General features: G+C 55.8%; 38 protein-coding genes, 3 tRNA genes and 3 pseudogenes. 21 read left to right on the top strand and 23 right to left on the bottom strand.

What is annotated here, in order from left to right:
- The 12 genes from IR141_RS05255 to def form a co-directional block, all read right to left on the bottom strand.
- Positions 1-220: GTP-binding protein (locus IR141_RS05255; protein ID WP_228068166.1), on the bottom strand; the 220-nt coding region annotated here is incomplete at its 3' end.
- Positions 221-267: 47 nt separating this feature from the next.
- Positions 268-342, bottom strand: a tRNA-Thr gene (locus tag IR141_RS05250).
- Between the two features lie 8 nt (positions 343-350).
- Positions 351-424 (bottom strand) — tRNA-Gly (locus tag IR141_RS05245).
- A 38-nt stretch (positions 425-462) separates the two neighbouring features.
- Positions 463-546, bottom strand: a tRNA-Tyr gene (locus IR141_RS05240).
- Between the two features lie 128 nt (positions 547-674).
- On the bottom strand, positions 675-926 hold the full coding sequence (locus tag IR141_RS05235; RefSeq protein WP_135034603.1) for a YfhL family 4Fe-4S dicluster ferredoxin: 252 nt from the start codon (positions 924-926) through the stop codon (positions 675-677).
- Positions 927-1108: 182 nt separating this feature from the next.
- A complete protein-coding gene (locus IR141_RS05230) occupies positions 1109-2515 on the bottom strand; it encodes an OmpP1/FadL family transporter (protein ID WP_135034602.1) in 1407 nt (468 codons plus the stop codon).
- Between the two features lie 330 nt (positions 2516-2845).
- Positions 2846-4126, bottom strand: a complete 1281-nt coding sequence (locus IR141_RS05225; protein ID WP_135034601.1) for a sigma-54 dependent transcriptional regulator — start codon at positions 4124-4126, stop codon at positions 2846-2848.
- On the bottom strand, positions 4119-6242 hold the full coding sequence (locus IR141_RS05220) for a PAS domain-containing sensor histidine kinase (protein ID WP_135034600.1): 2124 nt from the start codon (positions 6240-6242) through the stop codon (positions 4119-4121). The genes IR141_RS05225 and IR141_RS05220 overlap by 8 nt, the downstream gene beginning before the upstream one ends.
- Positions 6243-6245: 3 nt before the next feature.
- A complete protein-coding gene (locus IR141_RS05215; protein ID WP_135034599.1) occupies positions 6246-6839 on the bottom strand; it encodes a DUF4390 domain-containing protein in 594 nt (197 codons plus the stop codon).
- A complete protein-coding gene (gene rsmB / locus IR141_RS05210; RefSeq protein WP_135034598.1) occupies positions 6805-8064 on the bottom strand; it encodes a 16S rRNA (cytosine(967)-C(5))-methyltransferase RsmB in 1260 nt (419 codons plus the stop codon). The genes IR141_RS05215 and rsmB overlap by 35 nt, the downstream gene beginning before the upstream one ends.
- Positions 8061-8984: a methionyl-tRNA formyltransferase gene (fmt, locus tag IR141_RS05205; RefSeq protein ID WP_135034597.1), complete on the bottom strand. Its 924-nt coding sequence runs from the start codon at positions 8982-8984 to the stop codon at positions 8061-8063. The genes rsmB and fmt overlap by 4 nt, the downstream gene beginning before the upstream one ends.
- A 25-nt stretch (positions 8985-9009) precedes the next feature.
- Positions 9010-9513: a peptide deformylase gene (def, locus tag IR141_RS05200; RefSeq protein ID WP_135034596.1), complete on the bottom strand. Its 504-nt coding sequence runs from the start codon at positions 9511-9513 to the stop codon at positions 9010-9012.
- A gap of 157 nt (positions 9514-9670) precedes the next feature.
- Here def and IR141_RS05195 point away from each other — a divergent pair, with 157 nt between their 5' ends.
- From IR141_RS05195 to IR141_RS05155, 9 genes are all read left to right on the top strand, one after another.
- Positions 9671-10951 carry a LysM peptidoglycan-binding domain-containing protein gene (locus IR141_RS05195; protein WP_135034595.1) on the top strand — a complete coding sequence of 427 codons (1281 nt, stop codon included), beginning with the start codon at positions 9671-9673 and terminating at the stop codon, positions 10949-10951.
- A 222-nt stretch (positions 10952-11173) separates the two neighbouring features.
- A complete protein-coding gene (dprA, locus tag IR141_RS05190; RefSeq protein ID WP_135034594.1) occupies positions 11174-12319 on the top strand; it encodes a DNA-processing protein DprA in 1146 nt (381 codons plus the stop codon).
- A 19-nt stretch (positions 12320-12338) separates the two neighbouring features.
- Positions 12339-12794, top strand: a complete 456-nt coding sequence (locus IR141_RS05185) for a DUF494 family protein (RefSeq protein ID WP_135034593.1) — start codon at positions 12339-12341, stop codon at positions 12792-12794.
- A 129-nt stretch (positions 12795-12923) separates the two neighbouring features.
- Positions 12924-13244: a hypothetical protein gene (locus tag IR141_RS05180; RefSeq protein WP_135034592.1), complete on the top strand. Its 321-nt coding sequence runs from the start codon at positions 12924-12926 to the stop codon at positions 13242-13244.
- Between the two features lie 15 nt (positions 13245-13259).
- Positions 13260-13532 carry a hypothetical protein gene (locus IR141_RS05175; protein WP_135034591.1) on the top strand — a complete coding sequence of 91 codons (273 nt, stop codon included), beginning with the start codon at positions 13260-13262 and terminating at the stop codon, positions 13530-13532.
- Positions 13533-13708: 176 nt separating this feature from the next.
- Positions 13709-16018, top strand: coding sequence for a type I DNA topoisomerase (gene topA, locus IR141_RS05170; protein WP_135034590.1), 2310 nt, complete (start codon positions 13709-13711; stop codon positions 16016-16018).
- A 176-nt stretch (positions 16019-16194) separates the two neighbouring features.
- Positions 16195-16773, top strand: coding sequence for a 16S rRNA (guanine(966)-N(2))-methyltransferase RsmD (gene rsmD / locus IR141_RS05165; protein ID WP_135034605.1), 579 nt, complete (start codon positions 16195-16197; stop codon positions 16771-16773).
- A gap of 349 nt (positions 16774-17122) precedes the next feature.
- A complete protein-coding gene (locus IR141_RS05160; RefSeq protein ID WP_135034589.1) occupies positions 17123-18391 on the top strand; it encodes an HAAAP family serine/threonine permease in 1269 nt (422 codons plus the stop codon).
- Positions 18392-18430: 39 nt separating this feature from the next.
- Positions 18431-19795: an L-serine ammonia-lyase gene (locus tag IR141_RS05155; RefSeq protein WP_135034588.1), complete on the top strand. Its 1365-nt coding sequence runs from the start codon at positions 18431-18433 to the stop codon at positions 19793-19795.
- Positions 19796-19884: 89 nt separating this feature from the next.
- Here IR141_RS05155 and recQ read toward each other — a convergent pair.
- A pseudogene (gene recQ / locus IR141_RS05150) lies at positions 19885-21672 on the bottom strand (DNA helicase RecQ); the annotation flags it as partial.
- Positions 21673-22007: 335 nt separating this feature from the next.
- Between recQ and IR141_RS05145 the strand changes: the two are divergent.
- From IR141_RS05145 to IR141_RS05130, 4 genes are all read left to right on the top strand, one after another.
- The gene (locus IR141_RS05145; protein ID WP_135034586.1) at positions 22008-22442 is read left to right on the top strand and encodes a surface-adhesin E family protein; all 435 of its coding nucleotides are present in this window, start codon (positions 22008-22010) and stop codon (positions 22440-22442) included.
- A 244-nt stretch (positions 22443-22686) separates the two neighbouring features.
- Positions 22687-22833 (top strand): hypothetical protein, encoded by a 147-nt coding sequence (locus IR141_RS05140; protein WP_167743057.1) that lies wholly within the window; start codon positions 22687-22689, stop codon positions 22831-22833.
- 109 nt (positions 22834-22942) lie between these two features.
- Positions 22943-23098 carry a hypothetical protein gene (locus IR141_RS05135; protein WP_167743055.1) on the top strand — a complete coding sequence of 52 codons (156 nt, stop codon included), beginning with the start codon at positions 22943-22945 and terminating at the stop codon, positions 23096-23098.
- Positions 23095-24519 carry a deoxyribodipyrimidine photo-lyase gene (locus IR141_RS05130; RefSeq protein WP_135034585.1) on the top strand — a complete coding sequence of 475 codons (1425 nt, stop codon included), beginning with the start codon at positions 23095-23097 and terminating at the stop codon, positions 24517-24519. Before IR141_RS05135 ends, IR141_RS05130 begins: the two co-directional genes overlap by 4 nt.
- A 648-nt stretch (positions 24520-25167) precedes the next feature.
- Here the strand turns inward: IR141_RS05130 and IR141_RS05125 are convergent.
- On the bottom strand, positions 25168-25497 hold the full coding sequence (locus IR141_RS05125; protein WP_135034584.1) for a hypothetical protein: 330 nt from the start codon (positions 25495-25497) through the stop codon (positions 25168-25170).
- Between the two features lie 163 nt (positions 25498-25660).
- Here IR141_RS05125 and IR141_RS05120 point away from each other — a divergent pair, with 163 nt between their 5' ends.
- On the top strand, positions 25661-25873 hold the full coding sequence (locus IR141_RS05120) for a hypothetical protein (protein ID WP_135034583.1): 213 nt from the start codon (positions 25661-25663) through the stop codon (positions 25871-25873).
- A 31-nt stretch (positions 25874-25904) separates the two neighbouring features.
- On the opposite strand, the gene IR141_RS05115 is transcribed toward IR141_RS05120, so the two are convergent.
- Positions 25905-27221, bottom strand: coding sequence for a pitrilysin family protein (locus tag IR141_RS05115; RefSeq protein ID WP_135034582.1), 1317 nt, complete (start codon positions 27219-27221; stop codon positions 25905-25907).
- A gap of 202 nt (positions 27222-27423) precedes the next feature.
- On the opposite strand from IR141_RS05115, the gene ftsY reads away from it, so the two are divergent.
- Entirely contained in the window at positions 27424-28755 is a 1332-nt protein-coding gene (gene ftsY / locus IR141_RS05110; RefSeq protein WP_135034581.1) for a signal recognition particle-docking protein FtsY, read from the top strand.
- Between the two features lie 147 nt (positions 28756-28902).
- Positions 28903-29010: pseudogene (locus IR141_RS05105) on the top strand (signal recognition particle-docking protein FtsY); the annotation flags it as partial.
- Between the two features lie 145 nt (positions 29011-29155).
- Here the strand turns inward: IR141_RS05105 and IR141_RS05100 are convergent.
- Positions 29156-31240: a TonB-dependent receptor gene (locus IR141_RS05100; RefSeq protein ID WP_135034580.1), complete on the bottom strand. Its 2085-nt coding sequence runs from the start codon at positions 31238-31240 to the stop codon at positions 29156-29158.
- 673 nt (positions 31241-31913) lie between these two features.
- Between IR141_RS05100 and ftsE the strand changes: the two genes are divergently transcribed.
- The 3 genes from ftsE to prfB all read left to right on the top strand — a co-directional run bounded on the left by ftsE (position 31914) and on the right by prfB (position 34710).
- Complete coding sequence (gene ftsE / locus IR141_RS05095) at positions 31914-32567, top strand: cell division ATP-binding protein FtsE (protein WP_135034579.1); 654 nt, start codon at positions 31914-31916, stop codon at positions 32565-32567.
- Entirely contained in the window at positions 32555-33478 is a 924-nt protein-coding gene (gene ftsX, locus IR141_RS05090; RefSeq protein WP_194198379.1) for a permease-like cell division protein FtsX, read from the top strand. The genes ftsE and ftsX overlap by 13 nt, the downstream gene beginning before the upstream one ends.
- 128 nt (positions 33479-33606) lie before the next feature.
- Positions 33607-34710, top strand: a complete 1104-nt coding sequence (gene prfB, locus IR141_RS05085) for a peptide chain release factor 2 (RefSeq protein ID WP_135034604.1) — start codon at positions 33607-33609, stop codon at positions 34708-34710.
- On the opposite strand, the gene IR141_RS05080 is transcribed toward prfB, so the two are convergent.
- Both IR141_RS05080 and IR141_RS05075 read right to left on the bottom strand, forming a co-directional pair.
- Positions 34711-35031, bottom strand: a complete 321-nt coding sequence (locus IR141_RS05080) for a hypothetical protein (protein WP_194198378.1) — start codon at positions 35029-35031, stop codon at positions 34711-34713.
- Positions 35032-35281: 250 nt separating this feature from the next.
- The gene (locus IR141_RS05075; RefSeq protein ID WP_135034576.1) at positions 35282-36634 is read right to left on the bottom strand and encodes a pitrilysin family protein; all 1353 of its coding nucleotides are present in this window, start codon (positions 36632-36634) and stop codon (positions 35282-35284) included.
- A 177-nt stretch (positions 36635-36811) separates the two neighbouring features.
- On the opposite strand from IR141_RS05075, the gene IR141_RS05070 reads away from it, so the two are divergent.
- The gene (locus IR141_RS05070; RefSeq protein WP_135034575.1) at positions 36812-38026 is read left to right on the top strand and encodes a pyridoxal phosphate-dependent aminotransferase; all 1215 of its coding nucleotides are present in this window, start codon (positions 36812-36814) and stop codon (positions 38024-38026) included.
- Positions 38027-38284: 258 nt separating this feature from the next.
- On the opposite strand, the gene IR141_RS05065 is transcribed toward IR141_RS05070, so the two are convergent.
- The 4 genes from IR141_RS05065 to pyrE form a co-directional block, all read right to left on the bottom strand.
- Entirely contained in the window at positions 38285-39061 is a 777-nt protein-coding gene (locus tag IR141_RS05065; RefSeq protein ID WP_135034574.1) for a fimb protein, read from the bottom strand.
- A gap of 168 nt (positions 39062-39229) precedes the next feature.
- The gene (locus tag IR141_RS05060; RefSeq protein WP_135034573.1) at positions 39230-39772 is read right to left on the bottom strand and encodes a prepilin-type N-terminal cleavage/methylation domain-containing protein; all 543 of its coding nucleotides are present in this window, start codon (positions 39770-39772) and stop codon (positions 39230-39232) included.
- 132 nt (positions 39773-39904) lie between these two features.
- Positions 39905-40447, bottom strand: coding sequence for a pilin (locus IR141_RS05055; protein ID WP_135034572.1), 543 nt, complete (start codon positions 40445-40447; stop codon positions 39905-39907).
- A gap of 553 nt (positions 40448-41000) precedes the next feature.
- Positions 41001-41642 carry an orotate phosphoribosyltransferase gene (pyrE, locus tag IR141_RS05050; protein WP_135034571.1) on the bottom strand — a complete coding sequence of 214 codons (642 nt, stop codon included), beginning with the start codon at positions 41640-41642 and terminating at the stop codon, positions 41001-41003.
- A gap of 181 nt (positions 41643-41823) precedes the next feature.
- On the opposite strand from pyrE, the gene IR141_RS05045 reads away from it, so the two are divergent.
- The gene (locus tag IR141_RS05045) at positions 41824-42036 is read left to right on the top strand and encodes a hypothetical protein (RefSeq protein ID WP_135034570.1); all 213 of its coding nucleotides are present in this window, start codon (positions 41824-41826) and stop codon (positions 42034-42036) included.
- A 7-nt stretch (positions 42037-42043) separates the two neighbouring features.
- On the opposite strand, the pseudogene IR141_RS05040 reads toward IR141_RS05045, so the two are convergent.
- Positions 42044-42233 (bottom strand): annotated as a pseudogene (locus tag IR141_RS05040) (IS1595 family transposase); the annotation flags it as partial.

Below are 42233 nucleotides of genomic sequence, written 5' to 3'. Positions count from 1 at the left end.
CTTCGGTTTCGTATTCCACGTGCGAGGTATTGATGGTGATGCCGCGGGCTTTTTCTTCCGGGGCATTGTCGATTTGGTCGTAGCCTTTAGCCTGACCGCCGAATTTTTCTGCCAAAATGGTGGTCAGCGCGGCAGTCAAAGTGGTTTTACCATGGTCAACGTGACCGATGGTGCCAACGTTTACGTGCGGCTTGCTCCGCTCGAATTTCTCTTTAGCCATGGCAATTTCCTATTCCTAAAGATTTAAGTCCGGGTAAATAAATGAATTGGTGCCCATGGGCAGAATTGAACTGCCGACCTCTCCCTTACCAAGGGAGTGCTCTACCCCTGAGCTACATGGGCTGATTTTCTGGAGCGGGTGAAGGGAATCGAACCCTCACCGTAAGCTTGGAAGGCTTCTGCTCTACCATTGAGCTACACCCGCTTACTCTGTTTCTCTGCTCCAAGTTTGATTGGATTTTTTGGTGGAGGGAGAAGGATTCGAACCTTCGAAGCTTACGCAACAGATTTACAGTCTGCCCCCTTTGACCGCTCGGGAATCCCTCCAAAAAGAGAGATGCAATATTAGAGACTTCCCGCAACCCAGTCAAGATGATTTTTGCTTTTTTTTATTGATTAATCTTAATATGGTAATTTTAAATAAATTTATTTTATTCAGACGGCCTCTGAACGGCTTATCTCTCTGCAACAATACGTTCGTATTTTGCCTGCAGCTGCTCTTGGCTTTCGGGATTTTCTTCATCAATCAGAATGCAGTCTACCGGACATACCTGCTGACACTGGGGCTCATCGTAGTGTCCGACACATTGTGTGCACAGGTTGGGGTTGATTTCATAGATCTCCTCCCCTTGTGAGATGGCATCGTTAGGACACTCCGGCTCGCAGACATCACAGTTAATACACTCATCCGTGATAAAGAGCGACATTTTTTATTCCTTTAAAAATATTGAGTTCAAAACCGAAGGCGGATTATAACATAAACCGCTTTAAAACCATTGCCTTCCGCTTTGGAATGAAACACCGAAGGCCGTCCGGGTATTTTCAGACGGCCTGATATATTGCCCCCGGTGAAAGGAGGCATTTTTACATTCTTTGGTGTGTTTATTTTTTAAAATCGGTAGCTGTATTGCAAACCTACGATATGGGCGTGGCTTTTATAGCCGGCAGATGATGAAACGTTACTGTCCACCGTGGTTACCTGTGCGTTGGAAGGTTTATCCTGCACAACAGCATCGCTCTTCTGGATATATATATAGCTGTATGCAGCGTTTAACGTATGATTTTTGCCGATATCGTATTTTGCACCCAGCGAATACCAAATGCGGTTGTTGTCGGGCATGGTAACCAACCGCTCGTTGGTATTGCGCACGGGGGATTGGTCATAAGCCATACCGAAGCGCAATTGCAGGGGGTTGCTGATTTGGTATGCTGCTCCGAGCGATACTTTATAAGTATCGCGCCAATTAGGTTCGATGACGGTTTGGTTGGACGGCCGGCCGCTGACAGTCCGTTTGGCGTTTTCAAACTGTAATTCAGCACGGTTAAAGCGCGAATGGCGCGTCCATGTTACATCGCCGAACAAATCCCATTGTCTGCCCGCGCGATACATACCGTGTACCGACAAGGATTCGGGCGTGGTGATTTTCAGGCCGGCTTTTTCATGCGCCACATAGCCGGTTCCGCCGTTTTCCAATGTTTTGCCGATACGGGCAGCATACAGGCGCTGTGCTACAGTACCCTGCGCCGTCCAATCTGCCGATCCCGCCAAATGATGCTTGATGTGCGAACGGTAATTTACGCCCACACGGCTGCGGTCATTAATATCCCACATCCAAGCCAAATGGTAGCCGAAGCCCCAATCTTTGCCTTTAACTTCGGAGTAGCCGTCCATATTGCCGACCCCGGCAGGGTCAGGATTGAGCACAGTGTGCCGCATCGATGCCGCCCAATCTGCATATTTCCGCAACTGGGCCGTGCTGTATTGGGCAACGGCACCTATGGCAACCGAATGGTTTTCGTTTAATTTGAATGCCACGGCAGGCTCTACCGCAACAGAAGTCAATTCGGTTTTATTCAGGTTGTAACGCAAGGCAGAATCATGATCGTATTCGGTTTTGGAACCAAACGGCACATAAACACCCAAACCGGCAGCCACATCATCGTTTACTTTATAGGCACCGTAAAGATGCGGGGCAAACACCAAGTCTTTGGTGATTTTACCGCTGCTGCTGCTATTACTAACCGCCGTCCCCCCGTTATAAACTGCCCTGCCTTCACGATATTTCACACTGGGGGATACGAGATTTAAGGAAGCGGAAATTTCAGAGCTTTCCAGCTTAACGAGGCCTGCGGGATTGTAAAACAAGGTTGATGCATCTGCGGCTTCGCCGGCGGCGGCATTGGCTGTGCTCTGCGCCGAAACGGATTGTGTGCCGAAATGATAACCGGAAGCGTATGCCTGCACGGCAAATGCCGCACCGACAATCATAGCAAGGTAATGCGGTGTGTATTTCATAGTTTCAAACCCATCAAAAAATTAAGACAGAACAATCTGTAAAAGCGCCCGATGTCGATGTCGCCCGACACGGTAGACTACTGTTTTACATTAAAGTACCGCCTGCTGCATCGGTAGTGTTTTATTACAAAATTTAGTGTAGGCACTCGATTCTATAATAATTTTTTTCACTTTATGCTGTTTTTCTCACAAAACAGGCCGTCTGAACAATACTTTGTTGTTTTCTGCCTACCCTCCGCAAACATTTGTAATACGGAAAGGCTTAAAAAAAGCCGCTCAGGCCGTCTGAAAAATTTTCAGGCGGCCTGAGCGGCTAAATCCATTTCATACTTATTCATCGGTGTTTTTATCACCGCCGCGGCGCGAAAAATTGATACCCAGCTGCTTCAGTTTGCGGTAAAGGTGGGTACGTTCCAAGCCCACTTTCTGCGCCACTCTGCTCATATTGTGGCTTTCCTGAACGATATGGTATTCGAAATAACGGCGTTCCAATTCTTCGCGCAATTCGCGCAACGGCATATTGAAGTTGAAACCGCCCACCATCTCCGACACCGGTGCCCGGTTCATCTGCCCGAGCACGGCACCTGCCGCCTGCTCATCCACTTCTCCGCCCTCCGCGCCCAATGCGAGATTTTTCACAACGCTGCGCAATTGCTCGAAATTGCCCGGCCAATCATATTGGCGCAAAACATTCAATGCTGCGGGGCTGAATTTTACCGGCGTGATTTTCTGCGTTTCGGCCAACCCGCTCAGAATCTGCCCAACCAAAAACACTATATCGTCGGGTTGGCTGCGCAGCGGCGGAATCTGAATTATATATGCCGACAGCGCCTCTTGCAGCCTGGCATCCGCAACCGGGTTTTCGGCTGCTTCGCTTTGCCGGCTGGCGGCGCAAACAATCCGCACATTGCTGCGCTCGGCTTTGCTCAATAAAAAAGCAATACCCTGTTGCAGGCTTTTGCTGTATTCGGAAATATCGCCGAGATACAATATGCCGCCTGCCGCTTTTTGCAGTAGTTCCATCGGGATATCAACGATATGCTCGGTTTTTCCCGGCTCCACCCACGGGCTGCCGGCCTTATGGAAATACCGCGCCACCATCTCAAACGGCGATCCGCCCTCACCGGTTAGCAGCACAGGCTTGTTTTGTTTGATTGCCGGCTCCAGCGCGCGGTTAAGCTCTTGAATCGATGGGCTGTTGCCGAGTTTGTCGAGCGAAAGCCCTGCAGCAGCCTGCATTTCGCCGTATTTCAGCGCGCGGTCAACCGTACTCAGCAGTTTTTGCAGCGCAATAGGCTTTTCAAGAAAATCCAACGCACCGATTTTGGTGGCCTCCACAGCCGTATCGATGCTGGCATGGCCGCTCATCATCACTACCGGCATAGTGAGCTGACCGTTTTTTGCCCACTCTTTCAAAAGAGTGATGCCGTCACAATCGGGCATCCAGATATCGAGCAGCACCATCGCCGGGCGGGTTTGGTGGCGGAGCTGGCGCGCTTCTTCGGCATTTTCGGCCAAGGTAACGGTGTAGCCTTCGTCTTGGAGGATTTCCGAGAGCAGGTCGCGGATACCGATTTCATCGTCCACAATTAAAATATCACTACTACGCATATGCTTCTACCAATCTGGGTAAGACTATTCTGACACACGCGCCGCCCTCTGCCGGATTGCTCAGGCCGATGCGGCCGCCGTGTTCTTCGATGATTTTTTTCACAACGGGCAAACCCAAGCCGGTGCCGGCGGGTTTGTCGGTTACATAAGGCTCGAACGCATGATGCAGCATTTCTTTGCTGAAACTTTTGCCGTTATTGGTTACGGTAAGCACCACATGTTTGCCGTCTTCGGCCGGCTGAGTACACACACGGACAACCGGCAGGCTTTCTTCTTCGGCCGCTTCGGCCGCATTTTTGAAAATATTGTGCAACACCTGCCGCATAGCGGTAGTGTCAGCCGCAACGAAAAGGGCTATATTACTTAAATCGGGGGTGAATGTACACTTACTGCCTTCATATAAAAACAGAATTTCTTCAATAATTTGGTTCAAATCAAGCGGTTCGAGTTTGAGCGAGGGCGCACGCGCATAATTGCGGAAGGCTTCCACCATTTCTTTCAACGCCGCCACCTGCTTGATAATCGTGCCGGTGGAACGCGTCAGAATCTGCGCATCTTGTTCGCCAAGTTTATCATGCAATTTCCATGCCAATCTTTCGGCAGAAAGCTGGATAGGGGTAAGCGGATTGCGGATTTCGTGTGCCAACCGTTTGGCTACTTCCCCCCAAGCCGCTTCTTTTTGCGCCCGCACCAGTGTGGTGATGTCGTCAAACACCATCACGATACCGTTGTCGTTGTCATCGGGCAGAATGGTGGCTTTGCCCAGCAGAATCCGTGCTTCATCGGGAGCGGCATAGCTCAGCTGCACGGCTTTGTCCACCGGCGCAGTTTCCACGATGGAAGCGAATGTTTCTGCCAATACGGCGTGCTGCGGCGACTGCTTCGGCCAATCATGCCAACTGGTGCCGGCCAAATCCTGCAATGAAACACCGAGTATATGCTCCGCACTTTCGTTATAGGCTTTCAGACGGCCTGTGTCGTCTATCGTTACCACGCCGGTGGTCAGGCTCGACAACACGCATTCGAGATAATGGCGGGCGGCTTCCTGCTGCACACGGTTGCGCTCGCTGGCCTCTTGGGCAATCCTCAGCTGCTCGGTCATGTGGTTGAACAAATGCGTAAGCCTGCCGAATTCATCGTTGCGGAAAACCGGCCGTTTCTGCGAAAAATCACCCTGCGCCACCGCCCGCGCGCCTTCTGCCAGCGACAACACCGGTTCGACAAAACGGCGGGCGAAATACAGCGCCATCACCAAAGCCAGCATAATCGCCAGCAAAGTGGTTACCAGCAGAGTGACCAGAAAAAACGTTTGCAGGCCTTGCTTAGCATAAGTCAGCTCGGCATATTTGGCGCGCGCCGCTTCAATCAGCGTGGCATCTTGCGCCACGTTTTCAGGGACAGCCTGCCGGAAAAACAGCGCACTGCTGCCGTTGTCGGTATTCACCGCCAGCCAACCTTGCGCATACAGCACACCGCCGACATTTTCGATACTCCGCGCCGATCCGGACTTTTCCAGCAGATCGCGTGTTACGTTATCCAACACCGGTGCCGGCAATTTGGCGGGGTTGCGCACCACCTCTAGTGCCTGCGTGTTCAGGTTGTACACCGCAAGCTGGCTGAATTGCTGTGTATCGGGTGCGCGCTCCAATGCACGGCTCAGGTTCCGCCCCAAAGATGCGCTGCTGATCAAGTCGATTTGCAGCGGGACGGCATTGCGCATACTGTTATCCAACGCCAGATTTAACGCCGATTTGCTTAAGTTTAACCCGCGCTCGAGCGCATCATGGGTATCGTTGCCAAACCATGAATTGATGCTGTTGGAAATAAACTGGGCCGACACACCGAACAAAAACAACCCCGGCAACACCGCCACCAGCGTAAACATACCTGCCAGGCGGCGGGCGATCTGCGAGCCGAACACGCCGCGCTGCACATCGCGCAGCAGCAGGCGGACATAACGCACCAGCACCGCCAGCAGCACCGCCACCAACACACTGCTTGCTGCGATAATCCACCAAAAATAGTCGCCCAAAATACTGTCGTTGCCGGTGGCCAGCGTGAGAATATAGAGCGAAACAAATGCAAGCACACCGGCAATAAAGAGGAAATAACGCATGGTTTATTCCTGCGAGATATTGAGCGGCTGCCAGCCCGAATCGAGCTGCCAGCTTTTCGATGTAAGCGCATTAATCTGAAACGGCTTGGGCAGCTGGGCGGTACTCAGCGCCAGGCGGATTTCAGCCTTGGATTCACGCGGGCCGACACCGCTGAGCGCCCCGCTGCCCAGCACCCGCCAGTTGGCCACCGCGCCCACGCCCCTGAGGGCGGTTTCCAAGCTGTTGTATTCGGTGGAAAACGTGCCCACGGCAACGCGGTAGCGGTTGGTTAGCGGATGGTAGGAAAGTTTGTATTGAATCGAGCTGTCGCTGCCCACCAGCTGGCCGAATTTAAAACGGTAGGCCGCTATCGTGGGGGCGGAAAGCTGGTAGTTCAGGGTGAATGTGAGCGGCACGCCTTGATTGAGTGCCTGTTTGAGCTGGTCGGGCAAATCAGTTTTGAAGCGGCTGCTCACCAGCATCTGCCCCGATGATGTGAGCACGGCCTGCATACGGATCGCGCTGATGCCTTCTGCGGCCGTCTGAAAAGGCGCGGCCAGCAAAACAGGCAGCAACAGTAGTTTACTGTTTTTGAATAAGCGCGTAATAAAAGCCATCTTGCTGTTTGTTGGGTAAAAGCACCCTCTGCCCTACACATTCGGCATCGGGGTGGCGGTTAAGAAATTTTTGCAGCTGCTGCTCGTTTTCTTCGACAAAAACCGAGCAGGTAGCCAACAGCATTCTGCCGTTTTGCGTCAGGGTCTGCCACAGTGTGTCGAGCAGCTTTTCCTGCCGGCGGGCGGTTTTAGCGGCATCTGTGGGGCGGCGCTGCCATTTGATGTCGGGATTGCGCTTGAGCACGCCTGAGGCGGTGCAGGGCACATCGGCCAATACGGCATCGAAGGGGCGTCCGTTATACCATGCATTTAAGTCCTGCGCATCGGCGCATTGCAAAGAGGCCGTCTGAAAACCCAGCCTGTGCAGATTATCCGCCACTCTTTTCAGACGGCCTGCATCTATATCCAAAGCGGTAACTTCGCAGTCGGCCAGTTCCAATATATGGCCGGTTTTGCCGCCGGGCGCGGCGCAGGCATCCAAAATACGTTCGCCCTGTTGCGGGTTCAGAATATGGGCCGCCTGCTGGGCGCCGAAATCCTGCACCGACACCAGGCCGTCTGAAAAACCGGGCAGCAGGGCAACCGGCACGGCTGTTTCAAGCATCACGGCGTAGTCGTCCAACACTTTTGCCGCCATGCCCGCCTGCGCCAACCCCGCCGCATAATCTCCGGCATTGCTGCGGCGGCGGTTGACCCGCAGAATCATCGGCGGATGCTGCTGCCAGGCGGCGGCCATGTTGTGCCAATGCACCGGATAGTGGTTTTTCAGATACTGTATCCACCACGCAGGCAGATTATATTTCGCCACATCGTTGTGTTTGCAGGCCGCCGCCAGTTTGCCGCGCTCGCGCAAAAAGCGGCGCAAAACAGCATTGGCAAAAGAACGGTATTGCCCTTTGCCGATTTTGGCGGCTTCTTCCACCGCTTCATTCACCACCGCATGGGGCGCGTTGCGGGTGTAGTGCAGCTGGTAGAGCGCGGCCAGCAGCAGGCTTTCGAGCTGCGGGTCGGCAATTGGTTTGGCGAGCATTTTGCCGAGCATGAATTTCAGGCTGCCCAAATAACGCTGACAACCATAGGCAATGTCTTGCAGCGTGCCGTTTTCCTGCGGGCTTAAATCAGGCTGCCCTGCGCGGATGGCGGCCAACACGTCTTGCAGGTTCTGCCCTGCCGCCACCGCCGCTATGCTTTGGGCGGCGAGTTTCTGCGCTAAAGCCATGCTCACAGCCGCTCCCCTGCCGCTATGCGGTTGCCGGCGGCAAAGGCGGCGATACTCATACGCCTGCTGCCGGCGGGCTGTAATTCGGTAATGTTCACAGCCTGCTCCCCGCAGGCCACAATCAGGCCGTCTGAACCGCAATGCAGCACTTCGCCCGCTTCGCCGCTCTGCACCACTATTTCGGCCTGCCAGATTTTCAGGGGTTTGCCCTGATATTCGGTCCAGGCACCGGGCACCGGGTTGAAAGCGCGGATTTTGCGCTCGACCACGGCGGCAGGCTCGCCCCAAACAATTCTGGCTTCTTCTTTGCTCAATTTCTGTGCATACGTTACACCGCTTTCAGGCTGGGGAATGCTTTTCAGACGGCCTTCCTGCTGCAAACGTTGTAAATCAGCCACAATTGCCTGCGCACCGATTTCCGCCAAAGCGTCATGCACATTTTGGGCGGTGTCTGCCGTTTTAATGGTATAGCAGTGTTCGCTGACCACATTGCCGGTGTCCAAGCCCGCATCCATCTGCATAATGCACACGCCGGTTTCGACATCGCCCGCCTCCAGCGCGCGCTGTATCGGTGCAGCACCGCGCCAGCGCGGCAGCAGCGAAGCGTGAATGTTCAAACAACCGTGTTTCGGGATATCGAGCACGGCCTGCGGCAGAATCAGGCCGTAAGCAGCCACCACCATCACATCGGCGTGTTGTCTGCGCAACAGCTCCTGCGCCTCTTCATTGCGCAAACCCGGGGGTTGGGCAACGGCAAGCCCCAATGCTTCGGCAGCTTGCTTGACCGGGCTTGCCTGCAGCAGCATACCCCGCCCTTTGGGGCGGTCGGGCTGAGTCAGCACCAGCGGAATTTCAAAACCCGCCGCTGCAATGGCTTTCAGGGCGGAGGCGGCAAAATCGGGGGTGCCGGCAAAAATAACTTTCATGATGATAAAAAGGCCGTCTGAAAGATTAGAGATTGTGTTTCTGACGCTTCTTCAGCTTGGTTTTGATGCGGTTTTGCTTCAATTGCGACAAGTGTTCCACAAACACTTTGCCCATCAGATGATCGAGTTCGTGCTGTATGCAGATGGCCAGCAGGCCGTCTGCTTCGAGCGTGAATTTTTCACCGTTTTCGTTGAGAGCTTCAACGGTTACACGCTCGGCACGGGTTACGGTGTCGTAAATACCCGGCACGGAAAGGCAGCCTTCTTCATAAGAGGTTTCGCCGTCCTTGTGCGTGATTACAGGGTTGATAAACACGCGCGGTTCGCTTTTATCCTCGGTTAAATCCATCACCACCACCCGCTCGTGCACATCAACCTGTGTGGCGGCCAAGCCGATGCCGCGCGCTTCATACATGGTGTCGAACATATCTGCCACCAGCGTTTTAATGCGCCCGTCTATCTCGGCCACCGGTGCAGCAACCTTGTGCAAACGTTCATCGGGATACTGAAGAATGTTAAGTAATGCCATAATTTCATCTCAAATGTAAAAATATGTGTGTTTAATGCTATGATAACGGCAATATTAGGTGGTAAAATATCACCTATGATTCAATCGGGCTGCCAAGTCCAACCGTTAATCGTTAATTTCAAAGATAACCGATTCCGATTTCTAAGGGGAACAAGTCATGCAAAAACACATTATAACCTTGCTTTGCGCCGTAGGTTTGGCAATTTCCGGCCAAGCTTCGGCCGCAGCTTTAAAAGTGCGCCCCGATGCGCCCCGGCGCTATGTGGTGAAACCAGGCGACACATTATGGGGCATTTCGGGCAAATACCTTTACAGCCCGTGGCAGTGGAACCGCCTGTGGGGCGCCAACCGCAATGCCGTGCGCAACCCGCATATGATTTATCCCGGCCAGGTGTTGGTGTTGCGCTATATCAACGGCCGCCCCGTGCTGGGTTTCGACAAAGCCGTGTCTTACCGCGAAGGCGGCATTCCCGTGGTGAAACTTGCACCGCGTGTGCGCGAAATGTCGGCAGGTTACGGCATCCAAACCATTAACGTCAATTTCTACCGCATGTTTATGCAGCACCCGCAGGTGATTCCCCAGGAGCAAACCCAAAACGCACCTCGCTTAATCGACGGCCCCGACAGCCGCATCCTCTACAGCAAAGGCGACCGCGTATACGCTTACGGCATCACCGAACCCGGGCGCTACTTGGTTTACCGTGCGGTTAAAGACATCACCGACCCGGATACCAAAAAATATCTCGGCCAAGAAGTGGTGTTCGGCGGCATCGTGAGCACCCTGCCGCACACCAACAGCGCACTGGATGCCCGCAGTGAAAAAGATGCCCGCTCGCTGCCGAGCAACGAATACTACACCCGCCTGCACCCTTTGGTGAAAGTGCCTACCCAAACCGCGCAGCCGATGGTAATAGAAGAAGCCGTTTCCGAAGTGCGCAAAGGCGACTTCCTGCTGAAAATAACCGATGAAGCCGACAACTTCCAAATCATGCCGCACGCACCCAGCCGCCATATCGATGCCAAAGTAGTATCCATTTTCAACGGTATCGGCGAAGCCGGCCAGTTCCAAACCATCACACTCAACAAAGGTGAAGCAGACGGTTTGGACAAAGGTACGGTATTGAGCCTCTACAAACGCAGCCGCCAAACAAAAGTAGAGTTGGAAAACGGCCGAAAAGGCAGCCGCAGCGTAGTGAAATACGTGTCGATTCCGGCCGAAGAAGCCGGCTTGGCCATGATATACCGCACCGGCCCGAATTTGTCTTCAGCCATCATTTTGGAGAGCTTAACCAGCATCAATATCGGCGATACCGCATCAGAACCCGGTCAAGATTTAGACAACATGGCCGACGATACCCCGCATGCGCCGAATGCACCGCAGGAGCCGCACGATACCGAACTGAACGAATACAACATCAACAGCAACATCAACCCCTGACAAACAGCAAGCCGGCCCCGGTAAGGCCGTCTGAAAAAGCACGCTCTCACGCGTGCTTTTTTGTTGCCGTTTTCACCACACATTCACCCTTCTACCACACTTAAATGCAAATAAAACTTCAAAATAATTAACAAACCATTACAAAAAAGATAGAATCCTAAAAATAAAAAAAATATCACGGGCGTTATTAAATGCCCATGCAGACACAACGGGGTTTAAGCCATGAATGATTCAGAACGGCTCGCCTGGATACAGCTTGCCCTCACTCCTTATGTAGGCGCAGAAAGCTTTTTGGCATTGATCCGGCATTACGGCTCGGCCCGTGCCGCCTTAGCCGCACCGGCCGAATCCGTTCGGAAACTGGTTCGCCACAAACAGGCAATTGCAGCATGGGAAGGGGATAACGCACCAGCAACCGCCGCCGCAGAAGCCGCACTGGCATGGGAAACACAGGAACATTGCCGGCTGATGCTGCTGGGCGACAGCGACTTTCCCATGATGCTCACGGAAGGCATGACTCCACCGCCGCTGCTATTTTTACGCGGCCGCACCGAATTGCTGCACCACCCCGCCGTTGCCGTTGTCGGCAGCCGCCACGCCACACCGCAGGCAGCAAGGGTTGCCCGCGATTTCAGCCATGCTCTGAGCGAAAAGGGAATAACCGTCATTTCGGGTATGGCTTGCGGCATCGACACCGCAGCGCATCAGGGTGCATTGCAGGCCAGAGGCGGCACCATTGCCGTTTGGGGAACGGGAATAGACCGCATTTATCCGCAAACGAATAAAGCACTGGCCTACCAGATTGCCGAGCAAGGTTTGGTGATCAGCGAGTTTCCGTTGGGAACCCGCCCTCTGGCCGGCAACTTTCCGCGCCGCAACCGCCTGATTGCCGCTTTGGCACAAGCCGTTTTGGTGGTAGAGGCCGCCACCGAATCCGGGTCGCTGATTACCGCCAAACTGGCCGCAGAAATGGGGCGCGAAGTGATGGCTGTACCGGGCTCCATCGACAACCCGCACAGCAAAGGCTGCCACAAACTGATAAAAGAAGGTGCCAAACTGGTGGAATGCCTGAACGATATCATGCAGGAATGCCCGCAGTTATTGCAGCACACCCCGCCCGAACACCCTGCCCCGCACGCGGTTCGAAACACCGCGCAACACGAGGAAAACGCCGTAGCGGCCGCGCCTGCCGAACAGCCCGCCGAGCATCCGCTCCTAACGGCTTTAGGCTACAGCCCGGCACACCCCGACAGCCTGGCGCAGGCTTTAAACCTGCCCACCGCCGAAATCTACGCACAATTGCTTGAGCTCGAGCTGGAAAACCGGGTTGCCGCCTTGCCGGGCGGCCGCTACCAGCGGGTTAAATAACAAAAAACAAGGAACCACCATGGCTGATGTTATCGCCTTTTTAATCAAACACTTTTACGACTTAGACGCCTGCCCTGCCCCATCGGATCTGGAGCAGATTCTGGAAGACATCGGTTTCAGCGATTTGGAAATCAACCAAGCCCTGATGCTGCTCGAAGTGCTGGCCAACAGCCCCGAAGTTGCCGAAACCCGCTACCGCAGCGGTGCCATGCGCGTTTACCACCACGAAGAAACAGCAGCCCTGCCGCACGATGTCATCAACCTGCTCTATTTCTTAGACCGCGCCGAAGCCATCAACGGCGAACAACGCGAATTTGTGGTGCACGCCTTGGCGCACCTGCCCGCCGAAGACATTACCGTTGATATGGCCAAAGTGCTCACTCTGCTGGTTTTGTGGGCGCATAAATCCGAGCTGCCCGCATTAATCGGCGCAGAGCTGATGATGGCATTGCACGGCAAAGCCGTGATGCACTGAAACATGCAAAATATCGACAGCCGCGCTGTCGGTTTTTTGCGCAAGCAGCCGGACAACACGGCAATCCGCGCGCATTGCCGCAGCCGGACACGTTAAAGCAAAACCAAAAAAACCGTGCGGCAACGCCCTTTGCCTCACGGCAATGAAAGAAGCAAACAGAAAGGCCGTCTGAAACCCGAAGTTATTCAGACGGCCTTCGGGCACCTGCCGCACCATAAAAATACCATAACCATAATTCAAACACTCATTATCGGTAACAGACACCGCCTGTACCACACGGAAAACCCAATCTCACTGCCGGCACCCGCCGTTGCCGCCAGCGTAAGAGCAGCCCGCCTGCGCGCAAGCACGCCCGAAACCGCCGCAGCACCGGTACCCGTTTCGTGCGCCGCGCCTGCCGCACGGTTTGCAGCCGGCTCCCTGCTTACATGTTTTGCAACACTTGATTAATACAAAACAGAGATTATGTTACGCATTCCGTTTATTTATTTACTTTATGCCTCCATATTTTCCATCGTACTGACCTCGGTGGTGATGAGCACGCAAGCCGGCGGCTGCATAGCCCGTATCACGCTGTTTTTGCTGCCCGGCCATCAAAGGCGGCTGCACTTGGGCATTTATCATTTCCACACCGTTTTACCGATACTGTACGCCCACTTTTTGTGGGGGCTGGCCGCGGTTTATCTCTACCGCAAACAAACCAAGCCGGGCAAAAGGCCGTCTGAAACCGAAAAATAGTTTTGACAAGCCGCAAAGCCGCATCATATAAATAATAATAGGCACAGCGGCGCACCATTCAAACCACCGCGCCGCACAACCCTAAAATATTTTTTCAGACGGCCTGCCGGAAACACGGCAGGCCGTCTGAAAACCCAAACCACTTTGCTTGTTTGACAACATTCAGGAAACCGACCATGGCAAAAAATCTTTTGATTGTGGAGTCGCCCTCCAAAGCCAAAACACTGAAAAAATATCTCGGCAGCGAGTTTGAAATTCTTGCTTCCTACGGCCATGTGCGCGATTTGGTGCCGAAAAACGGCGCGGTGGATCCCGACAACCACTTTGCCATGAAATACGAGCTGGTTGCCCGCAATGCCAAACATGTCGATGCCATCGTAACCGCCGCCAAAAAAGCCGACAATCTCTATCTGGCCACCGACCCCGACAGGGAAGGCGAAGCCATTTCATGGCATTTGCAAGAAATCCTCAAAAGCAAACGCGGCCTGGGCAACATTCAACCACAGCGCGTGGTGTTTCACGAAATTACCAAAAGCGCCGTGCTCGAAGCCATCGCCCGCCCGCGCGGTATCGAAACCAACCTGGTCGATGCCCAGCAGGCGCGCCGTGCGCTCGATTATCTGGTCGGCTTCAACCTCTCGCCGCTGTTGTGGAAAAAAATCCGCCGCGGCCTCAGCGCCGGCCGCGTGCAAAGCCCCGCCCTGCGCCTGATTTGCGAACGCGAAAACGAAATCCGCGCCTTTGAAGCGCAGGAATACTGGACGCTCCATCTCGACAGCCACAAAGGCCGCAGCAGATTTACCGCCAAATTGGTGCAATATAAAGGTGAAAAGCTCGAACAGTTCTCACTGCCGTCTGAAACCTCGCAAGCCGGCGTGCTGGCCGCCCTGCAGGGCAAAAAAGCGCACGTTGCCGCCATCGAAAAGAAAAAGCGCAGCCGCAATCCCGCCGCACCGTTCACCACCTCCACCATGCAGCAGGATGCCGTGCGCAAACTGGGCATGACCACCGACCGCACCATGCGCACCGCCCAACAGCTCTACGAAGGCATCGATGTCGGCCAGGGCGCCACCGGCCTGATAACCTATATGCGCACCGACAGCGTTACCCTGTCGCAAGAAGCCCTCACCGAAATCCGACACTACATCGAAAACAAAATCGGCAAAGACTATCTGCCTGCTGCGGCCAAACAATACAAAACCAAATCCAAAAACGCCCAAGAAGCGCACGAAGCCGTGCGCCCCACCTCGGTGTACCGCACACCCGAGAGCGTGAAGCCGTTTCTAACCGCCGACCAGTTCAAACTCTACCAAATGATTTGGCAGCGCACCGTTGCCTGCCAGATGGCACCCGCCAGATTCGACCAAACCACCGTGGATATCGCCGTGGGCGAAGGCATCTTCCGCGTAACCGGCCAAGTGCAGACCTTCGCCGGCTTCTTGAGCGTGTATGAAGAAAGCACCGATGAAGAAAACGAGGGCGGAGAAAACAAAAAACTGCCCGAAATGGCCGAAGGCGAAACCCTGCCTGTTGATAAGCTCTACGGCGAACAACACTTCACCACCCCGCCGCCGCGCTTCAACGAAGCCACGCTGGTGAAAGCACTCGAAGAATACGGCATCGGCCGCCCTTCCACCTACGCCAGCATTATTTCTACACTCAAAGACCGCGAATACGTTACCCTGGAGCAAAAACGCTTCGCCCCCACCGACACCGGCGACATCGTCAACAAATTCCTCACCGAACACTTCGCCCAATACGTTGATTACCACTTCACCGCCAAACTCGAAGACCAACTGGACGAAATCGCCGGCGGCAAACGCGAGTGGATACCGGTGATGGACAAATTCTGGAAAGGCTTTCACAAACAGGTTGAAGAAAAAGAAGGCATCGAGCGCGCCAAATTCACCACCGAAGAGCTGGACGAAACCTGCCCCCGGTGCGGCAACCACCAACTGCAAATCAAGTTCGGCCGCAACGGCCGCTTCGTTGCCTGCGCCGGCTACCCCGAATGCGGCTACACCCGAAACGTTGGCGAAACCGCCCAACAGGCCGCCGAGCGCGCCGCGCAGGAAGCCGCCGAGCAAGCAGAACTCGAAGGCCTCCAATGCCCCAAATGCGGCGGGCAGCTGGTTTACAAATACAGCCGCACCGGCAGCAAATTCATCGGCTGCGCCAACTACCCCAAATGCAAACACATCGAACCGCTGGAAAAACCCAAAGACACCGGCGTTGAATGCCCGCAGTGCAAAAAAGGGCATCTGGTCGAGCGCAAATCGCGCTACGGCAAGCTGTTTTACAGCTGCAGCACCTACCCCGACTGCAACTACGCCGTCTGGAACCCGCCCCTGTCAGAAACCTGCCCCCAATGCCGATGGCCGGTGTTAACCGTCAAAACCACCAAACGCTGGGGCGTGGAAAAAGTCTGCCCGCAGAAAGAATGCGGCTGGAAAGAGCAAATCGAGCCACCCGCACCGAAGGCGTGATGATTGGCTGCAATTGAACTATAAAGAGGCCGTCTGAAAACTTTCAGACGGCCTGGCAGCAGAGCAACGACAAGCAAAACAAAGCGGCCAAACCGTCTGAAAACAAATGCTGCGCCGTGCTTGCGCCGCCAAACCTTTTCAGACGGCCTCTGCTTGATAATCCCCTTTCCCCCCACCTGAACACTATGAAACACGCCAAACACCAAAACCAGATCCGCATCATCGGCGGCAGCTGCCGGGGCAGGAAGCTGCATTTCAACGGTGCCGCCGGCCTGCGCCCCACGCCCGACAGCGTGCGCGAGCGTTTGTTTAACTGGCTGGGGCAGGATTTGGCCGGAAAGAGGGTATTGGATTTGTTTGCCGGCAGCGGGGCGCTGGGGCTGGAAGCGGCTTCGCGCCATGCGGCTTCGGTGGTGCTGGTGGAAAACAACCGCTGCACGCTGCAAACCCTTGCGGGCAATATCTGCGCGTTGGGTTTGAAACAGGTGCAAACCGTGTATTCAGACGGTCTGCTTTATCTGAAACACAGCCGTGAAATGTTTGACACGGTGTTGCTGGATCCGCCTTTCAACTGGCAGCAATGGCCGGATGTGTTTGCGCTGCTGCCAGGCCGTCTGAACACCGGAGCGATGGTTTATATTGAAGCAGGCAGGCTGCCGCCGTTTCCCGAATGGCTCGCGCCGTATCGCGAAGGCAAAGCGGGAATGAGCAGGTTTGCGCTGGGGGTGTATGACGGCGGCGGCATTGCAGCTTGAGAAGCGTGAATCTGCCGGCCACTGCGGCTTTTCGATAGGCTGCAAAGATTTGCCGATGGGTGTGTTTTCCCATCTCAGGCACAGCCAGCGGTGCCGGCACTCCCCTGCGGCTGTATGCCGGCAAACCGAGTATTTTAATCCTAATGACTGACAAAGTCAGCATTTGCAGCCAAGGGCTTTTTCTGCGTCAAATAAATCACAGATTCCCGATTGGCCGTGTAAATAAATTTTATAATGCCGTCTGAAAAACCCAACCGGCATTACAAAGCTGCCGCTACCGGGTTAAAAATCCGCCCCGGCCGCCGTGTTTTCCAACCTTTCTTTCAGCCTGCCCCAGGAGTGCCTTTTCATGAGCCCCCAACCCTCAAGCCTGCAACACACCCGCAAATGGAACAAATTCGACCTGCTTTGGATTCTCAACCTGTTCGGTACCGCCGTTGGCGCTGGAGTTCTGTTTCTGCCCATCAATGCCGGTATGGGCGGCTTCTGGCCGCTGGTGCTGATGACTGCCATTGTCGGGCCGATGACGTATTTCTCCCACAGGGGGCTGGCGCGTTTTGTGGCCTCTTCCGCCAAACCCGGCAGCGACATCACCGAAGTGGTTGAAGAGCATTTCGGCTCCGCCGCCGGCAAGCTGATTACCCTGCTCTATTTCTTTGCGATTTTCCCCATTCTGTTGATTTACGGCAACAGCGTTACCAACACGGTGGATTCTTTTATCGTCAATCAGATGGGCATGGCTCCGCCGCCGCGCGCGCTGCTCTCGCTGGTTTTGATTGCATCGCTTATCGGCATTTTGCTGCTGGGCGAGCGCATTGTGTTGAAAGTAACCGAATGGCTGGTTTACCCGCTGGTGCTGATTCTGTTTTTTCTGTCGGTGTATCTGATTCCGCATTGGAACGCCGCCTCGCTTTCTGTAACACTTGATTCCGGTATTTTTATCTCTACTTTATGGATTACCATTCCGGTGCTGGTGTTTTCGTTCAACCACTCTCCGGCCATTTCTTCTTTTGTGCTCTCGCAACAGCGCGAATATCAAACCCCCGAAGCAACCGACTATCACGCCTGCCGCACGCTGAAAGGCACTTCTACCGTGCTGCTGGTGTTTGTGATGTTTTTCGTGTTCAGCTGCGTGCTGACTTTAACCCCCTCCGAACTGGCAGCGGCAAAAGAGCAGAACATTTCAGTGTTGTCGTTTCTCGCCAACAAATTTGAAAACCCCTATATTTCGTATCTCAGCCCCCTGATTGCATTTTTAGCCATCACCAGCTCGTTTTTCGGACACTACATGGGCGCAAAAGAAGGCTTGGAAGGACTGTATATCAAAATGAAGCACGGCTCGGGCTCTGATGCCGTCAACCGCAAAAAGCTGAATCTGGTTTCCGCCGTGTTTTTCCTGCTGACCCTGTGGGCGGTGGCCATTATCAACCCGAGCATTTTGGGCTTGATTGAATCGCTGGGCGGCCCCATCATTGCCATGATTCTCTTCATCATGCCCATGTATGCCGTGCGCAAAGTACCCGCCATGCGCCGCTTTCAAGGCAAAGCCAGCAATGTGTTTGTGGTGGTGATGGGCATCATGGCCATTTCCAATATTGTTTACAGCCTGATTTTTTAATACACCGCCAATATTTTGCACTCTCACACAGGTAACACCATGATCAGCATATTCGATATGTTTAAAGTCGGCATCGGCCCCTCCAGCTCGCACACCGTAGGCCCGATGAAAGCCGGAAAGCAGTTTATCGATGACTTGGCCGCCCGCAATCTGTTGCAGCAAACCGACCATATCCGCGCCGATGTTTACGGCTCACTCTCGCTCACCGGCGTGGGGCACGGCACCGACACCGCCATCATCATGGGGCTGGCCGGCTATCTGCCCGACACCGTAGATATCGATCTGATTGCCGGCTTTATCGCCGAAGTGAAGGCAGGCGGCCGTCTGAATATTGCACTGGGCACGCGAAACGTGCGCTTCGAATACCTGAAAGATATGGTGTTCCACAGCAGCTTTCTGCCGCTGCACGAAAACGGTATGACCCTCACCGCCTTTTCAGACGGCCTCGAAATCTACCGCCAAACCTATTATTCCATCGGCGGCGGCTTTATTGTCGATGAAGCGGGCTTCAGCGCGGCAAAAGAAACGCCCCCTGCCGTTCCCCACCCCTACCGCAACGCCGCCGACATCGTCCGCCACTGCAACAGCAACGGCATTTCGATTTCTTCGATGACCCTGCACAACGAAGCCGCCCTGCGCAGCCGCAAAGAAGTCGAGCAGTATCTGCAATATATTTGGAAAACCATGACCGCCTGCATCGAGCGCGGCCTCTCCACCGAAGGCATTCTGCCCGGCCCGTTGAAACTGGCGCGCCGCGCCAACGGCCTTTACCGCTGGCTTTCGGCCAACCAAACCCTGCAAAACGACCCGATGCAGATTATCGACTGGGTGAATATGTATGCGCTGGCGGTAAACGAAGAAAACGCCGCCGGCGGGCGGGTGGTTACCGCCCCCACTAACGGCGCCTGCGGCATCGTGCCTGCCGTGTTGATGTATTACCACAAATTCGTTTCCCCGCTCACGCCCGACACCATCGGCCGCTATCTGCTCAGCGCAGGCGTTATCGGCTCGCTCTATAAAATGAACGCTTCCATCTCGGGTGCCGAAGTCGGCTGCCAGGGCGAAGTGGGCGTTGCCTGCTCGATGGCGGCGGCCGGGCTGGCCGAAATTTTCGGCGGCACGCCCGAGCGGGTCTGCTCCGCCGCAGAAATCGCCATGGAACACAACCTCGGCCTCACCTGCGACCCCGTGGGCGGCCAAGTGCAGGTACCCTGCATCGAGCGCAACGCCATCGGCGCGGTGAAAGCCATCAACGCCGCCAGAATGGCTCTGCGCCGCACCAGCGCACCGCAGGTGGATTTAGACAAAGTGATTGAAACCATGTATGAAACCGGCAAAGATATGAACGCCAAATACCGCGAAACCTCCAAAGGCGGGCTGGCCATCAAAATCGTGTGCAATTGATGCTTTGAGTGCTGTTGAAAACGCTGCAGGCAATACGGGGCCGTCTGAAAATATATTCAGACGGCCTGATTATCGTTTTGGACAAACGTTTGGCAGATTTCGATGATGCCGCTGCCGAACTTATCGATTTTGGCTTCACCCATGCCGTAGATGCCGTGCAGGTCGTTGAGCGTGGCGGGCAGTTTTTCAACGATGTCGCGCAGGGTTTTATCGCCGAACACCATATAGGCGGGCACTTCTTCGGCCTGCGCCCGCGCCAGCCGCCAACTTCGCAATGCCTGCCAGATGCGCTCTTCGCGCTCGGTGCGCAGCCAGGTTTCTTTGGGCTTTTGCAAGGCAGCTTTTTCGCGTTTGAGCGGGCGCAGCCACACTTCCTCGCTGCCTTTGAGCACGGCTTTGGCCGCTGCGGTGAGCACCAGCGCCTGATGGTGCAGCGGATTGACGGTGAGATAACCCAAGCCGATACACTGGCGGATGATGCCCCGCCATTCTTTTTCGCTGAAGTCGGCGCCGATGCCGAATGTGGATAATTCATGGTGGCGGTTGCCGGCAATCCAAGCATCGTTTTTGCCGCGCAACACGTTAATCACATAACCTGCGGCAAACTGCTGGCCGACACGGTACACGCAGCTTAAGAGTTTCTGCGCGTGAACGGTGCCGTTAAAGCGCACGGGCGGGTGCAGGCAGTTGTCGCAATGGCCGCAGGGCCGGCCTGCTTCGCCGAAATGCTGCAACAGCAGCACGCGGCGGCAGGCGGCAGTTTCGCACACGGCCAGCATGGCATCGAGCTTTTGCAGCTCCACCTGCTTTTGCTCTTGGCTGCTTTCGCCGCTTTGGATACGCTCGCGCAAAACCACCCAGTCGTTGAGGCCGTAACACAGCCAGCTGACGGCAGGCAGGCCGTCGCGGCCGGCTCGGCCGGATTCCTGATAGAAATGTTCGATGCTCTGCGGCATATCGAGATGGGCAACAAAACGCACATCGGGCTTGTCAATGCCCATGCCGAAGGCCACCGTGGCCACCACGATGATATTGTCTTCGCGGGTGAAGCGCAGCCGGGCGGCTTCGCGCGCCTCCATGCTCAAACCCGCATGGTAAACAACGGCATCGTGGCCGTTTCCGCGCAGAAAAGCAGCCGTGTCTTCCACTTTTTTGCGGCTCAGGCAATAAACGATACCGCTCTGCCCCGCCATCTGCCTGGTAATAAAATCAAGCAGTTGTTTTTTGCCGTTGTTTTTTTCGATAACCTGGTAATAAATGTTGGAGCGGTCGAAACCGGCGATAAATTCAGGGGCATCGCCCAAATGCAGATAATGTTTGATGTCGGCGCGGGTGGCCGCATCAGCGGTGGCGGTGAGCGCGATGCGGGGAACATGGGGATAGCGTTCGGCCAAAATGCCCAGCCGGCGGTATTCCGGGCGGAAATCATGCCCCCACTGGCTCACGCAGTGGGCTTCATCGATGGCAAACAGGCTGACGGTGTGTTGGTCGAGAAAACGCAGAAAACGCTCAGTAACCAGCCGTTCGGGGGCAACATAGAGCAGTTTCAGACGGCCGGATTCGATATCTTCGGCAATGCGGCGCGCTTCGTCCGGCGAAGTGCCGCTGTGTATGCCGGCGGCCGCCACGCCGGCGGTGTGCAGGTTGGCCACTTGGTCGTTCATCAGCGCAATCAGCGGCGACACCACCACCGCCACGCCTTCGCGCATCAGCGCAGGAATCTGGTAACACAGCGATTTGCCGCCGCCGGTGGGCATCAACACCAGCAGGCTGCCGCCCGCCGCCAGCCTGTCCACAATCTCGGCCTGGCTTCCGCGAAACTCGGGGTAGCCGAACACATCGTGCAGGATTCGGGCGGCGGTTTGGGGCATGGGCAGCTTTCGCAAAGGCTCTGTGGGAAAGTGCGTATTTTAGCGTTTTTCGCCGGCGGCCGTCTGAAAATCCCAACACGGGTTATATCGCGGATCCCCTGATTTTCGGCACAACGGGCAAACCGCAGATTGTGCAGAACATGCCGAAACGGTTCCGATGCCGCCCGGGCAGCCTGCCCAAACATTCTCTTTCGGCCACGGCGCGGTAACACCGTAACGGCAACCGGGCGTCCCCCCCCATCACGGCCGGGTTGGGTTGATTTTTTTGCCGCTTTCCATAAAAAGGCTTACCATTATGCGGTTTGAACCGAGCGGCTGTTTCGGCCGTCTGAAAGGAATTTATGAACACTTTGCGCTTTTTCTCCGCCGCAGCGGCCGCCCTGCTGCTGGCTGCCTGTGCCGGCACGTCCGGCCCTTCAGTGAGCGGCAGTTGGGAAAAAATCGGCACCACCTCCAACGGCAACATCCGGGCTTATATAGACAAATCCAGCATCCGCAAAAACGGCAGCCTGGTTACTTTCCGCGACCGCAAAGTGGTGCAGAAAACCGATGAAGAACGCTATGTAAACACGCCCGAATACAAAACCGCCGTGGGCACTTGGGAAATGCACTGCACCAACAAAACCTACCGCTTAACCGCCCTGCAGCTGCTAAACGAAAAAGGCACGGTGCTGCTGAACCAAACCTACACCGCCGCCGGCATCCGCCCCATGAGCATCATCAGCGGCTCGATAAACGAAAAACAGTTTGAAATGGTGTGCGGGCAAAACCCGTAAACCGATGTGTGAACGGCCGTCTGCACGCATTCAGACGACCTGGACTTCTGCAAAACCCTACCGCTGCTCCAACACAAGGCAGCAAACCGCATACCGCACCGATACTGCCAAGCCGATTCCGTTGCCGCCCGGGCGGCCGGCAAAACCATTCTCTTCGAGCCGGGGTGCCGCAACGCCGTAACGGAAAACGGAGCCGCCTTACCGCCAATCTGCCGAAACCGGCACCGGCAGCGAACTGCAGGCCATGCAGGCCGCAGGAAGCCGCACACAATATTTTCAGACGGCCCAAACAGGCCGTGCAAGCCGTGCGCAACCCATGCCGATGCCGCTTTTGGCGGCCGGCAAAGCCATGCTGTTTGAACCAAGGCCGGCCAACGCCGTGATGGTGTGAAAACCGCCGGCAACGCTGAAATACCAAACAGGGCAAAACGATAAAACCGAATACAGCAAGCAGTGCCGAACCGTTCTTGATGCAAGCGGGCAAAGCCGTGCCGGCCGGCATGCAATCCGCCATACCCCGAAAACACCGCAAAAGCCTGCCCCTTGCCGCCATTGACACCACACCAAACTGCGCGCCGCCCGAAACCGCCACCGATACCCGCCCCGTGAAAAACCATTACAATAACCACACTGCCAATTTTTCAGACGGCCTATGACTGCTCAACCGATAACGCTGGTGTGGTTCCGCCGCAATTTGCGCCTCTTCGACAACACCGCCCTGCAAACCGCCATACGCCGCGGCCTGCCCGTGGCGGGCGCGTTTGTGTTCGACCCTGCCGGCGAAGCCGCCGCCGCGCGCAATGTGCGCCGTTCCGGTTTTATTTATCACAGCGTGGCAGCCTTTCAGACGGCCTTATCGGCTCAAAACATGCCGCTTTATGTTTTGCACGGGCGTGCCGAACACGAAATCCCGCAACTGGCCGCCGCGCTGGCCGCCGACACCGTGGTGTGCGCCGAAAGCTACGAACCGCAAGGCAGGGAAGAAACCAATGCTGTCGGCCGTGCACTCGGCCGGCTGGGCTGTGAGCTTGTGCAGACCGATGATTTTGCCGTATTGCCCAAAGCCGCCGTGATGGCGCACACCGGCCGCCCCCACCCCGCTTTCCCACCCTATCAAACCGCCTGGCTGCAAACCTATGCCCAACGTTTCGGCACATGGAAACCGGCCGACAACCGTCTCGAACTTGCCGCACTGCAAACACGCCTGCCCGAACACATCCGCCGCGCCCCGCCGCTGCCCGAGCCCGCCGCCCTCGGCATGGCCGCCGGCTCCCCCCCCCTGTTTGCCGGTGGCGAAGCAGCCGCACAGGCGCAGTTAAACCGCTTTCTCGAGCGCATCGGCCACCACCGCCTCGAGCGCGATTTTCCCGCCAAAAACGGCACTTCCCGCCTTTCGCCCTATATCGCCCACGGCATGCTCTCGCCCCGCCATTTGGTCTATCTGGCGCGGCAGCACGGCAGCGAAGGCGCATCGACGTGGCTCAATAATCTGATTTTACGAGATTTTTTTCAGCAGACACTCTACCACCACCCCAACGCGGCGCAAGAAAGTTTCCGCCCCGAATACCGCAACCTGGCCTGGCCGGGCACAGCCGAATGGTTTGAACGCTGGAAAGCCGGTCAAACCGGCTATCCGATTATCGATGCCGCCATGCGCTGCCTGGCCGGCAGCGGCTGGCTGCACAACCGTTTGCGTGCGCTGGCGGCGGGCTTTTTGGTGAAACACCTGCTCATCGACCCGCGCCTGGGCGAGGCATGGTTTGCCGAGCAGCTGACCGATTACGACTTGGCCGCCAACAACGGCGGCTGGCAGTGGGCGGCCGGCACAAGCGGCGGTGCGCCGCCCCATACCCACATTGCCAACCCCGTTTTGCAGTCGCAGAAATTCGACCCCGACGGCCGCTTTATCCGCCGCCACGTGCCCGAGCTGGCACACTTGGGCAAAGACCTGATCCACGCCCCGTGGTTGGCAAAAGAAAGCATACGCACCCACGGCTACCCTTCTCCCATCGTGAACCACAGCCAACAGCGTTTGCGGGCAGCGGCGTTTTTCAAGCAGCACGAACAAGCCGTCTGAAACCGCCCCAAACTTTTCAGACGGCCGCCTGCCCGATTTAACAGCCGCGTCCGCACCGCTTACAATTCCATATTTGCCCGCCGCTGCGCCGTTCCCCCATAATGAATCCGCTTGATTTCCGGCACAAAGCAGGCTGCCGCCCATCCCAAGGCTAATCAGTGTTGCCCGCCGCCCTACCGCCCGGTTTGCGGCAGCCAAGCAAAAAGAGAGGCAGGCATCTAACCGATCAGGCACACGGCAAACCCGCTGATTCGGCGCAAGACAGCAAGCCGCAGACCATGCAGACACTACATAACCGGTTCGATACCGCTTTAGCCCCCACCCAACCACCCTCTTTGAGCCGAGGCACGACAGAGCCTTAACGGAAATACAGCAGATTCACGCTACAGACAAAAGTGTTTTCAGACGGCCTGAAAGCTTTGCAAAATTCATTTAGGCCGTCTGAAAATGCTTCAATGCCATCATTCCCGCACAGCAAAAACCCAGCCTGAAAACCATCAAGTATTTTTATTTCAATAACTTACAAAATCCGACTGGGTTGCTGCCTGCGCGGGAGAGCCGGCAGGCTTGAAAAGCTGATAAAGATGGTTGAATATTTCAGACGGCCTAAATGAATTTTGCAAAGCCCTCCGGCCTTGAAAACCGCCCCTAACCGCTGCGCCGCTTCAAAGCCGCCACCACCACTTCGCTCCGCAACGCTTGGCGGAACATCGTGCCAAACGGCATCACATCTTTATTCGCCACCACAATCACACATTTGCGGCTTTCAGGATTTTGCCAAATATCGAACCACAAACCGCAGGCATGGGCGGCCATACGCACCGCCTGCCTGGTTCTCTCGGGCTGCAAAGCCAGCCTGAATAGCGCGGGATTGCGGATAAAATAATCACCAAGCCGGTTTTTCGACACCGCATAATCGGCCCTGTCGCGGTCGATGGGCAGTACAGGCACAGGCAATTGATTGACAATGTTCATCATGGCATATTTTTCCTATTACGGCGACAGCCGGCCCGTGGTGAGTCTATGGTATTTTACAATCACCATAGCGCCGCTCCGCATGATACGGCTTATACTGCCCGCTTCCCGCCACCCTGCACGCATTTGAACGGTTTGGCCGCCACAGCCGGCAAAGGTTGCCTTTGTGGCACAAATCAAGCCGCCGCAAGACGTGTTGAATCAAAAACAGATACAAAAATGCCTACCGCCCACGGCCAAGCCAAAACCACTACCCAACCACCTGTTCATCGAAGAGGTTCAGGCAACAGGACTCAGGGATGTTTATATCAATAGCATTACAAAAAGCTGTCTGAATATTTCAGACGGCTTTTCCAATTCTTTCGCTGTTTCGAAGTAAAATCTTGTGCGGCAGGCTCAGGCTTTTTTACCTATTCCGGCTGTGTCTGCGCGGGCTGCACCGCCACTACGCTGGAGCGTTCGGGGGTGAGCAGGCGGGCGGCGGACTGCACATCGGCGGCGGTTACGTTTTGCAGACGGCGGCGGATTTCGGCTTCATCTCCGTGGCGGAAACCTCGGGTTTCGAGTCTGCCCATCAGCGAGGCTTGGGCACTCATCGAATCTTTGGCGTAGATTTCGGAGGCAGCCGCCTGCGCTCGCACCCGCTCCAGCTCGGTGCGGCTGATGCCGTTGCGGGCGATGTCGGCAATTTCACTGCGTATCATCTCGAGCAGCTCTTGTTCGCCCGTGCCGCCGGCGGGCATGGCGATAATGCTGAACAGCGGCATTTCGCGGCTGAACATATCGTAGTTCACGCCGATATCGAGTGCGGCCTGCCTGCCGCGCACCAGTTTTTTATCGAAGCGGCTGGAGGCGTTGCCGCCGAGCACATCGGAAAGCACATCAAGCGCGTAAGGCGTTTTATCATCGATGCGGTCGAGTTTGGGCACACGGTAGGAGAGGGCGAGCACGGGCTGGCGGGTAACGGCCGATTCGGTTTGCGCGCTCGCGGGGCGGGTTTCGGCGGCCTCGTTCACAATGTTGCGCGGCGGCAGGGACTTGGCGGGAACCGCGCCGAACAGCCGGCCGGCGGTTTTGAGGGTTTGTTTTGCGTCCACATCGCCCACCACCACCAGCACGGCATTATTGGGGGCATACCATCGGCGGTACCACTGGCGCAAATCTTCGGCTTTGAGCGCGTGCAAATCGCCCATATAGCCGATAACGGGCGCGCGCAGGGCGGGGGTTTGGTAGCTGTTGAGATACACATGCTCCCACAGCTTGCCGAAGGGGTTGTCTTCGGTGCGCTGGCGGCGTTCTTCGCGTATCACGCTCATTTCGTTGGCGAACTCTTTGTCGCTGAAATTGAGGTTGGCCATGCGGTCGGCTTCCATTTTCAGCACTTCGGGCAGGTTTTGGGCGGCCACGTTTTCGTAATACACGGTTTCGCTGCGGTTGGTGTAGGCGTTATTCTGGCCGCCCAATGCCGACACGCGGCGGCTGAATTCGCCCGAAGGCACGGCAGGCGTGCCTTTAAACATCATATGCTCGAGCGCGTGGCTCAGGCCGGTTTTGCCTTCCTGCTCATCGATGCTGCCCACTTTATACCAAAGCTGCGACACAGCCACCGGTGCGCGGCGGTCTTCTTTCACAATCACTTTCATGCCGTTGGGCAGCGTTTGCGAAAGCGTTTGCGCCCACGCGGGGGCGGCGGCGAGCAGCATCAGGAAAACAGTTGGGCGCAGCATGGTTTCTCCTTCAAAACAGATTGCGGCAGATGATAACTTCCGCCCGCCGATTAAACAAGGTTTGAGGCCGTCTGAACGCGCTTTTCAGACGGCCTGCAAATGATGTCGGCTTCACCGTGCCTTGTGCTTTCGAAGCATAGCCATTACCTGAAAATACGTTACAATCAGGCCTTGAAACCATTTTGAAAACAAGGGAAACCCCATGTTCAGCTTTTTTAAACGCAAAAAAAACCAGAATAATGCCGAACCCGCCGCCGAGCCTGCGCAAACGGGTGCCGCGCCCGATGGGCAAAGCGCCTCCCCGCCGGCAGAGCAAGCCTCTTCTTTGCCCGAAACACAGCCGCAAGCCGTTGGGGCACACCCGCCAAACCGTCCTGCCGCCCAACCGGCAGCAAACCCCGCCGACACCGAAACCGGCCTGCCCGGGCAAGACAACCCCAACGCACCGGCGGCTGAAAGCCATATCAGGCCGTCTGAAAACGAAGCCGCGCCGGCGGCTGAAACCATACCGGCACCCGGCAGCAATGAAACAGCCGGAAGCCTGAAACAGCCCGGCGCCCTTACCGCCGCCGCCATGCCCGCCGCTCCGGCTGCCGCTGCTGCCGAAGCAGGCGAACCCGCTAAAACCGGCTGGGCGGCGCGCCTGAAAAAAGGCCTTGCCAAATCGCGCGACCACATGGCCAAATCGCTGGCGGGCGTGTTCGGCGGCGGGCAGATTGACGAAGATTTATACGAAGAGCTCGAAACCGTGCTGATCACCGGCGACATGGGCATGGAAGCCACCGATTATCTGATGAAAGACGTGCGCAGGCGCGTGTCGCTGCGCGGCCTCAAAGACGGCAGCGAGTTGCGCGGTGCCTTAAAAGACGCGGTTTACGATTTAATCAAACCGCTGGAGCAACCGCTGGCCATCCCCGACAGCGGCCAACCGTTTGTGATTATGCTGGCGGGCATCAACGGCGCGGGCAAAACCACTTCCATCGGCAAGCTCGCCAAATATTTCCAATCACAGGGCAAATCGGTGCTGCTGGCCGCGGGCGACACCTTCCGCGCCGCCGCCCGCGAGCAGTTGCAGGAATGGGGGGCGCGCAACGGCGTTACCGTGATTTCGCAAACCACCGGCGATTCTGCCGCTGTGTGCTTTGATGCCGTTGAAGCCGCCAAAGCGCGCGGCATCGATATTGTGCTGGCCGACACCGCCGGCCGCCTGCCCACGCAGCTTCACCTGATGGAAGAAATCAAAAAAGTGAAGCGGGTGCTGCAAAAATCCCTGCCCGATGCGCCGCACGAAATCATCTTGGTGCTGGATGCCAACATCGGCCAAAACGCCATCGGCCAGGTTGCCGCCTTTGATGATGCGCTGGGGCTCACCGGGCTGATTGTTACCAAGCTGGACGGCACCGCCAAAGGCGGCATTCTCGCCGCGCTCGCCGGCAACCGCCCGATTCCCGTGCGCTATATCGGTGTAGGCGAGGGCATAGACGACCTGCGCCCGTTTAGCGCACAAACATTTATAGACGCTTTATTGGATTAATCCAAACCTCCGCCCGCCGCCCTTTTCTCAGGCAGACGCGGCAAAACCGTTTCAGGCCGTCTGAAAACCTTTTCAGACGGCCTGAGATTCAGCACCGCCAACGGCTGCGGGCAGAATACGGCTATCCACCCACAGAAACACCCGCACAAAGGCGGTATTCCCGCCGGCAACCGCCCGATTCCCGTGCGCTATATCGGTGTGGGCGAGGGCATAGACGACCTGCGCCCGTTTGATGCCGAAGCGTTTGCAGACGCTTGTCGGATTAATCCGATTAATCCGAACCTCCGCCGCCCTTTTCTCAGGCAGGCGCGGCAAAACCGTTTCAGGCCGTCTGAAAACCGTTTCAGACGGCCTGAGATTTAGTGCCGCTAACGACCGCGGCAGAATGCGGCTTTGAATGTTAGAAGCGGTAGTTCACACCCAATACATACTCGCGGCCGCGTTCGTAGAAGCTGATGCGGGTGGGGTCGTTGCTGAAGCGTTGGCCGTGGCTGCGGTATTTTTTATCACCGATGTTGTTGATGCCGGCGTTGATGTTGAGATTGTCTTTCCCGGTGGGTTTCCAGTTGGCAAAAATATCGTGAACGCCGTAGCCTGCTTTGTGGCCTTTGTTATACGGCGCGCGGCTGCCCGATGTGTAGGCAACGCGCTGGGCATAACGGCCGCGCCAGCCGATTTCGAGATTCGGGTGTGCGAAGCGGTAGGCAAGGCTGGTCAGCCATTGGCGGCCGGTATTCCAAAAGTAAAAAGAGCTTTCATAGTTGTCGGCATCAATCAGCTTCGAGCCGTCATACAGGGTACCGCCGATTTTCGGTTTGACGTAAGACACGCCCGCGCGTGCGGTCAGGCCGCCGTTGCGGTAAACGGCATCCAGCTCATAACCGTGGTTTTTGAGCCTGCCGCCGTTGAAAATGCGCCCCCGGCTGTTGATCGTGCCGGTGCTGTTGCTGATGCCTGCCCACTGGTAGGCGATAACGTCTTTGATGTTTTGTTGGAACAGGCTGCCTGCCACGCTGAAATTATCGTTGCGCCATCTGAAACCGACTTCGGCACGGCGCGCTGTTTCGGCTTTCAAGCCGGCATCAACATCGGCAGCGGCTCCGGCGCGCTCGTTGGCCAGCAGCACTTCGTTAAGGCGGGGCGAGCGGCTGGCTTGGTTGAGCGTTCCGAGCAGGGAGAATGTGGGCGTTACGTCCCAAATCACACCCGCACTTGGGTTGAATTGGCCGCCTGATACGCTCTGCCTGCTGGCTGAATCGAATTTAAAATGGTCATAGCGCAGGCCGGTGGTCAGCGTTACGGGAGCCCAATCCCAAATGCCTTCTATATACATTCCGTAGTCGGTTTTCTTTTCGTCTTGCCGGTCATACAGCCCCAGTATGTTGAGCCATGCACTTTTGTCGGAAGGCCGGGAAGACTCGCGGCGGTAATTGACGCCGTATTTCAACGTGTGCCGGTTCCACAGTTCGCTGGCCAGATTAAGGTTGGCACCGGAGGCTTTGGATTGGCTCAACTCAAGCCTGCTGCTTTTCTCATTATCGTTGGGCGCGCCTTTGGGCGGTTTGTAGTCATCGGTTTTGATTTGGAAAATATTGGCATCGATTTTGCTTAAAAAACCGACATCCCGGCCCCGGTAGGCGAGGTTGAAGGTTTCTTCTTTCTGCTCGGTGCCCTCAAAGCCTTCATATTTCGACTGGCTGCCGTTGCCGGTGGAAACAAAGTTGTTGATATTCATAAATTCGGCTTTGTCGGTGCGGCTGCCCTTTTGGTCTTCCTGGCGGTAACTCAGGCGGATACCGTGGTTTTCGTTGAAATCATAACCGAGCTTGGCCAAATAGCTGCGCTGCTTCAGTTTGCTACCTGTGTTTTTCAGGCCGCTGCCGTCTTTATAGTCATCGTTGTGCAGATAGTTCACGGCCGCCAGCGCATCGAAGCCGTTTTGATACATATAGGCAGCAGCATTACCGCTCCAGCCTTTGTTGCTGCTGACTGTCGAGCCCAGTTTGAAACCGAAAGGTTTGCCATCGAGCAGTAAATCTTTGGCATCAACCGTGGTGACCTTCACGGTGCCCCCCGTTGCGCCGATGCCTGCGCTGGCAGAGCCTGTGCCCTTTTCGACACTGATGGTTTTTACCGAAGCCGGATCAAGTTGAAACCGGCTTTGATGGTGGAAGATTTTGTTGGACTGGCTGGTGTTGTCCACATCCAAATTGATATTGTCCTCCCCCTGGCCGCGGATACTGTAATACTGTGCGACACCGTTGCCTGCGCCGACATTGATGCCTATCTGATCTTTCATAACCTGCTTCAGATCGGTAGCCACTTCTTTATCCAATTGGGCGCGGGAAATGCGGGTCGGCACGGCCGTGCCGACTACTCTAACGGTATTTAACTCAGCCTGTTCCGTGTCGGCATAGGCAAATCCCGAAGCAAGGGCAAGCGCCAGCACGCTCAAACGGAAGGATTTTGGTGCACACAGTTGCATAAACAGCCCTTTCTCTATTTGGAACCTACATTAATAATAAAGTAGTAAAACTGCGATCAATCTCATAACCAAATAATTTACACCAAAACCTTATTTATTTAAATAATAATTATTATTATTTAAATTTTAAAAATTCAATCAATTGATTTTAAAATAAATTTACTTGAATTAAACCATCCAGCTAACAGAGCCAGTGATCAATATGGTCACCGGCTTAATGGAAAATCCAGCGTTGTTTACACTTTTCGTTTTTGCCTGAAGAACCATTTTCATATTTTTGAGGATTGCCGAGAATCCCGAAAGACACGGCAAAGCCGCGAAGTTTTTCAGCACACGCCAACATCACCCAACCATCGTTCCGGCAGAAAATAAAAAACTACCTTATAAAGTGTAGGCAATCCGACCCCTCCCCACGCAACCATTCTTTAAAACAATAACCGCATCGGCCTCCTGACGACACTGCCAATGCCTGCGCTGCACCGCCTATGCTTATTTCCAACCCGCAGCCCCGGCCACCGCTGTATTGCCCACCACAGGCGTGCAGGCATTTCCCGCAGCGGCAGCCCGCCCGGCTGCTGCATACGGCTGAACCGAGCAACATTATTCGGTATAATCGCGCATAATCTTTCAGACGGCCTGATGCCGTCTGAAACCAACTTTGGCGGACAAACCCATGATTCGTTTCGAGCAAGTTTCCAAAACCTACCCCGGCGGCTTTCAAGCGTTGAAAAACGTCAGCTTCACTATCAGCAAGGGGGAAATGATTTTCGTGGCCGGGCATTCGGGCGCGGGCAAATCCACCGTGCTCAAACTGATTGCCGGCATCACCAAACCCACCCGGGGCAAGGTGTGGATTAACAGGCAGGACACCGGCACTTTAAACGATAACCAAATCGGCTTTATGCGCCAACACATCGGCATCGTGTTCCAAGACCATAAAATCCTCTATGACCGCAACGTGCTGCAAAACGTGCTGCTGCCGCTGCGCATCATCGGCTACGATGCCAAACAGGCCGACAAGCGCGCCCGCACCGCCATCGAGAAAGTGGGCTTGGGCGGGCGCGAGCTTGCCGATCCGATTACCCTCTCCGGCGGCGAACAGCAGCGTTTGTGCATCGCCCGCGCCGTGGTACACCAGCCCAGCCTGCTGATTGCCGATGAGCCTTCCGCCAACCTCGACCGCGCTTATGCCTTAGATATTATGGAACTGTTCAAAACTTTCCACGAAGCGGGCACCACCGTCATCGTGGCCGCGCACGATGAAACCCTGATGGCCGATTACGGCCACCGCATTCTGCGCCTGCAGGAAGGCAGATTCACATCATGAACCCATACCTGTTTCTCCACCTCGATGCCGCCGCCAACGCCGCCCGCCGCCTGCTGAAACAGCCTGTGGGCACGCTGCTGGTTCTGCTGATGCTGGCCGTGGCGATGACGCTGCCGCTGGTGCTTTATCTGGGCGTGCAAAGCTCGCAGGCCGTTATCGGCAAACTCAGCGAGTCGCCGCAGATTACCGTTTATATGGAGCCGGGTGCCGACACAGGCGACACCGAGGCCGTGAAAACCCTGCTCGCGCAAGACAGGCGCATTCAGAAAACCGAATTCGTGAGCAAACAAAAAGGGCTTCAGGAGTTGCAATCGAGCATGGGCGGGCAGGATTTGGTGCCGATGCTCGAGAGCAACCCGCTGCCCGATGTATTTATCGTTACCCCCGACCCCGCCACGCCGCCCGAAGCAATGAAGCTGCTGCAAAAAGATTTGGGCAACCTGCCGATGGTGGAAGAAGCCAGGCTCGGCACCGAATGGATGCAGACGCTCTACCGAATCAACGATTTCGCACACAAGGTTTTCCGGTTTCTCGCCCTCACCCTCGGGGCAGCTTTCGTTTTGGCGGCGCACAACACCATACGCCTGCAAATCTTAAGCCGCAAAGAAGAAATTGAAATCACCAAACTGCTGGGCGCACCCGCCTCGTTTATCCGCCGCCCCTTCCTTTATTTGGCGGCCTGGCAGAGCGTGTGTGCCGTGGCCGTGAGCCTGGGGCTGTGCGCCTGGCTGGTAGGCGTGTCGAAACAGCCGGTCAGTGAGATTTTCAAGCCCTACGGGCTGAACATCGAATGGCGTTTCTTCTATTTTTGGGAGATAGTGCTTGTGTTTGCCGCCGTGGCCGCCCTCGGCATTGCCGGCGCATGGTTGGCCGCGCAGCAGCATCTGCTGGGGTTTAAAGCCAAACGCTGAACCGCAGCAGCAACCGACACACAGGCCGTCTGAAACCCTTTTCAGACGGCCTTTCACAATAGCCCGCCCCCATAAAATCCAGTACAATACGCCCCTTAAACACGGACCTTGAGCAAGAGAAAACCATGATTGAAGCCGAAACCGTCAACCAATTGAACGCCATGCTGGGCGACCTTGCCGGCCGCAGCAGCGACATCCGCGGCTATCTCGATTACGATGGTAAAAAAGACCGCCTCGAAGAAGTGGTCGGCCTCTCCGAAGACCCCAATCTCTGGAACGACCCCAAAAAAGCCCAAGAAATCGGCAAAGAGCGCAAAGTGCTCGAAGGCATCGTGCTCACGCTCGACAACATCGCCGCCGGCATCGCCGACAACCGCGAGCTGCTGGCCATGGTGGTGGAAGAAAACGATGAAGCCGGCTTTGCCGCCGTGCGGGAAGACATCGCCAAACTCGATCAGATGATGGCCGATTTGGAATTCAAACGTATGTTCAACCAGCCGGCCGACGTGAACAACTGCTTTATCGACATCACTGCCGGCGCAGGCGGCACCGAAGCCGAAGACTGGGCAGGCATGCTCTACCGCATGTATCTGCGCTATGCCGAGCGCAAGGGCTTTAAGGTTGAAGTGCTCGAAGAAGACGAAGGCGACATCGCCGGCATCAACCGCGCCACCGTCAAGCTCGAAGGCGAATACGCCTACGGCCTCTTGCGCACCGAAACCGGCATCCACCGCCTGGTGCGCTATTCACCGTTTGATTCCAACAACAAACGCCACACCTCGTTTGCCTCGGTGTTTGTTTACCCCGAAGTGGACGACAGCTTCGAAATCGACATCAACCCCGCCGACCTGCGCATCGACACCTACCGTGCATCCGGCGCGGGCGGCCAGCACATCAACAAAACCGACTCCGCCGTGCGCATCACCCACAACCCCACCGGCATCGTGGTGCAGTGCCAAAACGACCGCTCGCAACACCGCAACCGCGATGAAGCCATGAATATGCTCAAAGCCAAGCTGTTCGAGCTGGAAATGCGCCGGCGCAACGAGGAAAAGCAGGCGCTGGAAGAGGGCAAAGCCGATGTGGGCTGGGGGCATCAAATCCGCTCGTATGTGTTCGACCAGTCGCGCATCAAAGATTTGCGCACCTCCTACGAAGTGGGCAACATCAAAGCCGTGATGGACGGCGATTTGGACGGCTTTATCGAAGCCAGTTTGAAACAGGGCGTGTGATCAAGCCGCGCGCGCAGGACAGGCTGCACCAAGATTCAGGCCGTCTGAAAAACCATTTTTCAGACGGCCTGAAAAATATTCGGGCAGAGACTGCAGCCTCAATACCGGCCCGGGGTGGTGCGGCCAATATGCCAAGCAGTGAACCGCAAACGGTAAAAGCAATACGGAGCCGCTTTTGCCCGCCTGCCCAACCGCTCTTAAGCTGAAGCAGCGCAACGCCGCAACGGAAACCAAGCGGGCGGGTTTGCCGGCAAACCGGGAAGCCAACCGCCGTATGTTAACGCGGGCAGGCAGGCGTGCGCCCACAAGCACCGGCCGCAAACAGGCCGTCTGAAAAATGGTGTTCAGACGGCCTGAATCTGTGTATCCTGAATCTGTGTATCCTGAATCTGTGTATCCTGAATCTGTGTATCCTGAATCTGTGTATCCCGAATCTTTAGTTACCGCTCCCTTTTTTATTGCCGTTACGGCATTGCTACACCTTTTTCCACAGCCTGCGGCCTGCCGCCCGGTGCCAACAACAGCCTCACGATAACCCGTTGCGGCAGAGCGCACTTTCAAACATTCCCGCTCAACGGCGTTTTATCGGGCGGTAACCAGCCGCAGCCTCAGCCTCCCCCTGCTCCGCGCCCACCACCACGATATTCATATTTTCTGCTTTCACGCGCCGCTGCCAGGCCGATTTGACCTGCCCGGCGGTCAGGGCGGAAACCGCCTTCGGATAGGCTTCGAGATAATCATCGGGCAGATTATAGAAACCGATCAGGCTCAGATAGCCCAGCAGCTTGGCGTTGGTGTCGAAACGCAGGGGAAAGCTGCCGGTGATGTTGGCTTTGGCCTGTTGCAGCTCGGCCTCGGTGGGGCCTTCGGCCGAAAAGTCGGCCAGCACTTTGCGGGCGGCGGCCAGCGCGGCAGATGTGTTGGCTTTTTGGGTGGAGAAACCTATGGTCAGCGGCCCGGCTTCGGAAGAAGGCTCCAAACTGCTCGATGCGCCGTAGGTGTAGCCGTGTTTGTCGCGCAATTCTTTCATCAGGCGGCTGTCGAAACCGCCGCCGCCCAAAATATAGTTGCCCGCCACCAGGGCATAATAATCGGGATCATTGCGTTTGATTAAGGGCATACCCATCACGATTTGCGCCTGTTCGCCGGCAAACGGAATATTCTGCTGTCGGGGCAGATGCTCGGGAACCGCAGGCACGGTGCCGCTTTGGCTGCTGTGCGCGGGTAAACCGTTGAGCGCCTGCCTCACCAAAGCCTCGGTTTGGCGGCGGTCGATGTCGCCCACCACCGCCACCACGGCGTTGTTTTTACCGTAGCGGCTGCGGTAAAACGCGCGGATGTCGTCAAGCGTTATGCGGCGTATGCTGTCCACACTGGTTTGCGCAGGGCGGCCGTAGGGGTGGCTGCCATAATTCAGACGGGCGAGTGCGCGTTCGGCGATAAAGCCCGGGTCGGTTTCCTGCTGTTGCAGCGCGGTGATGCTCTGTTTGCGTATGCGCTCGAACACGGCGGCATCGAAACGCGGCTGCGCGAGCGCCTGGTTGAGCAGGCTCAAGGCCGGTTTGAGTTTGCCCGGCCGGCTCAGGCTGCGCAGGGTAACGGCGGTGCCCTCGCTGCTGCTGTCGCTGCTGATGGCGGCGGCCAAACTGTCGGCCTGCTCTTTAAAGGCTTCTTCGTCAAGCCGCTGCGTGCCGCCCGTCAGCAGCGCGGCGGCAAACCCGGCAACCTCGCCTTTGCCTTCGGGGCTGAAAGCACTGCCCGCCCCTTTGAAACTGATCTGCACATCGACAATCGGATTCTGATGCCGCTCCACCAGCAGCACCTGCGTGCCCTCAGGCGTGTACCAACGCTGGATATCCACGGCGGCATAAACCGCAAGCGGCAGGATTGCCGCAAAGAGAGCGGCGGCGGGTTTCAATAACATGGCGTGCTTTCTGAATCTCTCGGAAAAATGCAAGGTTAAACGTTTTTGAATGCGGCTGTAAAGGCAGAGGCCGTCTGAACACCAACAATAAAGGCACCATATTGCCGCCGGCATCTTTGCAGCAACCCGCAAACGCGGTACATTTACGGCTTTCGTTCCACAAAGCAAGGCCGCAACATGAACCCCATTCCCAAATCCGCCAAGCTCGACCAAGTATGCTACGACATCCGCGGGCCTGTGCACAAAGAAGCCGTCCGCCTCGAAGAAGAAGGCCATAAAATCTTAAAGCTCAATATCGGCAATCCCGCGCCTTTCGGTTTTGAAGCGCCCGATGAGATTTTGGTGGACGTTATCCGCAACCTGCCCGCCGCGCAGGGATATTGCGATTCCAAAGGCCTGTTTTCGGCGCGCAAAGCCATTGTCCACTATTACCAAACCAAAGATTTGCGCAGCATCACCGTAAACGATGTGTATATCGGCAACGGCGTATCCGAGCTGATTACCCTGTCGATGCAGGCACTGCTCAACGAGGGCGATGAGATTCTGATTCCCGCGCCCGATTATCCGCTGTGGACGGCCGCCGCCACCCTCGCCGGCGGCACCGCCCGCCATTACCTGTGCAGCGAAGAAAACGGCTGGCTTCCCGACACGGCCGACATCGAAGCAAAAATCACCCCCCGCACCAAAGCCATCGTGGTGATCAACCCCAACAACCCCACCGGCGCGGTGTACAGCAAAGAAATCCTGCTCGAAATCGCCGAGCTGGCGCGCCGGCACAACCTGATGATTTTTGCCGATGAAATCTACGACAAAATCCTTTATGACGGCGCGCAGCACCACCACATTGCCGCACTTGCCCCCGACTTGCTCACCATCACCTTCAACGGCCTCTCCAAAGCCTACCGCGTGGCCGGCTTCCGCATGGGATGGATGGTGCTCAACGGCCCCAAACACCACGCCCAAGGCTATATCGAAGGGCTGGATATGCTCGCCTCGATGCGCCTGTGCGCCAACACCCCCATGCAGCACGCCATTCAAACCGCGCTGGGCGGCTATCAGAGCATCAACGAGCTGGTGCTGCCCGGCGGCCGCCTGCTGGAGCAGCGCGACCAAGCCTACCAGATGCTCACCCAAATCCCCGGCATCAGCTGCGTCAAACCCCGGGGCGCGATGTACCTTTTCCCCAAAATCGACACGGAAATGTATAACATTCAAGACGATGCCAAATTTATCTACGACCTGCTGCTGCAGGAAAAAGTATTGCTGGTGCAAGGCAGCGGCTTCAACTGGATACGCCCCGACCACTTCCGCGTGGTAACGCTGCCCCATATCCACCAAATCGAAGAAGCCATGGGCAGGCTGGCACGCTTTTTACGGCACTACCGCCAATAACCCCTCAGCGGCGTGCGGAGCAAAGGGCCGGTTTCCCGGCTCTTTTCAATTTTTAAAGCACCGCCGCCGCCCGCTTTGAAAGATGCAACGCCGCTTGTTCATAAAAAGCACCGCCGCCGGTTTGGCGCAACCACCCCGCCGTTCCAACTCCTGCCTGACGGTTTGGTTTGATACGGCAACCCTACTTTATCTGAAAATCAAAACATGGCGATGATAAAAGGCCGTCTGAAAACAAATTTCAGACGGCCTTTAAGCGGGCTAAAAAGAATCCAGCTCAACAAACCCTTTAAAATCGGTGCGGCTGTCGAGCAACACGGTCCAACCTTTATTTCTCTCGCCGGTAAGCGGCAGAAAATACAGTTGCTGCGGCGGCAAGCCCGTGCGGGCTATCGCAGCGCGCAAAGCGGCATGATCGGGGTAGCGGCTGAGCAGTTTGCTTACGGGCTGCATTTTGGCGCGCACTTCATCTCGAGCTTTTTGATTATCGGCCAGCCACCAGCCCGGTCTGGCCGAGGGTTCGATGCCTTGCAGCGACATTTCCAAGCTCGCCAATGCTTCACCGCTGCCGTTGGGTTTGCGCAGTGCGATTCTGCGCACGCCGCTCCACGGCAACTGCCGCAGCTCTTCGGGAGCTTCGTGCAGCTTGGCCTTATCGATTTCTGCCGCGCTCACAACGGTGAAGCGGTCGGTTTCAAATGCCACCACCACCGGCCGCGCAGCGGCAACGGCATTAAGGCCGTAAACCAAAGCGGCAAGCTGGATCAACGCCACCAAACCCAAGTCCACCCCGGTTTCGCGCTTTGATTTTTTAGGGTTTGCCAAGATCAAAGTGAGCAGCGGGCCGCACACCACATCCACTGCCACCACCAAGCCATAAAGATTCAGGCCGCCCACCAGCGCATCAAAAGGCGCGGGATACCAAACCCCAAACACCAGCCACGCGGTTACGGCTGCAATCAGCAGGCTGAGCACAAAGTGGCAGCCGGCAATTTTCAAGGCAAAACGCCAACGGCTGATAGATGTTGTGTGTGTCATTATGCGTTTCAGTGTGTTTAAAAAAGATTTCAGCAAAGGCTTTAGCGAAACGGGGCGCGGCTTGGTGCCTGCCCGGCCGCAACCTTTTTGCCTTGCTGCGGTTTAAAACAGGTTTCAGACGGCCTTATTTGAGAGCCTGTAGGTTTTTTCGGCACAGCCGCATCTGCTCTAACGGCATTCGGCAGGAGCAAACAGGGCGGGCAACGTGCCGGCCTGCACGGGGTTCAGCCCGCTTGCGGTTGCGGCCGCATGCGTTTCCGATGCGCAAGCCCATTCGACAATGCCCATATTGGCAACGCTGTAGGCCTGCGGCAGCGTGTCGTAGCCCGCGCCGTTTTGCCGTCTCACCAGCGGTGTGAACACCAGCGTGTTGCCGCTGCTGCCCAGCCCCACGGCAGCGGCATTATAGGTGATGGTAATCACCCCGCTCACAGGGTCGGCCTGGATAGAATCCACAAACTTGCTGTTCGCGCCCGTGCGGCCGTTGCGCATATTCAGCTCGGTGATGGTGCTGCGCAAATCAGCAACCGATGTGCGCCCGTCCACCACGATTTCATTTTTAAACGGCACCATCAAGCCCAAACCTTCCGACACACGGGCGCGAACGGTGAAATTTTGATAGGCGGGCAAAGCCAGCGCCGCCAAAATGCCGATGATGGCAATCACAACCATCAGCTCGATTAAAGTAAAGCCTTTGCCAGATATCTTCATTTCGCTTCCCCAAAATACCTACCTGCACGATGACTGCGGCAAAACACCGCGCATCACCATTTATTGTTATTTTATGGATTCAAAAGTTTTATAAAAAACACCCGCCGCAGCGGGTGTTGGAAAACATTAAGATTAACGGCATTGCGCGGGGGCGAACCGTGCTTCCAATGTGCCGGGGTTGGCAATGGCAATGCCGGCAGCGGTCGCGGTGGCATTGGTGGCGGAAGAACAGCCCCAGTCGAGAGAACCTGTTCTGCCGGCAGCGATAGCAGCAGCCAGAGTTTCACCTGCTTGTGCGGCTCCGCTACGAACCCACGGTGTCAGAGTAAGGGTATTTGCAGCCCCTGCTACACCTACGTTTGCCGGGTTGTATGTAACTGTAATTACACCAGTAGTATCAGCAATATCAATGCTATTAACGTATTTAGAGTTGGCACCGGTACCGTTGCTTTGCGCATTCCAAGTATCGGCAACGCGGTCTAAGTCGGCCATAGCGGCAGAGCCTTCGGTGGCAATGGCCTGTTTGGCAGCTTCAGCCAGGCTCAAGCCCTCGGTTACGCGGGTACGCACGGTGTAGTCTTGGTAGGCGGGCAGGGCAATGGCGGCCAGAATGCCGATAATCGCAATAACGATCATCAACTCGATCAGGGTAAAACCTTTTTGAATAGCTTTCATGTTAAAACTCCAGTTTAAAAGTGAATAAAATTATTTATATAGTTGTAAAACCGTAATGTGCTTGGCACGTTGTACTGCAATCAAAAGAAGAAGGAATTTACAGCTTACCGCTTTTGGCTGCTGCTTCTGCCTGGGCTTGGCCTCTCGCGGTTGCCAGGTATCAAGCAATGCTTGTGCCAAATTATGAAAACGGGGTTTGATATTTTAATAAATAGTTGATAATTAATATTTAAATTTTGTTTCCTTGCTGTGTTAATGCCAAAGAAATTATTCAAACAAATTTCTAACCTAATTTAACATGACGATTTTCGGCAGCAGAATGCCGAAATTGCGAACATAAGGTTTATTTTTTTGTCATGCGCCGTTTTTTGTCAGCGGGCCGGCCTGCACCGGCAGAAATAAGCCGGCAGAAAAAGAGAAAGGCCGTCTGAACATATTTTCAGACGGCCTTGTGTTTCAGACGGCCTTGCCTTCGGCGGAATAACGCAGCCCGGGGTTTCAGACGGCCTGAGCCGGTTTTGCCGGGATTCTGCCTGTCGATAACCCCGCCGTGTTACGCCACGCCGTAGCGTTGGCGGTAGACGCGCACGGGGTTGAGATATTCGCCGAGTTCGGCGTGGTTTTCGAGCAGCGAAAGCAAATCGCGCAGGTTGGCGATGGCCACCACGGGCAGGCCGTATTGCTGCTCCACTTCCTGCACGGCCGATTGCTCGCCCGTGCCTTTTTCCATGCGGTCGAGCGCAATGGCAACGGCGGCGGGGGCGGCACCTTCGGCTTCGATTAATTTCACGGATTCGCGCACGGATGTGCCGGCAGAAATCACATCATCGATAATCAGCACGCGGCCTTTGAGCGGTGCACCCACCAACACGCCGCCTTCGCCGTGGTCTTTGGCTTCTTTGCGGTTGTAGGCAAACGGCACGTTGATGCCTTTTTCGGCCAGCATCATGGCAGCGGCGGCGGCAAGAATGATGCCTTTATAGGCGGGGCCGAACAGCATATCGAATTGAATTTTGCTTTCGATAATGGCTTGGGCGTAGAAACGCGCCAGCGCAAGGGTGGAAGCGCCATCGTTAAACAGCCCGGCGTTGAAGAAATAAGGCGATTGGCGGCCGGCTTTGGTGGTAAATTCGCCGAACTTCAAAACGTTTTGCTCGAGCGAGAATTTGAGAAAATCTTGGCGGAAATCAGACATTTGCAAACTTTCTATCACAAAAAAACCGTAAGGATTATAGCAGAGCCGCCGCCGTGCCGGCAGCCCGCGCCTGCGCTCTGATAGCCCGCTTTCGGGCAGGCCGCTCTACAGTCTGAAAAGTGCTTCTACCCGCACAGCCGCAGTTGGTGGTTTCCGGTATGAAAAATCGGAAATTGCCGGAGTGGAAGCCGACCCGGCCGCTGCAAAAGGCGGTTTCTGCACAACCGCGCAGCCGAACCGGGGCGGTTTTAACCACGGCGGCACTGTGTTGGGACAAGCCATCAAAGCCGTTATGGCGTTTTTCTCCACAGCGTGTTCCAACGAATCCTCAGGCCGTCTGAAACCAAGCGTTTCAGCGGGTGTTTCAGGCGGTTTTTCTTTGGGGCTGAAGTAGATTAGCCCTAAACACCACACCAAAGCCGCAAAGTTTTTAACTGCTGCTTTGGTGTCCCGAAGTTAAAACGAAACTCACATTCTTTCAAGAACAGAGGAAAAGATTTTCGGTCGATTCCGTTGTATTTGCGCAAGACACGTTTCGCCTGATTCCAAAAATTCTCAATGCCGTTGATATGGTTGTGTCGGTCGGCAAAC

This window comes from Neisseria sp. 19428wB4_WF04, from assembly GCF_015235335.1.
GTDB lineage: Bacteria > Pseudomonadota > Gammaproteobacteria > Burkholderiales > Neisseriaceae > Neisseria > Neisseria musculi.
This window is presented reverse-complemented; position numbering and strand designations above follow the sequence as displayed.

Bases quoted from the DNA above. Each gene is read 5' to 3' on its own strand.
- IR141_RS05235 (WP_135034603.1), bottom strand. From the start codon at position 926: ATGTCGCTCTTTATCACGGATGAGTGTATTAACTGTGATGTCTGCGAG.
- IR141_RS05230 (WP_135034602.1), bottom strand. From the start codon at position 2,515: ATGAAATACACACCGCATTACCTTGCTATGATTGTCGGTGCGGCATTT.
- IR141_RS05225 (WP_135034601.1), bottom strand. From the start codon at position 4,126: ATGCGTAGTAGTGATATTTTAATTGTGGACGATGAAATCGGTATCCGC.
- IR141_RS05220 (WP_135034600.1), bottom strand. From the start codon at position 6,242: ATGCGTTATTTCCTCTTTATTGCCGGTGTGCTTGCATTTGTTTCGCTC.
- IR141_RS05215 (WP_135034599.1), bottom strand. From the start codon at position 6,839: ATGGCTTTTATTACGCGCTTATTCAAAAACAGTAAACTACTGTTGCTG.
- fmt (WP_135034597.1), bottom strand. From the start codon at position 8,984: ATGAAAGTTATTTTTGCCGGCACCCCCGATTTTGCCGCCTCCGCCCTG.
- def (WP_135034596.1), bottom strand. From the start codon at position 9,513: ATGGCATTACTTAACATTCTTCAGTATCCCGATGAACGTTTGCACAAG.
- IR141_RS05195 (WP_135034595.1), top strand. From the start codon at position 9,671: ATGCAAAAACACATTATAACCTTGCTTTGCGCCGTAGGTTTGGCAATT.
- dprA (WP_135034594.1), top strand. From the start codon at position 11,174: ATGAATGATTCAGAACGGCTCGCCTGGATACAGCTTGCCCTCACTCCT.
- IR141_RS05185 (WP_135034593.1), top strand. From the start codon at position 12,339: ATGGCTGATGTTATCGCCTTTTTAATCAAACACTTTTACGACTTAGAC.
- IR141_RS05175 (WP_135034591.1), top strand. From the start codon at position 13,260: ATGTTACGCATTCCGTTTATTTATTTACTTTATGCCTCCATATTTTCC.
- topA (WP_135034590.1), top strand. From the start codon at position 13,709: ATGGCAAAAAATCTTTTGATTGTGGAGTCGCCCTCCAAAGCCAAAACA.
- IR141_RS05160 (WP_135034589.1), top strand. From the start codon at position 17,123: ATGAGCCCCCAACCCTCAAGCCTGCAACACACCCGCAAATGGAACAAA.
- IR141_RS05155 (WP_135034588.1), top strand. From the start codon at position 18,431: ATGATCAGCATATTCGATATGTTTAAAGTCGGCATCGGCCCCTCCAGC.
- IR141_RS05145 (WP_135034586.1), top strand. From the start codon at position 22,008: ATGAACACTTTGCGCTTTTTCTCCGCCGCAGCGGCCGCCCTGCTGCTG.
- IR141_RS05140 (WP_167743057.1), top strand. From the start codon at position 22,687: ATGCAGGCCGCAGGAAGCCGCACACAATATTTTCAGACGGCCCAAACA.
- IR141_RS05135 (WP_167743055.1), top strand. From the start codon at position 22,943: ATGCAATCCGCCATACCCCGAAAACACCGCAAAAGCCTGCCCCTTGCC.
- IR141_RS05130 (WP_135034585.1), top strand. From the start codon at position 23,095: ATGACTGCTCAACCGATAACGCTGGTGTGGTTCCGCCGCAATTTGCGC.
- IR141_RS05125 (WP_135034584.1), bottom strand. From the start codon at position 25,497: ATGATGAACATTGTCAATCAATTGCCTGTGCCTGTACTGCCCATCGAC.
- IR141_RS05115 (WP_135034582.1), bottom strand. From the start codon at position 27,221: ATGCTGCGCCCAACTGTTTTCCTGATGCTGCTCGCCGCCGCCCCCGCG.
- ftsY (WP_135034581.1), top strand. From the start codon at position 27,424: ATGTTCAGCTTTTTTAAACGCAAAAAAAACCAGAATAATGCCGAACCC.
- IR141_RS05100 (WP_135034580.1), bottom strand. From the start codon at position 31,240: ATGCAACTGTGTGCACCAAAATCCTTCCGTTTGAGCGTGCTGGCGCTT.
- ftsE (WP_135034579.1), top strand. From the start codon at position 31,914: ATGATTCGTTTCGAGCAAGTTTCCAAAACCTACCCCGGCGGCTTTCAA.
- IR141_RS05075 (WP_135034576.1), bottom strand. From the start codon at position 36,634: ATGTTATTGAAACCCGCCGCCGCTCTCTTTGCGGCAATCCTGCCGCTT.
- IR141_RS05070 (WP_135034575.1), top strand. From the start codon at position 36,812: ATGAACCCCATTCCCAAATCCGCCAAGCTCGACCAAGTATGCTACGAC.
- IR141_RS05065 (WP_135034574.1), bottom strand. From the start codon at position 39,061: ATGACACACACAACATCTATCAGCCGTTGGCGTTTTGCCTTGAAAATT.
- IR141_RS05060 (WP_135034573.1), bottom strand. From the start codon at position 39,772: ATGAAGATATCTGGCAAAGGCTTTACTTTAATCGAGCTGATGGTTGTG.
- IR141_RS05055 (WP_135034572.1), bottom strand. From the start codon at position 40,447: ATGAAAGCTATTCAAAAAGGTTTTACCCTGATCGAGTTGATGATCGTT.
- pyrE (WP_135034571.1), bottom strand. From the start codon at position 41,642: ATGTCTGATTTCCGCCAAGATTTTCTCAAATTCTCGCTCGAGCAAAAC.